The organism is Bacillus sp. IBL03825, assembly GCF_024712505.1.
In the GTDB taxonomy this organism is placed as follows: domain Bacteria; phylum Bacillota; class Bacilli; order Bacillales; family Bacillaceae_G; genus Bacillus_A; species Bacillus_A wiedmannii.
Genome location: NZ_JAMXKE010000001.1, coordinates 723015 through 780000, shown reverse-complemented (window position 1 = coordinate 780000; position 56986 = coordinate 723015). Strand labels below are relative to the sequence as shown.

Below are 56986 nucleotides of genomic sequence, written 5' to 3'. Positions count from 1 at the left end.
TAACAACAGAGTTTTACGACCCGAAAGCCTTCATCACTCACGCGGCGTTGCTCCGTCAGACTTTCGTCCATTGCGGAAGATTCCCTACTGCTGCCTCCCGTAGGAGTCTGGGCCGTGTCTCAGTCCCAGTGTGGCCGATCACCCTCTCAGGTCGGCTACGCATCGTTGCCTTGGTGAGCCGTTACCTCACCAACTAGCTAATGCGACGCGGGTCCATCCATAAGTGACAGCCGAAGCCGCCTTTCAATTTCGAACCATGCAGTTCAAAATATTATCCGGTATTAGCCCCGGTTTCCCGGAGTTATCCCAGTCTTATGGGCAGGTTACCCACGTGTTACTCACCCGTCCGCCGCTAACTTCTCGAGAGCAAGCTCTCAATCCATTCGCTCGACTTGCATGTATTAGGCACGCCGCCAGCGTTCATCCTGAGCCAGGATCAAACTCTCCAATAAAGTTAGTTTGTCTAGCATCTAAAAATAAAAATTGACGTTTCACGTTGTTTGTTTCGTTCAGTTTTCAAAGAACTTGTCTGCCGCTCCAGAAGCGACTTCATCATATTAACATCTTCGTTTTTTGATGTCAACTAAGTTTTAAAATTTCTTTTTTGTCGTTTTCTGCGTTTCCGCATCAGCGACGTTTATTAATATACCATCATGATTTTTAAATAACAAGTGTTTTTTTAAAAAAAAACAAAAAAATATCCATCCTACTTTCTTCTATATAGAGACACCTCATCCCATCTATGGAAAACAGCTATTTAAATTGCATACCAATACACTCTAGTTAACCAAACTGTATTTCATAACCCCTTCCTAGCTTTTCATTCTCTTCTATATTAAAGCCTTGATCATTTACTTCTCTATAGACTAACAATATACAAAACAAATCAATCCAACCTTTTAAAAAATAGATTCACCACTTCCTACATAAAGCAAACATGCCGATTTTTAGTTTTGTTCCTCCACACAAACTATTAATTGAACGAATCGGTTGTTTACAGACAGCTCGATTAGGTAATAATCTTATCGCTCGGCGAATAGCGGAATAAATAACGAAATTCCAACAAAAACATTAACTTAAGATTATTGTTAGAATTTTTTTACATTTAATTAATGAAAGATATCCATTTTTTGTTATATAGTAAGAAAGGACGTACTCAACTATAAATAAACCAATGGAGGAATTACTTTATGGATAGGTTAACAAAGTTTTCATTAAAAAACCGCGCCGCTGTTATCATCATGGTTTTTCTCATTTCCGTACTTGGCGTTTATTCCGGATCTAAATTACCTATGGAATTTTTACCAAGCATCGATAATCCAGCAGTCACTGTCACAACCTTATCTCAAGGACTCGATGCTGAAGCGATGACAAAAGAAGTAACTGATCCCCTCGAAAAACAATTTCGCAATTTAGAACACATCGACAGCATCACCTCTTCTACGCACGAGGGATTATCACGTATCGATATCGCGTATACATCCAAAGCAAACATGAAAGACGCGGCACGCGAGGTTGAAAAGGCCATTAACACAATTAAATTACCTAAAGATGCAACGAAACCCATAGTTAGCCAATTAAATACTTCTATGATTCCACTCGCTCAAATTGCTATCCAGAAGCAAAATGGATTTTCAAAAGCAGATGAAAAACAAATCGAAAAAGAAATCGTACCACAACTCGAAAACATTGATGGTGTTGCCAACGTTATGTTTTTCGGAAAATCAGCCTCTGAATTATCTATCATACTAGACCCAAACCAATTAAAAGATAAAAACGTAACAACAGAACAAATATTAAAAGTTTTACAAGGAAAAGAAACTTCCACTCCAGCTGGAGCAATTACCGTTAATAAAGAAGAATATAACCTTCGTGTCATTGGGGATATAAAAAATGTAGATGATATTAAAAACATAACCGTTGCACCTCAAGTAAAATTGCAAGATGTGGCTCAAATCGAACTTAAACAACACTACGATACAATCTCGCATATAAACGGAGAAGAAGGAACCGGATTGATCATCATGAAAGAGCCAAGTAAAAATGCAGTTACAATCGGAAAGGAAATCGATAAGAAAATCAAAGATATAAGTAAACAATATAAAGATCAGTTTTCTATTAAACTTTTAGCCTCAACTCATGAGCAAGTTGAAAATGCTGTTACTAGCATGGGCAAAGAAGTAATTCTTGGAGCAATTGCTGCAACTCTAATTATCTTAATCTTTTTGCGTAACTTCCGAACGACACTCATCGCCGTTGTCAGTATTCCATTATCTATTTTATTAACACTCTTTTTACTACACCAATCTAACATCACACTTAACACCTTAACGCTTGGTGGTTTAGCAGTTGCAGTTGGACGTCTCGTTGATGATAGTATCGTTGTCATCGAGAATATTTTCCGTCGTTTACAAAAAGAATCTTTCTCTAAAGATATTATTCTTGATGCAACGAAAGAGGTCGCCGTCGCAATTACTTCTTCTACTTTAACAACAGTCGCTGTTTTCTTACCTATTGGCCTCGTATCAGGAGTAATCGGAAAATTAATGTTACCTATGGTATTAGCAGTTGTATATTCTATACTATCATCCTTAATCGTTGCACTAACAGTTGTTCCACTTATGGCTTTTTTACTACTCAAAAAAACAAAGCACAAAAAGCCAAGTTCTTCACCACGATATGTCGCTACATTAAAGTGGGCTCTTTCGCATAAATTCATTATTCTACTTACTGCTTTTTTATTATTCGCAGGATCGATTGCAGCCTATGTATTACTACCGAAAGCGAACATAAAATCTGAAGACGACACAATGTTATCTATTAATATGACTTTCCCAGCTGATTACGCTCCTGAAACGCAAAAACAAAAAGCCTTCGATTTCGAAAAGAAATTACTTTCTAATTCGGATGTAACGGATGTTATTTTACGAATGGGATCTAGCGCAGAAGATGCACAATGGGGGCAAACGACAAAAAATAATCTTGCCAGTATATTTGTAGTCTTCAAGAAAGGCTCTGATATTGATCAATATATTAAAGAGTTAAAGAAAGAACATAAAGCTTTTGAGCCTGCTGAACTAGATTATATAAAAACGAGTTATTCAAGCTCTGGTGGTGGCAACAATTTGCAATTCAACGTAACAGCTACTAACGAAACGAATTTAAAAGAGGCTGCTACTATCGTCGAAACAAAACTAAAAGATATGACTGCTCTCTCTAAAGTAAAAACAAATTTAGAAGACTCTAAGAAAGAATGGCAAATCCATGTTGATCAAACAAAGGCCGAACAACTAGGCTTAACACCAGAATTAGCAGCACAACAAGTAGCACTCCTTATGAAGAAATCACCTATTGGTGAAGTTTCAATCAATAATGAAAAAACAACTATTATAATAGAACACAAAAAAGAAAACATTACTAAACAAGAAGACATTTTAAACACAAGCATACTATCACCTATCAATGGACCAATTCCTTTAAAAGACATTGCAACTATTTCAGAAAAGCAACTTCAAACAGAAGTCTTCCATAAAGACGGAAAAGAAACGATTCAAATTACTGCCGAGGCCTCAAATGAAGATTTAAGTAAAGTAAGTGCAGAAGTAAATGAAACGATAGCTAACTTAGATTTACCTAGCGGCGCAAAAGTAACTATTGCAGGTGCAACTGAATCTATGCAAGAGAACTTCACAGATTTATTCAAAATTATGGGGATTGCAATCGGGATTGTATATTTAATTATGGTTATCACCTTCGGACAGGCGCGCGCTCCTTTTGCAATTTTGTTCTCCTTGCCATTAGCTGCTGTTGGCGGTATTTTAGGGTTAATCATTTCAGGAACACCTGTTGATGTAAATTCCTTAATCGGCGCATTAATGTTAATCGGGATTGTCGTTACAAACGCTATTGTATTAATAGAAAGAGTGCAACAAAATCGGGAACACGGCATGGAAACAAGAGAAGCCTTACTAGAAGCGGGTTCCACTAGATTACGTCCAATTATTATGACAGCTATAACGACAATCGTCGCTATGCTTCCTCTCCTATTTGGTCAATCGCAAGCAGGAAGCATGGTATCAAAAAGTCTTGCCGTCGTTGTCATCGGTGGTTTAGCAGTCTCAACCGTTCTTACATTAGTAGTCGTTCCAGTTATGTATGAACTATTAGATAAAATCGGGAGAAAAAGACGCTCTCGTAGAAAAATAAGCACTTCTACAGAAACACCTGATATTTAAAGAAAAAGGCATTATCTTCAAGAACGAAGATAACGCCTTTTTCTCTACTTACTGATATAATCCATCATTTTTTGAGCATATCGCTCTAGAGGTTTACCAGAATCTACAATAAGACATTCACTATTTAAAGGTCTTTTACTACCATCTAACCATTTTTTAAAAGCTACTTCCGAATCCACTTTTCCAATCTGACTAACCATACGTTTACGTGTTTGTAACCTATTATTAATCTCCTCCATATCATTAAGATAGCATTCAATATATTTATATTTCACACCATGTTTATTAGACAGTTTCATTCCTTTTTCAACCATCCCTTCATATAAACATGGACTATCCAATATAACACTATGCCCTTGTTCTAAATAAGAATCAATCAATGCCCATTCAACATCGTATGATACTCCTCCAACAATTGTCGATTCAACCCCTTTCATTTCTAATGATTGTAACAATGCCGATTTCAAAACGTCATGATTTATAATTACAGCACCTGTTAACTTCGCTATATACTTAGAAACTGTCGATTTTCCCGATCCAGGAAAACCTGACATTTGTAGAAAAAACAAATTAACTTCTCCTCTCATCTGTACCTATTCATCTATATAATCAATTACAAATTCAACAATCATTACATCCATTCCTTCTATATTAAAATACAAAAAGAACTCCCTACTTATAAATAGAGAGTTCCTCTTTATAATTTATGCCGCTTTTACTTTTTTCGTCGTTTTACTTTTTCTTTTCGTCCCTGTAAAACGTTTGTGCAATATAGATGCTACCAAGCGTGAAATAACGTTGAATAGTAACACCATAATAATTAATACAGCTGCAGATTTTGTCGCGATCAACTTCGCATCCGGAATAACTCCTTCAGAATTTAACTTCCAAATGTGAACCGCTAACGTTTCAGCTGGTCTAAATGGATTTAAAGGATGCGCAGGACTTGAGAAGTCCGCTGCTGAATTTAAAATCGGGGATGTTAAACCCGCTGTGTAAATTAACGCTGCCGCTTCACCAAATATACGACCCGCCGCTAAAATAATACCTGTAATAATTTGCGGTAATGACGATGGAATAATAATACGAGCAATTGTTTGCCATTTCGTTGCACCTAATCCAAGACTCGCCTCTTTTACATTATGAGGCACTTCTGAAATCGCATTTTCACAAACACGTGTTAAACCTGGTAAGTTTAAAATTGTTAAAGCAAGAGCACCGCCCATTACTGTGTATCCCCAACCTGTCATGGTAACGAACACTAACAAACCGAATAAACCAACAACAATCGAAGGTAAAGACGCCATTGTCTCAATACATAAACGAACAAAATTTAAAAAGCGCCCTTGTTTTGCGTACTCTGCTAAATATATTCCAGCACCTAACCCAAGAGGAATAGATATAACAAGCGTTATAACAAGCATGTAGAAGGAATTGAATAACTGTGGACCAATCCCACCACCAGCTCTTGTATTACTTGGTTCTCCAAACAAGAAATTAGGATCCCAAAATCCCCATCCCTTTTGCAGAATTTCAAACACTAAGAATACTAGCAGAGCTACAACTAAAGCTGCAACTGCATAAAAGATACCTGTCCAAACTTTATTTACCGTTCTTGCATTCATTATTATCGCTCACCTCTTTGCCCAATCGCTCGAATTACTAAAATAAACAGGAATGAAATAACAAGTAAAATCATCGCTAAAGTCCATAGCGCATTGTTCCAAGCAGTTCCGTTTAATGTATTTGTCATGTCCATTGTCAAAATACCAGTTAACGTCGCTGTCGGACTATATATTCCTTCTGGTAATTTAATTGTGTTCCCGATTACCATTTGAACTGCTAATGCTTCACCAAAAGCACGCGCTAAACCTAAAACAACACCTGTTAAAATCCCTTTTTTCGCAGCAGGAACAATCACTCGGCTAACCGCTTGCCATTTCGTTGATCCTAGACCATAAGAAGCTTCTAAATAATCAAATGGAACGGAGCGTATTGCATCAGAAGCGATACTAGCAATAGTAGGTAAAATCATAATACTTAATACAACAATACCCGCAATTAGACTAAAGCCCACTCCCCCGAACGAATCACGTAATAGCGGCACTAAAATCGTAACCCCTAATAATCCGTATACAACCGAAGGAATACCAACTAATAATTCTAAAACGGGCTTCAATACTTTATTTCCAAACTTCGGCGAAATTAAATTCATGAATATAGCAAGAGCTATAGCAATTGGCGCACTAATAATAACCGCACCTAACGAAACCACCGTTGAACCTACAATAAAAATCAAAGCCCCGAAGGTTCCTTCGTCAGCATTTGGATTCCATTTTGTCGATGTTAACATCTCAGTAAATGAGATACCGCTTTGTGTAAAAGATTGAATACCTTTACCGCAAATAAACGCAATAATAGCTAATGTAATTAAAACAATAAAAATACCACAAAACGTAACAAGCGATCTTCCTATATATTCACTTTTTACGTAATTAATTTGTTTTTTCCCCTTCATCACAGGTCAGACCCCACTTCATAGATTGAAATGAACAGGACTGGCCTTGCAGCCAGCCCCATAAAAATTTATTACTTATTTAATTTAGACATTGGGATGTACCCCATATCTTCTACTTGCTTTTCAAAGTCTTTGCCTTTTACATAATCAATGTAAGCTTTCGTTGCTTCTTTCGCTTCACCTTTTGTTACCATGTACTCGTAAGACCAGAATGGATATTTACCAGACGAAATGTTTTCAACTTTTGGTTCAGAACCATCAATTTTCACTGTTTGTAGCGCACCTTTTTTATCGCCAACCATGTAAGACATTGCTAAATAACTTACTGAACCTGGAGTAGAATTGATTGCTTGCTCTACTGCACCGTTAGAATCTTGTGTTGTACCAGTTCCATCATTAATTTTCGCTTCTTTCATAACTGTCTTTTCAAATGTAGCACGTGTACCAGATGAAGCTGGACGGTTAATTACGTTGATTTTTTCATCTTTCCCGCCTACCTCTTTCCAGTTTGTTACTTTCCCAGTGAAGATATCTTGTACTTGTTGCACTGTTAAGTTATCAACTTTTACATCTTTATTTACGACAAGCGCGAATGCAATACCCGCAACCTTGTTATCTACTAATTCTTTCGCTTTTTCATCATCTTTTATTTTATCCCCTGATGGAACATCTGAATTACCAATTTGTACTGCACCCGATGCTACTTGGTTAATCCCAGTTCCACTACCGCCACCTTGCACTTGAATAGAAACTTTTGAATTTTTCTCCATGAATTTCTTTCCAGCTTCCTCCGCAAGAGGTAGAAGAGCTGTAGAACCAGCTGCTGCAATCGTACCTGATAATTCTTGTTTTGTATTATCGCTTCCTTTAGCAGTTTCTTTACTAGCTGTATCATCTGCTTTCCCACATCCAACTAACGCTCCTGCCACCACTAAAGCCGCTAAAGAAAATTTAATACCTTTTTTCATAACCATGTCTTGTACCCCCATTTGGATTATCACTTTTCGAATTCATTTTCTTTCGAACACAAATTCATTGTAGGACAACAATATTATGTGAGTGTTAAGCAATTTTTAATTTTAAGTAAATGACGATAATAACCCTTAAAAGCTAGGAATCCCAACATTTATAGTTAAAGAACCCAACAAAATCCACACGAATTAAGCTGTAATGTAAATTTATTCTTAACAATGTAAATTCAATGTAAATGTTTTTCACTCTTTTCCCCTTTTAATTAAAAATACATTTACAAATCCATTGTATTTTTTAATTTTTACACTCTTACTTTATTTACATTAAACAAAATTCCAGTAATATTTTTTAGTACAACTAAATAAATTGGAACAATTCTAAAAATAAATGAATATTTTTAAAGTACCAATTGACAGCATCATCCAATGTAGTCTACTATATTATTAGCAAAAAGTTTACCTAAGGAAACTTTTTAAACTTAAACAAACAATATAGAGATGAGGTAACTTTTATGGTATCGGCTAATACAAAACCACTTTCCGAATTTAAGACAGGAGAGTTTGTACAAATTGAGAAGATACAATTAGAAGGAACTATGAAACGACGTTTATTAGACTTAGGATTTATCCCTGGGGCAACAATTAAAGTATTACAGCGCAGTCCACTTGGAGATCCGGTCGCTTATCAAGTAAGCAATACAACTATCGCACTACGTAAGGAAGAAAGTTCCCTTATTTTCGGGGTATTAATAGGAGATGATTTCAGATGAGCAAACATCGTATTGCTTTAGCTGGCAACCCGAACACCGGGAAAAGTACATTATTTAATACTTTAACAGGCTTAAAACAACACACTGGAAACTGGACGGGAAAAACTGTTTTAAAAGCTGAAGGAGAATATGAACATAACGGAAGTAAATATACATTAATAGATTTACCTGGAACTTACTCACTATATTCAAATTCTACGGATGAAGAAGTAGCAAGAGATTATATTATATTTGAAAAACCAGAAGTAACTGTAGTTGTTATAGATGCAACTGCAATGGAAAGAAATTTAAATTTAGCCCTCCAAGTGATGGAAATGACAAGCAATGTAGTCATTTGTATTAATTTAATTGATGAAGCGGAGAAAAAAGGCATCGTTATTGATGAAAAGAAATTAGCAAAATCGCTCGGTGTACCTGTAGTTAAGATTTCTGCTCGTAACCGAGTAGGTATTGGGCATTTGCTAAGTGTTATCGCTAAAGTAGCAAATAAAAAATTAATTCCAACACCAATTAAAATTTCTTACAGTGAAAAAATCGAAAATATGATTCAGGAATTAGAACCACAAATTTATAAAGTGTTCGGTGATACGTATCCAGCACGTTGGATTGCGTTACGTATATTAGATGGAGATAAAAATTTCTTAACTACACTTCAAAAACACCATAATGAACCGCTTGTAAGGGAGGTCGTAATGAATGGAATCTCACTCAGCCAGTAAAGCTCTTCCATTAGACTATATTATTCAACATGCACAAACACTCTCAAAAGAAGATATACGAGATGATATTGTCGGAGATATTTATCGAACATCTGCAAGCATATGTAAAGAGTCTGTTCAATATACAAATACTGATAAATTGTATCGTTCTGAAAAACTAGATAAAATTTTCACATCTCCAATCTGGGGATTTCCAATTATGCTCGGTATTTTATCTATTATTTTTTATCTTACAATTGCAGGTGCTAACGTACCATCTGATATGATTGCTGAGTGTTTCGGATGGGCCGAAGGATATTTAACATCTTGGTTTCAGGCAGCACATGCACCCGAATGGCTACATGGCATTTTAATACTTGGTTTATTCCGTGGTATCGGTGCTGTTATTAGCGTTATGTTACCACCTATGGCAATCTTTTTCCCTATGTTCGCACTATTAGAAAACTACGGATATTTACCACGTGTCGCTTTTAATATGGATCGCTTATTCAAACGCTCCGGTGCACATGGTAAACAATCTTTAACAATGGCAATGGGCTTTGGTTGTAACGCAGCCGCTATTATGTCAACACGTATTATTGAATCACCACGTGAACGTATGCTTGCAATCTTAACAAACAACTTCGTTCCTTGTAACGGTCGCTGGCCTATGTTAATTTTAATGTCTTCATTATTTATGGCTGCTGGTTATACAGGTAGTATGCAAACATTAGTTACTGCTGGCGTTGTAGTTGGGATGGTTGTAATTGGTGTTATTATGACATTAACTGTTTCTTGGGTACTATCAAAAACAGCTTTAAAAGGTGTGCCAACTCACTACACACTTGAGTTACCGCCGTACCGTAAGCCAAAGGTTTGGAATACAATTGTGCGTGCGACACTCGACAAATCAGTCTATGTTTTAAAACGAGCTGTTGTTGTAGCTGCCCCTGCTGCTGCATTAACTTGGTTACTAGCTAATATTTTCATCGGTGACACAAGCTTACTTATGTATTTTGTAAACTTCCTAGATCCGTTCGCTAAAATGTTAGGACTTGATGGATTTATTTTAGCTGCATTCATTCTTGGACTACCAGCGAATGAAATTGTTATCCCTATTTTATTAATGTCTTATTTATCAACTGGAGCTTTAACTGAAATAGACGATTTTAATCAAATTAAAAATCTATTCTTAGAAAATGGTTGGACTTGGTTAACAGCGTTAAACACAATGTTGTTCTCACTTCTTCATTTCCCATGTGGAACAACACTGGTTAACATATATAAAGAAACAAAAAGTGCAAAATGGACATTCTTATCGTTTGCAATCCCTACCGTTATCGCCATTGTTGTGACATTCCTCTCTACACAGTTGGTACATTGGTTAGGGCTTGTATAAAAGCAAAGCATACATAGAAGGTATCCCCCTTCACATATGCTTTGTGCGAAAGAAACCTGAAATCATTCAGGTTTCTTTTTTTGTGCATCAGTATTCCAAGGCTGTGCCCCATACATTGTGAGTTTCTTATGAATAAAGTATATGGTCCCCGGAAGAATTGCCATTAATATTGTGCAACTAATTCCTAATCCAGTAAACACCTTCCATCACCTTATTTCACTCTTTTTGGTAAAGCTGAACCTGAATGCTCAATTGTCGGATGAACATGAACAGTAATCTCAGCATTACTAAAGTAATTTTCACCTTGATCCCAATTCTTATCTATCTTCTTCCATTCTTTATAATTATGCCGCTTATATACGTCCCCTAACTCTAATACATCTACCTTATATTTTTTTTGAACAAGCTTAATCGATTTTTGAATGCGCTTCTCCATTTCCTCCGTGATGTTTTTCTTTAATCGCTTTTCGTTCATAATTTGTTTATGATCACTAAAATGCAACTCAGCCAATGTTCCTTCCAAAAATAAGTGAATATCGAACTTCGGTTTTGTAGCATTTTCTGTAGATACTTTAATCTTTCGACGCATTTTATGAATTTCATATGTAATAAGCTGGTCTTTTTTACGAATGGTAAAGAATCCTCCAATTTTCTTACCTATTATATAATTTATTCCAAATGTTTCTTCTCCATTCAAACTACCTACACACTTATTATCCTTCCCGCGAAACAACGCTGCCCCGTTCATTTGTACCCCTTGCCTTGTTAATTCAAGAATAGGTAATACGAAGCTTCGGTTGGAAATCATCTTTTCCTGAACTTCACCAATTCTTGCAGCCTCAATCATTTGAGCATTTTTCGGAGGATGTTCAGCTAACATATCAATATACTGCGCCGGTAAATTTTCAGGCTTAGCGCTCTGCTTCAAAATAGCTTCTGCATTTTTCTTAGAAACGAACAAACGTATATTTCTTCTCATCTCATGATCACGAATATATACATCTAACGTATTTTGTAAAACATATGGATTCGATAATAAATCTTTAGAAAAAATTATCACTTGTATGTGCGGAAAGAATAGTGAGCGACTAATTTTTTTGGCAATAATTCGTATTTGCTCAAAGACACTATCTGCCTTCGCACTCACATTAATATAATTTTCGCTATCTCCACCACCTTGCCCACCTTGTTGCGACAATTTACTGGGGAGTACCATCTGATACGTCCCTTTCATAATTGGATTCGCTTTCTTTTTTTTCACAATATCATAGGCTGCACCTACTACAAATCCTCTTTCTTCTATTTCTTCTAACTCAGAGCACCCACTTATAGATCCAACTAAAACTATAAGCATTATGATTTTAAGAAGGTGTTTCATTTCTACCATTCCTTCTTTTTATTTTATATACAATAAAAACTAACAAAGGTGCTAACACAACAAAGCCCATATCTATCCAAGCTAAATAAGTTCCGTAATTTGACAAGTCATTCAAACTACTAGGTATCATATTCACCATAAAAATAATCGGGGCACTTACGAAAATAAAAATATGTTTCTTCACTTTCGGAAACATAGCACAAAACAATAAAGATGCGACGTCATAATACATTGCTGTAGTGTTATAAATAGTAATAATCCAAGTAGTAAAAAAAATCGCATCAAACCTTTCTAAAAACCCCCCACCAATTTCAATTTCTTTCCCTAGTTCAATTGTTGGATATGTCAATCCACGTGTTGTCATATATGTAAAAACACTAATACAAGTTACATAAATTAAAATGTATGACAACACGTTTACCATCACCGCTTTTGCAACTGCCATCGGTGCCTTTTTCACTGACTTATCGTTCAACATCACAGCATAAAACAGAGCTACCTCAAATCCGATAAATGTGAAAATAGAGTTTTTAACTCCTACAGCATATTGACTGACGTCCGTTTGAAAAGCTGGTAGTAAATTATTTATTTCCATTAAATTTATATTCAATAAAGAAAGCAGCACTATCGCAATTAAAACTATAGGTAAAAACAAAACGTTTAGCCTTAATAAAGCCGCTCTCGATCCTGCTATTCCATAAATAACAACTAATAGGAAAAAGAAAGACAATAGTTGCACTGGTGTATCACTAAATAAATACGTTTGTGAAATAATTGCAATCATTCGCGATTCATATGCTGTCAAAGCAGCAAACGTTAATACTAAAATGCTACTAATTGTGTATGCAACAGGCTTCGTCAAATGTGCACTCGTATATTGAACAAAGTTTTGTTTTGGGAATAAAATAGCTACCCTCGTTACAAACCACCCTAAAACCGCACAGACTAATCCACCCAAAAGCAAAATAATCCAACCGTCCGAAAATAAGGTTTGCGTAGCAATATCTCGTGGCATAGATAATGCACCTATACCGATAATTGTTGACGATACCGCAAAACCAAGTTCCCGAGATCCAATCTCTTCATCCCCATATTCAAATGGTTTCAATTACTCTCGCTCCTTTGGACGTATTGTAGAATCTTTCGTTTGTAAGTACTCTGGTCTTTCTTTCAACATTGATTTTGGCAAGCGGATCATTTCTTCTTCCCAATCTTTATAAAATGCAGGAGCAATAGGCGTTGTATATGGCACCCCAACACTCTTTAAATTCGTAATATGAATCGCAAGTGCAATAAGAGCTAAAATAATTCCATATAGTCCAAAAGCAGTCGCCGCTAAAACAAAGACAAAAAGTAAAATCCGAAACGTAATCGTAATGCTATATACAGGCAGTGAAAATGTAGCAATTGCAGTAACTGCAATAATAATTACTAAAAACGGATTTACAATCCCTGCGTTCACCGCAGCTTCTCCAATTACAAGACCACCTACAATCCCAATTGTTTGCCCCATGGGTTTTGGCAACCTAATTCCCGCTTCTCGTATTAACTCCATCGTTAATGCCATCATTAACGTTTCTATATATGCCGGAAATGGTACCCCTTCTCTCGCTCCCGCAATAGAATAAGCTAATTTAGAGGGAATAAGCCCTTGATGATACGAAACAAGCGCTACGTACGTGGCAGGTAGTAAAACAGCAGCAATACCTGATCCCATACGTAAAATTCTTAATAACGTACCAATTACCCAGCGCTCATAATGATCTTCTACAGATTGAAAAATATCAACAAACACTAGTGGAGCGATAAGAGCAAATGGTGATCCGTCCACTAAAATGGCCGCTTTTCCTTTCGCTAGCGCAGCCACTATATTATCAGGTCTTTCTGTATTCAAAAATTGCGGGAATGGTGATAAATTATTATCTTGAATTAATTGCTCAATCGTTCCTGTCTCAAGAATAACGTCTGCCACTATTGATTGAAGCCGTCGATCTAATTCGTCTACAATATAAGGGTTAATAATATCCTCTATATAGACTAAAGTTACTTCTTTTTGCGATCGCTTCCCCATAATATAGGATCGAAACCGTAACTTCGGATCACGTAAGCTGCGGCGAATTAACATCTTATTTACGTTAATATCTTCATTCAATCCAATTCTTGGTCCACGTATTAAATCTTCTGTTACTGGAGATTCTAGACTTCTTTTTTCCCATGCTCGGCTATTAATGACAATAGCGGTTTGAATATTATCAATTAATATAACTGTGTCTCCTGCTAAAATTGCATTTATAATGTCTGGAAACGTTGTCTTCATACCGACTTCTGCAATAGAAATAAAACGATCCAATAATGTTTGAACAACAGCTTCTTCTTTTTGTACTTCTTCATATTGAAGTGTACGAACTACATATTTATAAACATTATCCTTATCTGTTAACCCACATAAAAAAATAACCGCACAGCGTGTAAAACTACCCGCAAGGGCAACTTCCCTAATTGTTAAATCATTAGGCGAACCTAATTCATCCCTAATTTCTTTCATAACTTCAAATAAGTTACCTTTTAACTCTAACAATTCCCCCACCTAACTTCCTTTTCAACAAGTTTTTAGTTAGATTCCGCTAATAGAAGAAAATATATACAAAAAAGAGCTATCTCTTTTCAAAGATAGCTCTAGCACACGGATTACTTTTCTACTATTATACTGTCTGTCTTTATAGACACATTTCTCGTGAACCCGCTAACGATAAACATCACAATCATATTCATTAACAATGCGACTATACCTACATTTAAATCTTTTATATATTGAGGGAAACCTGGAAACATTGTAGCTATAGTTGAACCAGATAAAGTAATATATGCGACCACTAACAATCCAATCCCCATTCCTGCAATTGCCCCTTGCTTCGTAATAACTTGACGTGGAAACAAACTACATACAAGCGCAGGGAAAAGTTGTGTCACTATACTATATCCCATTAAAAGAAGAGCCCCTATCGTTTCTCCACCTTTAAAAGTGAACAAAACAGCTACAAGCGTTACTACAGGAACAAATAATTTTGCCGCTTTAGCAACTTGTCTATCTGAAGCAGATGGGACCATTGTTCGGTAAATATTTTTTGCTAATAAAGTAGATGCCGCCATAACAAGCATGGAACCCGGAACTAATGCTGTTAATACTCCTGCACTACCAATAATACCAATAAACCATGGATCAAATGTTTGAAGAGCGAGACGGAATAACGAAAGGTCTACATCCCCTCCCTTTAACCCTGGAACTTGCAGTATAGCTGCAAACCCTGCAAAGAACACGAAAAGTAAAACTAAAGAATACAATGGCATAATTGCCGCATTTTTACGAAATACTTTTTCATTTTTTGCAGAGAAAGCAGAAGCGAATGTATGGGGCCACATATAGAAACCGAGAGCTGTTAATACAATAGTAGAAACAAACCAAGAAATGCTCATTCCTTCATCAGGTAAAGATAGAAATCCTGGTTTTGCTGCTTCTACAGCTTCAAACATCGGCTGAAAACCTCCGTAATAATGATATGGTAAATATATACCTAAAAACATAACGATAAACAGTATCATAATATCCTTCAAAGCGGCTGTCCAAGCAGAGCCGTGTATGCCTGAAACCATTACATATATCGTTATAACAATCGCACCAATCCACACTGCAATAACTGGTGATACCCTGCCGTAAGATGCTTCCGAAACGATAATACCTAATCCTTTTAACTGTAAAACAAGGTATGGGATAATTGAAATAACCCCAATGACAGAAACGATAATGCCAAGCGTCTGACTCTTATATTTCTTCACAAAAAAATCTGGCTGCGAGACAAGATTATGCTCTTTCGCATACTTCCAAACTGGCGGCAATAAAAAGTAAGATAAAATATAAGCTAGTGCACCATAACCTAAAATATAGAAAGTAGGTGCTCCTTTACTATACGCCCATCCACTTCCGCCTAAAAATGTGAACGTCGTATAAATTTCACCTGCCATAAGAAGAAAAACAAAAATAGTGCCAAAGCCTCTTCCTCCAACTGACCATTGCTCTAAATTCATATCTTTTCCATGTTGTGCCCGAATTCCTAAAAATAGTGCGAGAAACAAAAATAAAATAATGATAAGTAAGGCGATCATTTTACATCCCCCTTATTAGCAGGATCAAATACGTACACAAGCCCCATACAAAGAGACGTAATGAGCACCGATAATAATACCCAAAATAATAAAAATGGCATCCCTAATACGTAAGGAGTAACTGAATTAGCAAATACAGGTCCAACAACTAAACAAAAAACTGGAATAAGCGCTAATACGTGTATTTTCTTCATCTCATTCTCCTTTACTTATAAAATTCATAATAGACGATACAAAGACTTCCACTCCAATCGGTAATGCATCTTCATCAATCGTAAAACGAGGATGATGGTGAGGATATATAATTCCTTTCTCTTTATTTCCTGCACCGATAAAAAAGAATGTCCCTGGCGCCTTTTGTAAAAACGCTGAAAAATCTTCCCCAGCCATCGTCGGTTGTAAACGAGTAACTCGTTCCCTTCCATAAAGCTGTAATGCAGTTTGCTCAATAATCTCTGTAACTTCATAATCATTTACTACTGGTCGATATCCATATTCATAAGAAAATGTATATTTCGCTCCGTAAGATTCCGTCACATGCTTCACAATCCGTTCAATCCTTTTCTCTGTTTCTTCTCGCAACTCATGTCTTAAACTCCGCACTGTCCCTTCAATCTCCGCTTGTTCTGGAATCACATTATGGGTTGTCCCAGCATGAAATTGCGTAACAGATACTACAAGAGAATCTAACGGATTCGTGAGGCGAGATACAATTTGCTGAAGTTGCGAAACAACTTGTGTACCGATTGCGATACTATCAACCGTTTCATGAGGGATTCCAGCATGTCCACCTTTTCCTTCTATCGTAATTTTAAAAACATCCGGGGCAGCCATTGCAGCACCATAAATTACACCTATTTTACCAACCTGTAACGATGCCCAAAGGTGAGCACCAATAATATAATCCACACCTTCCATTACACCCGCTGCAACCATTTCCTCTGCACCGCCAGGAAAGTTTTCTTCTGCATGTTGGAAGAGAAAGCGAATCTCTCCTTTAATCTTCTCTCTTTTTTCTACTAATTTATGTACGACCCCAAGTAATATCGCTATATGTCCATCATGGCCACATGCATGCATCACACCTGGATATGTAGAAATAAAATCAAACTCATTTTCTTCATGAATAGGAAGAGCATCCATGTCAGCACGAACCGCGATAGTTTTACCAGGTTGCTTACCAATTAACCTTGCCATTACACTATATTTAGTAGGTCTGGAAACTTCTAAATATGGGATTTTTCGAAGTATATCAAATACAAACTGTGACGTTTTTTCTTCTTGAAAAGATAGCTCTGGATACTTATGAAAATGCCTTCTCCACTCAATTAATTGATTTTTCGATAAAACCAGTTCCTTTGCAACATCCATTTTCCTTCGCCCCTTCTTCACCAAGTTAAATGTTATTATAACGTGAATTGTTTATTTTTGAAAGAATTTTCTGAATTTTCTATTATAGTAAATTAAAAATAAAAAGCCATCAAAAAGATGACTTTTCATTATTATAAAATAGTAATCGCTTGTTTCCCCATTTGCTCCCAAGCTTTCTCAAACTCTGCACGCGGAACAGCAAAACGTGGATTATTTTTAAGTGGATCATTTACATATATAAAGTTTTGATCATAGCCAACTATTACTACACTATGTTCATAATATGTAATTTTCACTTCGCCAGAGCTTGTATTCCATGTTTCAAAACTACTCTCGGCTAGTGGCTTAAACGTTGTATTAATAATGACCCATACTGGCGAACCGGAACTAACTACTTTATACATATCTTGCACGTCTCTACCTGTTAAATTAACTACTTTTTCAGGAGCATATTTTTCTGCTAAATTAAAAATGGGTTGATTATATACACCATATCCTGGCTTTGCCTTCGTATAAATATTTCCAACGAACCCCTCATAAGGATTTCCACGTAAACCATTTTGTTCAAATGGAACACGATGAATTTCGCTAGCAAGTTGCATCTTATCTACTTGTATACCTTTGTATTGTAGCAACATAGCCAAACTTGTAACTTCACATCCACGAGGTAATTCTGGTAACTGCTTTATAAATGGAACATTTTCAATCATAGTCGCTTCTTTCATTTCAGATAGAAACTCTAAACGGAACACTTGCGCCTTTTGTATAATTTTATCTTTCCCTATAAAAAACGCGGCAGCAAATATAATTCCAAAAACAAAAAGATATTTTAACTTTTTCATTTTAAACAAAACTCCATTAATTATTATTTTACAGACATACCTCTTATCATTGTACCTTTCTTCTTACTAGTTTGCTAGAAAGATTCTGTGAATTATTGTTCACACTTTAATTGTTATAAAAATCTAATTATTTTTAATAAAAAGAAAAAAACAACATGCTTTTCTGAATCGTTTTGCTGAAACCAAAATAATTAACATAATTAATATATCATACCATTAACAAAAAGCACACTTAGAGCATTTAGTCATAGTTCGCATTTTTACATACTCCATTCATTTCATAATAAATAAGCCGAATATGTGTCACATCCCCCACTAATGTTTAAAAACTCGGAATAAACATCAGTTCATACATACAAGAAAATAACGGGGGAGGGACATATGAATCAACAAGTAGAACAAAATGATTTAAATTATCGCCACCATTTTATCCAATAGTTCCAATCTTAGCATTTTCACTCAATTTCATTACATTTGTTAGTTTAGCTTTCATTCCAGATTAGAGAATTGCTCTTTATTGCGGTATTCCATTTATGATCATTTGTTGCATTTTATACCAATTAAAATATAAAAAAGTTGTCACATTTGAACAACAAATAAATCTAAAAAAAGAAGTAAAATGAATATACAAAATATTCAGCTACCTTTCTTATGATAGGATAGTTTTTTTCTATTTCTTGGATATCTTGGTATAACTTTATTTATCTTAAAATTTCCACAATCACGTTTTTTACTGGAAAATGGTTTACAATGTTATCAAGTTACAAATGATATTCACCTTAAAAAGTGTGCATTTGTGTCTATTTTTTAACAATATCACAAAAACTATTGCCATCTATAAATTAATAGGTTTATATTGTTTTATTGGCATAGTTTCAATCCAAGGAGAAAGGAGATTTTCAATCGTGCAACTAAAGAAAACGTTTTGGAAGCTGGCTTCGCTTCTTCCGTTATCATTACTTCTGTTCCTCGGTGGCTGTGATAAGAAACTCGCAGTATTAAATCCGCAAGGACCTGTTGCAAAAGCACAGTATGATTTAATTGTTTGGTCATTCTTGCTTATGTCATTAATTATCGCAATTGTATTCATCTTGTTTACAGTCATCTTGATTCGTTATCGTGAAAAACCAGAGAATATGGACTACGAGCCACCTGAACAACACGGTAACACATTATTAGAAATTATTTGGACGCTTGTTCCTGTTATTATCGTTATCGCATTATCGATTCCAACAGTAAAAGCAACTTATGCTTCGGAAGAGGTTCCGGAAGAATCCAAACATATTAAACCAGTTGAGATTTATGTTACATCTGCAAACTGGAAATGGTTATTCAGTTACCCAGAGGAAAAAATTGAAACCGTTAACTATTTAAACATCCCAGCTGGTGTACCAATTCAATTCAAACTGACTTCTGTCGGTCCAATGAATGCTTTCTGGGTACCAGAACTTGGTGGTATGAAGTACACTATGGATGGCATGATTATGGATCTTTATTTACAAGCTGATAAGCCTGGTTCTTACCTAGGCCGTAGTGCGAACTTCTCTGGTGAAGGATTCACACATATGGAGTTCGAAGTTGAAGCAAAAACTAAAGAGAAATATGACAAGTGGGTTAAAGAAGTACAACAAACTGCTCCTAAACTAACAGAAGATAAGTACAACGAAATTGTTAAACCTGGTGTAGTTGGTCGTATGACATTCTCTAGTCACCACTTAAGTTATGTAGATCCAAAATCACTTGAATATTGTGATTACAACTACTACAAAAACAAAAAATAATAGCTATTATTCCAACAGATTGGAGTGAACACAGTGAAGCTTGATGAATTCTTTGTCACAGGTGACCCGATTATTTACGGTGCAGACGCTTCTATCGTTCTTGTGACATTAGCAATCATTTTCGTACTAACAAAGTATAAAAAATGGAAATGGCTTTGGGACGAATGGTTAACAACTGTTGACCATAAAAAGATTGGGGCCATGTATATTATTTCTGCGGTTATCATGTTATTCCGTGGTGGTATGGACGGTTTAATGATCCGTGCACAGTTAACATTCCCAGAAACAACTTATTTAAATGCTGAACACTATAACGGAATCTTCACAACACATGGTACAGTTATGATTCTTTTCATGGCGATGCCATTCGTTATGGGATTAATGAACCTTGTAGTACCATTACAAATTGGTGCTCGTGACGTTGCATATCCGTTCTTAAATGCTTTAAGTTTCTGGTTATTCTTTGTCGGAGCAATGTTATTCAACATCGCTTTCGTAATCGGTGGTTCTCCAGACGCTGGGTGGACTTCTTACTTCCCAATGGCAGGTACAGAGTTTACTTCTGGTGTAGGAAATAACTACTACGCAATTGCATTACAGATTTCAGGTCTCGGTACGCTAATGACCGGTATTAACTTCCTTGTTACTATCTTAAAAATGCGTACACCTGGTATGACTTTAATGAGAATGCCCATGTTTACTTGGTCAATCTTAATTACAACAGTTATCATTATTTTCGCTTTCCCAGTATTAACAGTTGCTCTTGCATTAATGACATTTGACCGTCTATTCGATGCTCACTTCTTTACGATGGCGAGCGGCGGTATGCCAATGTTATGGGCCAACCTATTCTGGGTATGGGGTCACCCTGAAGTATATATCGTTATTTTACCGGCATTCGGTATTTTCTCTGAAATCATTAGTACATTCTCACGTAAACGTCTATTCGGTTACAGTGCGATGGTCTACTCAATGGTTGCAATTTCTTTACTAAGTTTCGTCGTATGGCTTCATCACTTCTTCACGATGGGTGCAGGTCCAGCGGTTAACTCATTCTTCTCGATTTCGACAATGGCGATTTCGATTCCAACCGGGGTTAAGATCTTTAACTGGTTGTTTACACTGTATAAAGGACGTATTCGTTTTACAGTTCCAATGCTTTGGTCATTGGCATTTATTCCAAACTTCGTAGTCGGTGGGGTTACAGGGGTTATGCTTGGTATGGCAGCAGCTGATTATCAGTACCATAACAGCTACTTCTTAATTGCTCATTTCCACTACGTATTAATCGCAGGTACAGTATTCGCTATGCTTGCTGGATTCACATTCTGGTATCCAAAAATGACTGGTCATATGTTAAACGAACGCCTAGGTAAATGGACATTCTGGATCTTTATGAGCGGATTCAACATCTGTTTCTTCCCAATGTACTTCTTAGGTTTAGACGGTATGACTCGTCGTATGTACACTTACTCTGAGAGTCTTGGATGGGGATGGCTAAACCAAATCGCATCTGTTGGTGCGGTAATGATGGGTATTGGTTTCCTAATTCTTTGTTACAACGTAATTTGGAGTGCTCGTCACGGTGAACGTGACACAACTGGAGATCCATGGGATGGCCGTACACTTGAATGGGCAACTCAATCTCCTGTACAACATTACAACTTCGCGAAACTTCCTGAAATCAAAGAAGCTGATGCTTTCTGGTACATGAAAAAACGCGGAGAAACAGTTACACCAGCAGCAGAAGATTTAAAACCAATTCACATGCCAAGTAACTCTGGCGTGCCTATTATTGCGTCTTTATTCTTCGGTCTTGCAGGTTTCGCATTAGTATTTAGCTGGTTCTGGCTTGCAGCAATCGGCGGCGTTGGTATTTTAGCTTGCTTAATCTATCGTTCATTCGATTATGATGATGGCTACTACGTAAGCGTTGATGAAATTAAAGAAACAGAACATATAGCATGAGAGGTGAAATGATATGGCGGCTTTAGATAAAAGCTTACCTTTGGAATATCAATCCGAGCAAAGTAGATTGAATATCCTAGGATTCTGGATTTTTCTTGGGGCTGAAATTATGCTGTTCGCAACACTTTTCGCCTCTTATCTAGTACTTGCTGGTCGTACGGCAGATGGCCCGACTCCAGCGCAACTGTTTGAACTTAAAACGCTTTTAATTCAAACATTACTACTTTTAACAAGTAGTTTCACATGTGGTATCGTAATTCACGAAATGCGTAAGAACAACCAAAAAGCAATGCTTGGATGGTTCATCCTTACATTACTTTTAGGTGCAGGTTTCCTATTCTTTGAAATTGAAGAATTCATTATGTACATTGGTGAAGGCGCAACGCTTCAAACAAGTGCTTTCCTATCTGCATTTTTCGTTCTTCTTGGAACACATGGTGCCCACGTAACAGGTGGTATCATTTGGGCAATTTGTGTTATTATCCAAATTTTAAAACGAGGTTTAACACCAGTTACAGCTCGTAAAGTATTTATTATCAGCTTATACTGGCATTTCCTCGATCTTGTTTGGGTCTTTATTTACACACTAGTTTACTTGAACGGGATGGTGGCGTAAATGAGTCAAAATAACAATCAAGCAAATGGGCATGCGCATAGCGGATTCCCATGGTCACACGTTTTCGGATTTATTTTATCGCTTGCACTAACGTTCCTAGCTTTATACGTGGCACTTTATACAAACTTGCCACTTTCAACGATATTAACGTCCATTATCGCAATGGCTGTTGCGCAAGCGTTGTTACAATTAATTATGTTCATGCATTTAAAAGAAGGAGAAGGAAGAGTTCAAGTCCTTACAATGATATACAGTTTCTTCGTTGCAACTGCAACAGTTGGTTTAACTGTATGGATCTTCTTCTCAATGTAATGTACATGAAAAAGACTGCTGAGATTCCTCGGCAGTCTTTTTTTTATCCCCTCCCCTATTACATCCACATTACGGAATTAACAACAGAATCATGAAAAATATACTTATTATGACAAATCTTAAGAAAACTCTTTCTTTATGAAATCGAATCCATATGCGTTGCTTTTCTACCTATTATATGGCTAAATAGGTACTATATTTATTTGAAGGGAGAGAACGCAATGGAACATCATACTTCTGTTCTATCACTTATGGTTGTCGTTGCAATCGCGTTTTTCGTTCCCCTTTTGTTACAACGCTTTAAATTAAAAGCACTTCCTGTCGTTGTTGCAGAAATCATCGCAGGAATCTTTGTAGGTAAAAGTGGGTTTAATATTATTGAGCCAGATATGTGGCTTCAAGTCTTATCGACACTAGGATTTATCTTCTTAATGTTCTTAAGCGGTTTAGAAATTGATTTTTCTATCTTTAAACAAAAAGGGAAAAAGAATACGACAAACGAACCAAACACATTCCAAGCAGCGAGCATTATCTTCTTATTTATTTTCATCTTATCTTATGCCCTATCATTACTGTTCGTATGGCTAGGATTCGTGGATAATGCAATGTTTATGACTTTAATTATTTCAACTATTTCTTTAGGTGTTGTCGTACCAACATTAAAAGAGAATAACTTAGGAAAAACGGCAATTGGACAAATCATTTTATTAGTCGCTGTTATTGCAGATTTAGTTACAATGATTTTACTCGCTGTATTCGTCGGATTAAATTCCGAAAGCGGCCAAAGCATGTGGCTCCTTCTTCTTCTATTCGGCGCTGGTATTGTTATTTACTTCGTTGCAAAACGCTTTAAAAACATTCCATACTTAGATAGCTTAAAAGCTGGTAGTGTACAAATTGATACACGAGCTGTTTTTGCACTCATCTTAATATTAGTTGGGTTATCTGAATCTGTTGGAGCTGAAAATATTTTAGGTGCCTTCTTAGCGGGTGTACTTGTATCGTTATTATCACCAAATGAAGATATGGTTGAAAAACTGGATTCCATCGGCTACGGTTTCTTCATCCCTATTTTCTTCGTAATGGTTGGTGTGAATCTAGAAGTTTGGTCTATTTTTAAAGAACCTTCTAGCATGCTAATGATCCCAATTTTAATTGTGGGACTCTTTATTTCAAAGCTGTTACCATCACTCGTCTTACGAAAATGGTATCCACGTAATATCGTACTAGGAAGTGCCATCTTATTAACATCGACACTTTCTTTAGTTATTGCAGCTGCACAAATTGGTGAAAAACTAGGAATCATCAGTCCAAGTTTATCTGCTTCCCTTATTTTAAGCGCAGTTATTACTTGTATTTTTGCACCTATATTATTTAAAAAAATGTTCCCAAAAGTAGAAACACCAAAACCAAAAGTTTCTATTATTGGCGCAAGCAGAATTACCCTTCCGTTATCACTTGATTTAAAACGAGAAGATTATGACGTAACACTTTATATGATGCGTCAAAATAAAATAAATGATGAGGAAGCAAAATCACATGACTTCCCTATCGTAAAATTAGATGACATCACGATCGCATCATTAACTGAACAAACAGCATTTAACGCAGATCGCGTTGTTGTTGCAACAAGCGATGATGAACAAAACTTATTATTAGCAGAACATGCAAAAGAACTAGGTGTTGAACATGTTATTGCAAGTGTAGAAGATCCACTTCTACAAGAAAAAGCAACGCAAGAACATATCGCCGTATTCTCAACAATTAACTCTACACGCATTCTATTACGTGCACTAATTGATAAACCGAGTCTCGTTCGTTTAATTACAACAGCAAACGAAACAGTCCGTGAAGTGGAACTACGGAGTAATAAATATAACGGCGTTGCACTTCGTCGCCTTCCATTTTTAGGCGATGTACTCGTCATTCAAATTTATCGTGGAAATAAAGCATTAATCCCACATGGTGATACAAGCCTACAACACGGCGATACATTACTTGTAACTGGCTCAAAAGAACATATCGATACACTAAAAAGCATATTAGAATAGAAAAATGCCCCTCACATAATTGAGGGGCATTTTTTTCCATTTTATATGGTAAAATGTTACTATCACATATTATGAGGATGGATCACATTATGTCTATTGTAACTTTAGCTCTTTTATTATTAGCAGAAATACTCGTTGCCATTATTCTCATCGGTGTTAGCATTGAAATTTGTAGCTACGGATGGAAAAAATCGAATGGAATAAAATACTCCTGCCTCTTACTTTCACTCCTTCTCGGAACTGCTAGCATACTCGGACTTTTCGCCGCACCTGCCTATTTCTTTATACAACTAACAGAAAACGCCTTATAAGAAAGGATGTTAATATGATTACCGTGAAAAATATTGAGGGATCTGAAACTTACGTATTACGTCAAAAAATTTTACGCCCGAATCAAACATTAGCAGATTGTAAATACTCTTCCGACTATGAAACGGACACCTTTCACTTAGGCGCATTTATAAACGATGAACTAATTAGTATCGCTTCCTTCTCAAAAGAGATATACCCTGACTTACTAGCAGGTATTCATTATCGTCTACGAGGAATGGCCACATTACCTGAATTTCGAAACAAACGTGCTGGAAGCTCCTTAATTCAGAAAGCGGAGCAAGTCTTGCAAGAACGCCAAGCAAATATATTATGGTGTAATGGCCGAATTACTGTAGCTGAATATTACAAGCACTTAGGCTTCCAGGAACATGGTGAAATCTTTGAAATTGAACCGATTGGTCTTCATAAATTACTGTATAAAAGAATATAAGAAAAGCTTTCCCCATATTGGGGAAAGCTTTTCTTATATTTCAATCTTCACTTTTTATTTTTTTCATATATATGTATATAAACAAACTAGGAACTAAAAAACAAGCAAACATAATAAGTCCTGTTATACTAATTTCTTTTATCGAAATACCCGGTGTTACAACGATACAAATAGCTAAAATCCCAATAACAATACCTACTGGAATGAATAATAGCTTCCTAAAATAACTACGAGATACTCCCCCTGTATGCTCATACACTTCCACCGAGTTTTTTAAGTTTAAAAAGTTAATAACTATTATCCCGACCATAAATACCATTAATAAATCTGAAACACTTTCATATCCTGCATCTTGCAAAACGTACCGATAAAAAACAACACCTAGTATGACGATATTTTGTAAGATGAAAACGAGTCTAATATGTTTGAGTCCCTCAATCATTAAACGTTCATCTTTCACGATTCTCATCCCCTCACTCCTCTTCCTCCCAAAATAAATCATTCAATGTTTTGTCTACCGCATAACAAATTTTCAAACATAAATCTAAAGACGGGTTGTATTTCCCCTTCTCAATTAAACTAATCGTTTGCCTTGTAACGCCTACTTTTTCTGCTAATTGTTGCTGTGTTAAATCTAACTGAACACGCGCGACTTTTATGTTACTTACAGCCATTCATGTTCCTCCTCTACTTATATTGTAATATATATTCCATTAAGTAATTTATATTTTACGACATTAATTTAATTTTCACCTTATTATACACAAAAAAGGAGCCTCTCATAAGAAGCCCCCTTTCCTATATCTATATTATAAGAATAAATGACATCCAAATAAAATTGTAAATAAGTATAGTAACGGATGTACTTCCATCCCTTTCCCCTTCACAATCTTTAAGACTGGATACACTAAAAATCCAATTGCAATTCCATTCGCAATGCTAGACGTTAACGGAATACCAACGAAAATTAAAAATGCTGGTAATGCATCTTCAAATTCATTCCAATTAATATCACGAAGACTTTGCGCCATTAAACTACCTACAATAATTAATGAAGGAGCTGTAATAGCGGCTACACTTGATAAAGAAGCAATCACAGGGCTGAAGAATGCCGTTATAATCGTTAGACCGACAACTATAATACCTGTTAATCCTGTTTTACCACCTGCAGCAATACCAGCTGATGATTCAATCGTCGCTGCTGTTGGGCTTGTTCCAAATATAGAGCCTGTAGTCCCGCCAATTGCATCTGCAATAAACGCTTTACCAAAACGTTTCTCTGTATTATCTGTAATTAAGCCTGCTTGTTTAATTAAACCGAGTAGTGCACCTGTTGTATCAAATAACAGTACAAGTAAAAATGAAAATACAACACCATATAATCCGTATTCAATTACATCTGAAAAGGCGTTGATTGGGTTTGAAACGATAATTCCCTCTGGTAAATGAGGCATCGCAACAATTTTATCCGTAAACTTCAGTTGCCCTGTAAAGAAGGCGATAACTCCTGTCACAATCATACTAATAAATAATGCACCACTCACACGTAATGCCATTAATACCGCCGCTAATATTAAACCAATTAAAGTTAAAATAACGGCTGGAGAATGAAAATCACCAATCGTAACTAAATTAGATGGATGATCAACGATAATTCCAGAAAGGCGTAATCCAATAAAAGCAATAAATAGTCCAATTCCACCTGCAATTGCATGTTTTAAACTATCAGGAATTGCGACAATTAGCTTTTGCCTAAATGAAGTGAAAGATAATAAAAGAAAAATGATACCTGTTACAAATACTGCTGAAAACGCAATGACATATGTAATCCCCTCTGCCTGTTGAACAACAGAATAAGCAAAATACGCATTCATTCCCATAGCTGGAGCAATAACAATTGGATAGTTAGCTAAAAACGCCATACATAGCGTCCCTATAACAGTCGCAATAATAGTTGCTGTAAAAGCTTGATCAAATGGTACACCTGCATCAGATAATATTTTCGGATTGATGACAAGAATATACGCAAATGTAAAAAAAGTTGTGATGCCAGCTAAAAGCTCTTGCTTCACAGAAGTGTTATATTTTTGTAATTGAAACATGGTTATGTACCCTTCCTACATCTGAATTATTATCACATATTCTTTTCTTACTAGTATATGAGAAAATATAATACTTAATCTTAACAATCAATAAAAAGAAGAGTCAATATATTCACTAATAGTTCGAATTTTAAGTTTAAGTCTGACAAGTACAGATGTAGTACAGTTAATCATGTTTATTTTTGTAGCATAACAGATAGAAATGTTTTATAATTTGAAATAGTTAAACATTTAGCAAACGCATTCAAATATCGTTCACTCTACAAGGGGGATTCTTCTTATGCAGCACACAAACAAATCTGAAACTTTAAACCGTGGTTTAAAAGAACGACATATTACTTTAATGTCGCTCGGCTCCGCTATTGGCGTTGGACTATTTTTAGGATCCGCTTCTGCTATTAAGCTAGCTGGCCCTTCTATTCTACTAGGTTATATGATCGCCGGACTCGTTATTTTTTTCATTATGCGAGCACTCGGAGAAATGGCAATTGAACAACCTGTTGCCGGTTCTTTTAGTAAATATGCTTCTGATTATCTTGGACCACTAGCTGGCTATATTACTGGCTGGAACTACTGGTTTTTATGGGTTGTTACTTGCATGGCTGAAATTACAGCGGCTGGCATTTACATGCAATACTGGTTCCCAGATATCCCGCGCTGGACTTGGGCGTTACTCGCTCTATTATTAATGAGTGCCTTCAACTTCTTATCCGTAAAAGTATTTGGAGAACTTGAATTTTGGTTTGCTCTCATCAAAATTGTCACAATTATCTGTATGATAATTATTGGAGCTGGTATTATTTTATTCGGATTCGGAAACGGTGGTATCGCTACTGGTATTTCAAACCTTTGGTCACATGGTGGCTGGTTCCCAAATGGTTTTTCTGGGTTACTACTCTCTTTACAAATGGTGTTATTCGCTTATTTAGGCGTTGAATTAATCGGTGTTACAGCGGGTGAAGCTCAAAATCCGAAAAAAACACTCGCAAAAGCAATCGATAACGTATTTTGGAGAATATTACTGTTCTACGTTGGGGCTCTATTCGTTATGATGGCAATTTATCCATGGAATGAACTTGGTGAGAAAGGAAGTCCATTCGTATTAACATTCCAGCAAATCGGTATCGCAAAAGCAGCAGGTATTATTAACTTTGTCGTATTAACAGCAGCTCTTTCTTCCTGTAATGGTGGTTTATTTAGTACAGGCCGTATGCTATATACACTAGCTCAGCAGAAGAAAGCTCCTGAAAGATTCGGTCGTTTAAATAAAAATGGCATTCCGAGTCAAGGAATTGTAGCAACAGCTATCGTTTTACTCGTTGGTGTTATATTAAACTATCTTGTGCCCGCAAAAGTATTTACATGGCTCACTAGTATTTCAACTTTCGGGGCAATTTGGACTTGGGGCATCATTTTAATCGCTCAAATTAAATTCCGTAAAGGATTGCAAACTGATAAAAAGGACAAGCTAACATATAAAATGCCTTTACATCCATTCAGTTCATATTTCTCACTCGCTTTCCTTGCACTAGTATTAGGTATAATGGCGTATTCAGAAGATACAAGAATTGCATTAATTGTTGGTCCTATTTGGCTTATTGGTTTAGCTATCGTATATTACATGAAAGGGTTCCATAAAATTGACGAAACACCTAATTCAAAAATTAGTTAAACAAAACATCCCTTCCTTATTAATTGGAAGGGATGTTTTTATATCTATATAAATATTTCTCAACAAAATTCACGGTATTTTTACAATTTTTTAATATTTTTTACGTTTTCTGTCTTTATTTTTTCAGAAAAATAAATTACATTATTAAAGCACATATATTTATTATTAGGGGGATTCTTCTATGAAGAATAAAAAATGGATTACATTTTCTTTAGCAACAGCAATTACACTAAGTATAGGGGCTTCGTTCATACCGTCTACTTATGCAGAAAGCTCTGTAGACCCAGCTCCTGAAATTGCTGCAAAAGTTGTAAATCAAAACAATGGGAAGAAAGCATTATTCGATAATACACACGGTCAAACTGCTGGGACGGCTGACTGGGTTATTGATGGTGGCTTTTCTGATTTCGGAAACGGCATTGCCCAAAACGGATATCATGTAAAAGAACTACGTAAATCAACACCGATTACATACGAAGATTTAAAAGACTACAATGTGTTTATCGTTCCAGAAGCAAATATTCCTTACAAAAAATCTGAACAAGATGCTATGTTACAATACGTGAAAAGTGGCGGCAGTATCTTCTTCATTGCCGATCATTATAATGCAGATCGTAATAAAAATCGCTGGGACTCTTCTGAAGTATTTAATGGATATAGACGCGGTGCATGGGATAATCCTGCAAAAGGAATGTCTAGTGAGGAAGTAAATTCACAAGCTATGCAAGGAGTAGAAAGCTCTGATTGGCTATCTAACAACTTCGGTATTCGCTTCCGCTACAATGCAATCGGTGATGTTGCAGCTAAAAATATTGTGTCACCTGAACAATCATTCGGAATTACAAAAGGTGTTTCATCTGTAGCAATGCATGCTGGCTCTACTCTAGCCATTACAAACCCAAAACTAGCAAAAGGACTTGTTTATCTTCCAGAAAACCCGTCAAAATGGAATAATGCTGTTGATAGCGGTGTTTATAACGGCGGTGGTGTTGCAGAAGGCCCTTATGCTGCTATCGCAAAAGTAGGACTTGGAAAAGCTGCCTTTATCGGTGACTCTTCTCCGGTGGAAGATGCGACGCCAAAATACGTTCGTGAAGATTCTGGCCAAACAAAGAAAACTTACGATGGTTATAAAGAAGAAAACGATGCTATCTTACTAGAAAATATCGTAAATTGGCTATCGAATAAAGAAACATTTACAAGTTTAGATCAAGTAAATGGTTTACAACTTGATTTACCTACCACTTTACAAACATTTGAACAACCAAGCTTATCAACTGAGCCACAACCTGAACCTTGGAGTGCACCAAATGCAGGTTATCAATGGTTTAATACAAATACTTTCAAACCAGGTTCATACGGTTATAACGGTGCTATAACAGCAAACGACTACGTAGTTACACACCCTAGCACTCTACCAAACAATGAAGTGTTCCAAATCAAAATTCAAGTAAATAACTTATTACCAAACACAACATACACTAATTACTCTTTAGGTATATTCACTACTGGCGGTACACAAGTAGCAAAAGTTCAAAATACAAATGGTTCTTGGCCATCTACTTTCGGATATAGTAGTGCGTTCTCTTTCACAACAAACAGCTTAGGTTCTGCTGAGAGAATTGTGAACGTACAAATCGATTCAAATACAGCTGGACAAGCAACGCTTCGTCTACGCCAAAATACAACAGCGAAATACAATGAAGCTGTAATAATTGATAAGAAATAATGAAAAAGGCAATCCGCATACGGATTGCCTTCTTTTTACTTCTCTTCTTTTGAGAAAAACATCCTTGAAATAACGATACCTATACTACCTACAATTAAGAATAACACTGCCCTGATCATCATCGATACTTCTGGTAAGTCCAGAAGGAATAGCTTCCCTATCGTTACGACTAACACGACTAAGCCGGCATACAATATTTCATTCATATTTTTATTCCGTCCAAGCCAAACTGCAAATAATGCATATACCATCCATAATAACGATACAGATACGCTTATTATACTTCCATCTGTAGAAAGCACTTCACCGACTCTAGTAATTGCAATAAATACGATAACCATAAACCAATAGAGTGCTATAGAATAAACATATTTTCCAAAGCTCATTAACACATCTTTCGCTTGTTTCATGCAGTAATAAAATGTACCTATTAAAATAATATGAGCAACAAACCCAGCTGAAATGAAATGATCAAACGGACTAAAAATAGTTTGTATCATTCCAATCGCGTAAATCGTCGCACTAACATACAATTTCACCTGTTGTTTTACTTTAATAGCAGTCATCATACCGAGGAAACCTTGTAATAATAATACAATCGCTGCATTCACTAAACTATACTCATATAAAATCGCTAAACTAAATGCACCCATTGCGAAACCAAATAAAAGATTTGTAAATGTAGAATGTCTATTCTTCCTATATTCAAACACGAACATAGTAGCGTGCACGAGTGCACTAATCATTAATCCCCATGTTGTAAATTCAGGTATTTTTGAAATGGCTAATATAAAGAGAACTGCATTCGCACTAAATATCGCCAAGCGTGGCTCTAATATAAAGCTTCTCTCCGTAAACATATGCCAAAATAATAGTAAGTGAATCAAACCATAAACAACCGTTAACTGTATTTGCAAATCCTCCACTAACATTGACATAATAGCAAAGAAAACAAAAAGGACAATAGCAGCAACAGCATAAGAAATCATATATAAATACTGATAACGATTTTTCAACGCATACCATAATAAGCTAAGTGTTAGTATCGTCTCATATCCAAAGAAAATATATGGATTAGGAGTCGTACTATTTAATAAGAATGGCACGAAGAAAGCTCCTACGGCTACGAATATAGTAAGATATTCCGATTGATACCTCTTCGCTACATAAATACCTAAAATGACCCATGCAATGTTACATACAAACGCAACACTTGCTGGAATAAATCCATATAAATAATGCGCCGCAAATGTCGTTAAAACTATACCCGTAATACTTCCTCCTGCTAATACTAAACCCAACGCTTGCCGCTCTCGTTTAATTTGAATATCACCTATATAATAAAAACCGATTGATAGGACAATACCAAACACAATTCGTATTACAGGTGTTAATAATCCAGCATCTACCCCTGCTTTAAATAACCAGATTACTCCAAGTAACATAATGCCGACAAATATACGTGGCAACCAAGTTTGGCAAAACTTAATAATATTAAATGGTTCTGGTTTAAATGCAGATATATCTACTTGTTTTACCTCACGTTCTTGCACGGGCTCCTTTATTGTAACTACTTCTTCTTTTTGCTTTTCCTCCATTACCGTTTCAATATATTCTTTCTTTTCTTTACTAACATGTTGCTGAGCATTTTCTACTTCTATTTCTCTTTGTTTTGCTTTCAATTCAAAAAGCGCTTCTTGAATCGTTTCAATTGCCGTTTCGAGCGCTTCTATTTTCTTATTTAAATCCTCCTTCATACGCTCCCCCCTCATCATCTATTCAAAATCTATATATTACCAATTACCTTTATCATACTCTTAGTCTATTCATTTTCAATACTATTTTTCCAAAAAAAAGGTGTTTTCCGAAATAGGAAAACACCTTTTTACTCATTTATTCTTATTTAGAACAACACTAACGATGACACCAATACAAGCACCTACAATAGCTGGAACAATCCACCCAACACCTTCTGTATAAAACGGAATGTATTTCAATATTGACGTCCACTGATTCATCATTACATTTTTATTAAAAATATCGATTGCACTAAATACCGCTACAATCCCAACAGTTACTGCATATACGTATGCATACTTTCCAATATATTTATGGAATAACCCTAGAATAATGAGTGTTAATGCAACTGGATAAATAAATCCAAGAATCGGTACTGATACTTTTAAAATTTGTGTTAATCCTAAATTAGCTAAAATCATACTAACAAAACTTAATATAAATGCCCAAACTTTATAAGTTACTTTCGGAAATGCACTTGCGAAAAATTGACTACAAGATGTAACAAGTCCAATTGAAACACATAAGCACGCGATTGTAAAAATAAGACCTAATAAAACGACTCCACCTTGTCCAAATAACGTCGTCATCACTTGTGCTAATACGTTCGCCCCATTATCAAATGTACCTAACGAACCGCTAATTGAACCAACATATCCAAGTATGACATAAATAATAGATAATAATAGTCCTGCTCCAATTCCAGCAATACTCATATATTTCGCTAAACCTTTATCATCTTCAATACCTTTTGCACGAAGAGCATTTGCAATAACAATCCCAAAAATTAAAGCTGCTAATGCATCCATCGTTAAATACCCATCTAAAAACCCTTGGAACATAGGAGCTTGTCCATAGTTTCCAGCAGCCTCTTTCACACTACCTACTGATGTAAACTTGCTCTTTATAAAGATAAGGGCAATCATGCCTAATAATAACGGTGTTAAAACCTTTCCGAACAACCCCATTAATTTAGAAGGTGATAAACTTAACCAGTACACAATACTAAAGAAAATAACCGTGTAACATAATAAAACTATGCTTCCCGCTTCTGAGAAGAACTGACCTGGCCCCATTTCAAAAGCTAAACTTCCTGCACGTGGTATACCAAGTCCTGGTCCAATAAATAAATACACGATACACGGAAAAATAATGGCGAATGAAGAATGAATCCTACCCGCTAACTTTTGAAAGCTTCCTGCTTTTGCAATCGCAATAACTCCCAATATAGGAAGACCTGTTGCTGATATAATAAACCCTACTAATGAAATCCACACATGTTCTCCTGCTTCATACCCAAGGAAAGGTGGGAATATAAGATTCCCCGCTCCAAAGAACATCGAGAATAACATAAGACTAATCAGTAAAATTTCTTTTTTCTGTAACAATTTCATTTCTTTCTCCTTCTTTAATTTCATCTTTTATGAAATCAATTTCACATATAAAAAAGTGCAATAACCCGCTTCCTTACAAAGAAAACATAGTCCATAGTCTAACATAAAAGAAACACCCATTCTATAGCTATATCTCTTTTCCAATTTCTTCTGAAAAATCAACCTTTATTGACTTATAATAGTTAATAAGGTAAAATATTAAATGTACAAAATTATTAACTTTGTTTTTGTTTGTGTCAGGAGGAAAATAACATGGAATCAGCGATACAACTAGAAAGAGAACAACAAAGAAAAAAGAAACATCCTCCAGGTTTATACTTACTCTTCTTTACAGAAATGTGGGAAAGATTTAGTTACTATGGATTACGAGGATTATTAACATTATATTTAACGACAGCTTTAGTAAGCGGTGGTCTTGGGTTTAGTCCCGCATGGGCACTCTCCATTTACGGATTTTATACTGGAGCCTGTTATTTCACACCAATGATTGGTGGATACTTAACAGACCGGTTCCTAGGTAGACGAAAAGCCATCACAATTGGTGGTATAACAATGGCAATCGGTAACCTTACACTATTCGCCATGCAAAACCAAGTCGGCCTATACCTCGGATTAGCGCTTATTATTATCGGTAATGGATTCTTCAAACCGAATATCTCTACACTTGTTGGCGAATTATACGAAGAGAATGATCCAAAACGTGACAGTGCATTTACCATTTTCTATATGGGTATTAACGTCGGATCATTTTTAGCTCCACTCGTTTGCGGATTTTTATCAGAAAATTTATTCAAAACAACGGTTGATGGCGTTGTACATTACGGATTCCGTTACGGTTTCTTAGCCGCTTCAATCGGAATGATCATTGGACAAATTTTATTTACAACACTATCAAATCGCTTCCTTGGTGATCTCGGTAAAAAACCAACTCGCGATTTACAAACAACAGATGGACAACCATCAGTAGGAGATACACCGTTAACAAAAAAAGAAAAACAACGTACCGCAGTTATCGTCATTTTAACATGCTTCGTTGTCTTCTTCTGGGCTGGCTTTGAACAGGCTGGTAGCTCATTAACATTATATACAAACAAATTTGTAGACCGCTCTGTGTTCGGATGGGAAGTTCCAACATCTTGGTTCCAATCGGTCAATCCATTATTTATTATTTTACTTGCTCCAGTCATTTCAGCATTATGGGCAAAACTTGCAACTCGCAAGCGCGGGGATTTAAAAATCCCAACTAAAATGGGACTTGGTATGATCTTGCTTGGTATCGGTTATATCATTCTCGTTATCGCTACATTAAAAACAGGTAGTGATGAACATAACATTACAGAAAAAGCAAACTTACTATTTATCGTCTTTACGTATCTTTTCCATACGTTAGGTGAGCTATTCTTATCACCTGTTGGACTATCAATGGTTAGTGCACTTGCACCAGTAAAACTTGCTTCTTTATTAATGGGAGTATGGTTAGCAAGCTCAGGAATCGCTAACATTTTAGGCGGACAACTTGCAAGCTTCACAACTTCACTTGGATATGCTGAAGTATTTACCGTAATCGGAGCTGTAGCAATTGTATTAGGTTGTGTTTTATTACTAATTTCTAAGAAATTAGTGAAATGGATGGATTAAAAAAAGATGAGGGAAATCCCTCATCTTTTTTTATTTCTTCGCCTTCGTTCCTACTAAATCACCAGCAACAACGTAACGCTTAGAATTATCTTTCACAGATACACATGTAATAAGCGTTATTTCATCTTTCCCATGATCCTCTACAACTTCCCACTTATCAGGAGTTACTTCAGATACACCAGTAACCGCATACTCATATTCGTTTTCATTATCATACAAATAAATTTTATCGCCTTTTTTCAAAGAAGCTATATCACTAAATAAAACACCTTTTTTAGACATATTATGTCCTGCTAATGCATAGTTCCCTTTTCCCATTACTTGATTTTCTTTTACTGTTGCTGCACCTGATAATAGGTTTTTCTCAGTAGAAGATTTTAAAACAGGAAGTTCTAATGAAACACTCGGGATCGAAATACGACCAATTACTTGTTTCTTATCTAATGATGCATTCGCTACTTCTGCTAAGTCTGGCTGATTAATTTTCGAAGCATCTACAAATTCCGTCTCATGTTTTTCATAATCCATCTTTTGAACAGCCTGCACATTTTCAGTCTGTTTCTTTTCAGCCTGATATCCATCGTAAAATGGCTTTCCGATTAACACACCACCTACAACAAATAGAAGGATTGCTACTATACTATAAATTCTTTGCTTATTCATATACAATTCCTTTCCCTTACAAAATCTTACTCTATATAAAATGATAAGATAATATTGCTATATGTACAAGTGTAAGCTAAAAAGAAACCTTCTTGCTAATGCAAGAAGGTTTCTTTTTAAGCGATTTTATTTCGATATAAGGATACGTGAAAAATTGTCATTTGAATAAAGAAAATACTAAATGCAATATATATTGGATATGCAGGAACATATAGATTAGCAATTGGAGAAAGAGTTAAAAAACCAACCGCACAAGGCAACACGTACCATAGTGACATAAATGTAGTACGACAAGCCTTTTCTGTAATTGCCTTTTCCCTCTCATCCTCTTGAGGAAATAATAGTGGAAACATCCAATACGAGAGCTCTTTATATTTTTTCTTTTGAATTTTATAAAGAACAGTCGATACAATACCAAATATTAAAAGTAATCCTAGCGGCATTAAACTCAGTGAAATTTCAGATGGTACTCTCTCCGTTTGAATAAAATTAGCGACTTCAATAGTAAAATAATACAACTCAATAAACGCCCAACCTGCTAATACCATTAAAAGTACATTTAGCATATAAGAAAATACGAGTCTATTCATCCTCTTTCCCCTCCTTATTCAAAACAAACACATCTTCCATCTTTAACTGAAATACATCGCAAATCGTAAGTGCTAATAACAGTGAAGGGACATAATCCCCTTTTTCAATTGCCGCGATTGTTTGTCTTGTCACTCCAACCTTTTCTGCTAATACACTTTGCGAAAAATTAAACCGAGCTCTTAATTCCTTCACTCTATTTAAAATGGTCAATTTTACCACCTCTCACCGTCATTGTATGCTATCCTTAACAAAATGTAAACTTAACTTAACATTATAATTACAAAAAAATCCAACTTTACATATTGTAAAGTTGGATTACATGTTAATTTAAAATTGTAAGCTTAACATTTTTTCTGCCCCATTTACTAGATGAAGCTTTATCTGGCATTAAAACATCAATTTTGTGACCTTTAATCGCGCCACCAGTATCTGCTGCAATTGCTTCTCCGTATCCTTCAACATATACGCGAGAACCTAATGGGATAACAGATGGGTCCACTGCAATTAATTTCATTCCTGGGTTTGCAGTTAGGTTATAGCCTCCCCATGCAGAATATACTTGTTGACCTGGTGCATAGCCATTTTCACCTGGATCTGCTGTATAAGCTGTTGCATGTACATAGATTTCTCTTCCACCAGCAGCTGGTTTAGATGGTTGTGCAGGTTCTACACTTGAATTATTATTTTTAGTTTGAGCTGGCTTACTAGCTTGCTCTTGCTTTTGCTTTTGTTTTTCAGCAACATCTGCCTGTGCCTTAGCTAAAGCTTCTTGCTCAGCCTTTGCAGCTGCTTCTGCTTTTGCACGCTCTTCTGCAGCAATTCTTGCTGCTTCTTGCTCACGAGCAATTGTTTCTTGAACTGCTTTCATATTTGATTCGATTTTAGCTTTTTCTTCTGCTGCTAAATTAAGTTGGCTTGCAACCTGATTATATTTAGCTTGAACTGTTTGTAAGTTAGCTTGACGCTTTTTCAAGTTATCTTGCAACTCAGCTTGTGCTTTGGCTAATTTTTGTTTGTCTACTACTAAAGATTCTTCTTTTTCATCAATTGTTTTCTTATCTTCTTCAATTTGACGAAGATCTTGTTCTTGTAGACGTAAAATTTCTTTATCTGCTTCTAGAATAGTAGAAACTGCGTTCATACGTTGTAAGAAATCTGCAAAGTTTTTTGACTCTACTACAACTTCTACTACTAAACTTGTATTTGAACTGTTTTGAACAGAAACCATACGTTTTCTCATAATATCCTTACGAGCAAGGACTTTATCCTCTAAAACGACAATTTCATTCTTTTTTTGCTCAATCTGCTTATGTGTTTCATCGATTTTACGTTGAATAGCAGCTTGATCCTCTTTATTTTTTGCAATTGTATTATTTAAATTATGTAGTTCGTTTTCGATACCTTGAATTTCTTTATTAACAGCTTGCTTCTCTTGCTCTTTCTTTTGCATCTCTGCATCGTTTTGCTGCAATTGCTGTTGCATGTTGTTAAGTTTCTCGTCGTTTGACTCTGCTTTTACAGCGACTGTACTAGAAAGACTGATAATGCCTGCTAATACTAGACTACTGATTCGCTTAAAATAGTTCATAATCCGACTCCCTTCTTATACAGTTATACATGATTTATTTTACAGTTTGTTTACAATACCATTAAATACAGTTTATTTTTCATGACGAAAAAAAGGGAATTATGCATAAAATGTAATAGATTCTTAAATATTTAACAATTCCTATATTTAAAAATTATAAAAGATGCTAAAATCCAAATATAGAGAAAATATAACTTCTAAAGGCGGTTGAAATAAATATATGTTTACTCAAAAGAAATCACTCCAACATAAAATTGATCAATTAGAAAGTCGTATACAAGAACTAGAAGCAGAATTAAAACAAAAAGATATTGAAAAACAAGAGATCATTTCTTCTATTCACGACCGTGTGCAAAGCGTCGTTCAAGAGCATCAACTCGTAAATAATCAACACCATACACTTCAAAATTTAGTTCAACAATTAAATTCATGTTTCGAAAATGTTTCAACGCGTACAACACATTCCAATGAATTGAATAATGAAATGTTACAAAAAGAACAAAGCTTAATTCAGTCAATTGAAGAAATCATTGACTGTTCTAATGAAGGAAAAGAATCTGTTCATCGTTTACTTATTGTAATTAATAAATTAGGTGAACAATCTCAGCGCACGTCTAATAGTATGAATCATTTAAGTGAGCGCTCAAAAGAAATCGAGCAAATTGTAGAAGTCATCCAAAACATTGCAGCACAAACAAATTTACTTGCTTTAAATGCGAGTATTGAAGCTGCACGTGCTGGAGAGCACGGTAAAGGATTCGCTGTCGTTGCCAATGAAGTAAGAAAACTAGCGGAAAGTACAGCCGAAAGTACAAAAAACATTGGTAACTTAACGAAAAAAATTCAAGAAGAAATTGAAAAAGCATACGATAACACAAAAGATAATTTGCATTTAGTCGATGAAGGTGTAGAAATGAGTGCCGATACAAACGCTAGAATTGAAAACATTTTAATTATGATTCAAACGTTACAAAGCGGTGCTACAAATGTTATTAAAGCTATCGAAAACCAAAAATCTTGTAATGATGATATATTACGTGAATTCGCTAATACACAACAAATGTTCCAAAAATTAAATACTACTATTATGAACCACATCCATGATGCCGAAAAAGTCGATGTTCAATTGACTAAAGGTCTTCAAGAAACAGCGGCTTCTCATTAATAATAAAAACCCCTTATAGCGCGCTATAAGGGGTTTTTATTATATTTCGAGTATTTATTTCTTCTCAATATTCATCCGTATCTTTGTTATAATGAACAAGTTGTTTCTTTCGACTAATAAACAAGGAGGTTTTTATGGAACAATTTCATTACATTTTAAAATATTTAATTCTTGGTCTGTTCCAAGGACTAACAGAACCAATTCCGATTTCTTCAAGCGGTCACCTCGTTTTAGCACAACATTTGCTAGGACTAAAAATAGAAGGGTTTAGCTTCGAACTACTTGTTAATTCAGCTTCATTATTAGCTGTATTACTTATTTATAGAAATGATTTAATTCGTCTAACGAAGAATGGTCTATCTTATATATTTACAAGAGCAGAAGATGCAAAATCAGATTTCTTCTTTATTATTTACCTTGTTATTGCGACCATTCCAGCAGGCGTTATTGGTGTTTTATTTAAAGACTATATCGACCAGTACTTAAAAGGCGTGAAAATGGTTGGGATTTCCCTTCTTATTACTGCTGTCGGCCTTTGGATTATTAGAAACTTGCGTGGACGTAAAAATGATGGCGATCTTTCTATGAAAGATGCAATTATCGTCGGATTAGCACAAGCTTGCGCACTAATTCCTGGAATAAGCCGATCAGGTGCAACAATCGTCGCAGCGATGTTACTTGGTATGAAGCAAGAAACAGCTCTTCGTTTCTCATTCTTACTGTATATCCCTGTTAGCTTAGGTGGTTTATTACTAAGTATTACAGACATTGCAAAAGATCCAAACCTAGATACATTATTCGTACCATATGTCGTTGCATTTATCGCAACATTTATCATGACGTATATTTCTTTAAAATGGTTTATGAACATTATGGCAAAAGGAAATTTAAAATATTTCTCTTTCTATTGCATTATCGTAGGTGTACTTACTCTTATTTTCTTATAAAGTGAAACTTACAAATCGAAAAGAGAGTCATTCTATTAAACTAGGATGACTCTCTTTTTTATATTTTTATAATGATAAAGCCCCTCTTACCTTTCTGTACAGTAAGAGGGGCCCCTTTTATGCGTATACTTTCTTTTCTTGACAATACAAACGAATAACATGTTTATTTTGTTGAAATACATCATGCGTTAGGCGGATAATAATAAAATTTCGTTTTGTTTGATCATCATGAACAAAAATCTGTTCTCCCTCCTGAAAACGCCATGCACTTTCAAAAGTTGTAATATGATCCCCACTTACAGAAAAAAGCTCATACCGCATATCTTGTACCCTCTCTCAACTTATAATAATCACAATATCCTTATATTAAATTTAGTATAACTTAATCCCGTTTAAATTTGAAATTTTTTCTATTTAGAAATATTTTAATTTTGTTTTAAAGTTCTTTTAACGTTATAATGATAAACGAATTTTCATTGAAAGGAGCTTCATTTTGACTGCATATTTATTTCCAGTAAAAACAGCATTTATTTTATTTCCTATTTTAGCAATGTTTCTGTTAATCCCATTTTTAATATTTAATTATCGAAAATACGGTTATTTAAATAAATGGCGCTCATTTATTTTGTATTCATTACTACTCTATTTATTAAATGCCTATTTTCTTGTTATTTTGCCGTTACCACAAACGTATGATACTTGTAGCCTACAACCGGCTAATACACAGCACATGCAACTCTCACCATTTTATTTCATACAAGAGATTAGTAATCATACATCGGCAATTTTAGCGAAACCAACTACTTATTTCTATTTATTAAAAGAATCTGCGTTTTTACAAGTAGCATTTAACGTTCTATTAACCGTTCCATTCGGTGTTTATCTACGTTATTATTTCCGACGTAGTTTCTTACAAACAGTTTGTATTTCTTTTTGTCTTTCACTATTTTTCGAACTGACACAGGTGACTGGACTATACGGTATATACAATTGTGCATATCGCTTATTCGATATCGATGATCTATTTTTAAACACATTAGGCGGCGTAATTGGTTTTATCATTGCACCAATATTTACGTACTTCCTTCCGAAAACAAGCGAATTGGATAGTCATATTGATTTGGAAACAAAACCAGTCGGATTCGTTCGTCGTCTTATCGCTATGCAAATTGATTGGCTGTTCTTATCTATCGTTGTGCCTGTCATTAAAAATAAAGGAAATTCTCTATTTATTTCTAATGTCCAATCTTACACAAATGTATACGAACTCTTTTTCATTACATGTTCAATCTTTATTTACTTTATTATCATTCCATACTTTACGAATGGAAGAACAATAGGAAAAGCGTTGCTTCGGATTTACATTAAAGGACAAGCAGAGCGTATTACACTAAAAGAATTATTCATTCGTTACGGGATATTCTATTTCATTTTAGGCGGAATCAATTATATTCTTTCGAGTAGCTCTATCTTAAATCATACAGAGCCTTTAGTATTACTAGTTATACTATTATTCCAATTTGTAATTAACGGTCTATTTATTATTCATGTTTTATTACATGTATTTAGTCGTGATAAATTACTATTTTACGAGCGTATTAGTCAAACAAGAAATGCGATCATACTAAAAAAAGCTGACAAGTAATACTTTGTCAGCTTTTTTTCATAATCGTAAATAATTTTTCTGTGTAAGGATTTGAAAATATTTCTGCTTCATCTAGTAACTTCCTCGCCTTTAGAAACGAATGCATTTCTGGATATATATTTTGTAATTTTTCGTACGTTAACGTATGCATTTTCCCCCAATGCGGGCGTCCTTCATACTTTAGAAAAATTTTCTCTACCTCACCAAAATAAGCAGCATACTTCATACCTTTATACATATGAACAGCAATATACGCTGAATCCCTTCCATACGCTGGACTGAGCCATATATCATCCCTTTTCACATAACGGCATTCAATTGGGAAGTGCACTTTATATTTTTTCTTTTCAATAAGGTTTGAAATCTCTTCTACAACGGCCCGCATATATTTTGAAGGAACACTATACTCCATTTCATAAAATGGAACCGCACGCGATGTAGCAAATACTTCATAACTCGGACCAACTATCTTTGTATTCGGTACAGCTTTAGCCGATAATCGACTTACTCCTTTACTTATAGAAGGAAACCATTTACATCCTTTAGATAACAAAGAGAACATCTTATTTTCAAGCAACTCTACCTTTAGTTTATGCCATTTCAAGTCACTTTTTTTACCCGTTGTTTCGTTTGTAAATTTTACTTGCACTTCATCTGAATAAGGAAAAACGAAAAATTCAAAATGGCGATTCTTCTTATATTCTTCTAGCTTGTTCATTACCGTAGATAATGACTGTTTTTCACTTTTATAAACGAGTGAATAGGCTGGAATAACCTTCAATTTTATTTTTACAATGATACCTAACATTCCAAGCGACAACTGAAAGGCTCTCCAATATTCCACATTCTCAGTTTCCGAACAAACTATACTCTCACCTGTAGATAAAACTGCGGTAATCTCTATAACTTGTGTTGATAAACTTCCAAAGGTAATCCCCGTTCCATGAGTCCCTGTACTAATCGCTCCTGCAATAGATTGTGAATCAATATCCCCTAAATTTTCTTGTGCATAACCTTTTTCTTCAAGTAACTTCCCTAAATCATGTAACTTTGTTCCTGCCCATACTTCGGCAACCATCTTCTCTGCATCAATATCCAAAATACCTTTCAATTTATCTAAAGAAACTAAAATTTCTTCCGTTTGCACAAGAGGTGTAAATGAGTGTCCTGAACCGACAACACGAATTTTCTTCCCTTTTTTTCGAGCAAGCCCTACAACTTCTACTACATCTTGTATACTTTCTGGATACATCGTATAATGCGGCGTTCCTTCTACATTCCCTGTCCAATTTCTCCATTTTTGTCCCTTTATAGAAAGCATTGACCATCCCCCCGATATGTTGAATACTCCCCAACAATCTCTCCTTCTTTCACACGGTATAAAAAAGGAAAACGCTCACATAACTCACCAGCTTTACTATGGCGAAACAAGATAGAATCTCCTATCTCTACTCGTTCCTCACCGTTATAAAAAATCGGTGTTTGCACTTCGCCAGCGCCTTCTAAAGCTAATAGTTTGGCACCATTTGGTCTCCAAATCTCAGGTTCTTTATCTTTACCAATTGCACCTGAGGCAATATATCCACCACCTAGACAAGTGTAAATAGATGGGGCTGGTTTACGCACAACTGGTAAAGCAAATCCGACAGCTGGATGAAATTGCACCTCTTTATAATAATCAAACAGCTTCGGGGCATAAAAAGCAGAACCTATTGTAATCTCCGAAACCGCATTATCTTTCTCGGTTGTTTTTATACTTCCTGTGCCTCCCCCATTTATAAACCTTAGTTCAATACCTAGGTTTTGTATTTCTTTTACGATATGTCCTCTTCTGTCTTTAATTTCTAAAACCGATTTCTTCTTTAAATACGAAATTACTTTACTTTTCACTCGCTGATTCGGTATGTGATCTCCTACCCCAGCAATCTGGGCTTCATATCCCATTACACCATCTAGTATTAAACATGATGATTCTTTCACCCTTTTTACTATTTTCAAAGCACCTTGCACATCTTTTACTGGTGATCTTTTGACCCCAAAATGAAATTGAAAAAAATAACTACTCATATCAATATCCAAACAAACACGAAAACACCCTTTAGATTTCTCAGCAATTTTTTCTAAATAAACAATATGGTCTTCACAATCCACCATACAAGTTATAATGAGCCCTTGCTTTGTTAGCAAACTTATTTCATGTAAAGCTCTTTCATCATAAGCAGGATATCCGAGCAATAAATCATTGAATCCTTGTTCAATTAAAAACAAAGCCTCCCTAGGTGAAAAACACATAATACCTTGAAATCGATCATTTGCAGCTAAAACCTTTCGCATAACCGGAACAGAACGTAACGATTTACTCGCTATACGAATCTTCTTATTTCCACTTAATTCTATAATCGATTGAATATTTCTATCTAAAGCCACCTCATCCAAAAATGCACACGGTAATGGAACTTCTTTAAAAATTCCTCTATCCACATTTTTTCTCTCCTCTTCTCTATATGTCTTATACATATTGGAAAGAAAGTTTAAATTTCCTCTTACAAAATAAAAAAGTTTCTTCCTATTTAAGAAGAAACTTTTTTAGGACTACTTCATAGAAATAGTCGCCTCTACTGGATAATGATCAGAATAATCATCATACGTATATTTTTTGAGCCATGATGTAACAGTCCACTGTGGAGATTTCGGTTGTAATACTTTATTCTCTATAAATGATGGATTCGCATGATCTTTACTTGCAATAATATAATCTAAATGTTCAGCAGGGCTATCAGGGAAATTATATTTCGCAATACTGTTTGTCGTCGCATCCCAAGTTGCTGTATGTCCTGTATAAGATGGAATAGAAGCGTGCAATGTTTTGAACATGGATGCGTACTCTGAATCACTATTGTTCTCTGCATTTATTTTGTTCACGTTCATATCACCACCAAATAGAACGTACTCGTTATTTGGTATATTCTTATTTTTTATAAAATCTTGAATTTCTTTTAACTGATTTGTACGTACAGATGCAGGTGAAGTTTTTCCGCACATACTATCTTCAGCCTGCAAATGCGTCCCAATTACATGAACGAAACGATCATTTTTCTTAATTTTCGTGTATACAAATCCTTTATTCGATAAATTATCTGGCCCGCATCCTTTTGCAAATACATATTGAACCTTTTCAACGATCGGCCATTTGCTCACGATTGCAACTCCCCCATCTTCAGGAGTTGAAGATGAATAGCTACCTAACGTTTTATCCCATTCGTTTCCGTTACTACGGCCTAATACCGCTGTTTGATTTGGATATTCTTTCTTCAAATTCCCTAACAAACGATCTGATGCGCTATTATCAAACACTTCATTTAATATAACTACATCCTGATTCTTAATATAATCCGCTGCCCCAATTAAATCAGCACGCTCGCTTTGTCCCCAGTTCGGATATAAGTTTGTTGATAGCATGTACACGTTATGCGTCATCACTTTCAAAGTGTTATTTTGATCTGTAGACATCTCTGCCTGAGCTGAAGATCCTCCGTATAAAACTCCTAAACCAATTCCAAAGCTAAGTACACCTTTTAGCAAATTACCTTTCACGTTTCATACCTCCATGTGTATAGTGATAAAAAGGCCAAATACTCTATTATGAGATTTGACCTTTTTTTAAATACTTAACGATCTCCGTACGTATCAAACCAAAGCTGAATGTATCCGGCAGTAACACGTTGTGCATCCATTAATCGCTTACCTGTCATTGGTGTAACTTCAGCGCGCCATTTATCTGCATATTCTTGTGATACAGCTGCTTTTACGAACCAATCTTTCGTATTATCATTTACAATTCCAGAGTAATCTTGTTTCGCTGCTACTGCCGCTCCATGAATCCACTCTTCTGGATTTGTACCTTTCCAGTTCCAATATCCATTTCCATCCGTTACTTTATAATTATCTTTTATCATATCTACAAAGTTTTCATATTTAGAATGGAATCCTTGTGGGTATGAAAGATTTGTAAAGTTTGCCGCATGCATCGGTTGGTTTACATCTCCTAAATAATGAAGAGATAATCCTAAATAGAAGAATGCTTGTTTCATATCTTTATTTTTGTATGACTCACCAGCTAATTTAAAATATTTAGCCCCAGTTTCTTTTGCCTGCTTTGCAAATGGAATATATGTTTTTCCATTGTCTGGATCATAGAAATGTGAAGCAAATGTGCTATTATCATAATAAGGATTTTCATAGTCAGCAGCGTAAATACCGTTCTCTAACTCTGTACGCCATTCATTTAATTGTGCAACTCGATCTTGTTTTACAAGTGTTGTATTGCGAGACATAATATCAATGGCACGGTTTACAATCCATAAATGAGAGTTTACGCCTTCTTTATGCTTATCTTCAGCAGACCAGCGGTGAACTATTTTTATTTTACTTCCCCCATCATTTTCATGTGCAAATGCAACACTTTGTAATGGCGCTACTAATGTAATAGCTGCTGCTAAAGCAAGTACTTTCTTTTTCATCTGAAATCCTCCATTTTATAATTGAATTATTGTAAACTTTTTGTTAGGATCCTAAGATGTCGTCCGGTTAACCTATGACTAGAATATCCCACCTTTCATGAAATTTCTATCAATAAATTAAAATATGCAAATTTTCATATCATTATAACTTTATACATAGTGAATATAATGAATGAATGCACTTATATTGTAATAAAGTATTGTTAAGCTACTACGAATGATTGTCAAAACTAATGTAAAAAAAGAGTAAAGCATTCACATGCTTTACTCTTTTTTTCTATTCGATAATATACTTGGCAGTTGTACATTAACTGCCAACTTATGAATAAATCCAAACACTAATCCAATCCCAATAAATATGTATAAGATTGTAAATATCTTTCCGAAATCAGTTTGCGGACTAAAATCCCCATCACCGACAGTCGTCAACGTGACCACACTAAAATATAAAGCGTCAAGAGGACGTAATCCTTCAACTGTACTATAAAAAATTGTACCAGATGTTAAGGTCAAAATTGTTAATACGAATAACACTTGAAATTCTTTATCTTTCCACGCTCGTAAACAAGCTTTTAACATCCGCTTTAATGTCAACATAAATGAAAGCATTAGACTTCTCCTTCCAAACAAAATACCTGTAGTTAAAGGAAAGTCTATCACTTTTCTGTATTGAAGAATCTTCACTTTTCCTATGATTCATTTTTTATCAAGAAGTAAGTATTGCTTCATTTTTAGCATAGATATATATAATTCAAAAAACACATATTAGGATATTGAAATAAAACTATTTATATTTTAATATTAATATACATAGTTTTATTTTAGCAGTTTTTTACTATTAGAGACAGAAGTACTATTTTAGGAGAGAGTGAATTAATATGGAGAAAAGTTTTTCAAATTTAATTGCTTCAGATGATAAAGAAATAGTCACTGAGACGATTATGATTAAGGATAATATTTTGAAGTTTAATGATATTACTTTACATTTAAGTAATATAGCAGTTGTATACGCGGGTAAAAAGAAATTAAGAATCCCTTATCTTGCAATAGTTATCTTTTTAATATCTTGCTTCTTTATGTTCCAAATTCCATCGGTTGGATTTATTGGAGGGATTGGATCAGGGCTATATATTTGGTCGGTTTATAAATCATATTTAAGTAATAATTTATATTTGAATTTTCAAATGAACTCAGGTCAGTACTATCGAATTTACTTTTCAGATAAGTCTTTTCTAGAAAAAGCTAAGTCTATTGTAGAAAATTCTTTTAATAATAAAAATATGGAATATATAGTAAAGATAGAAGAGCAGAAAATAGTTTATGGAAATGATTACAAAGTAAATGGAGACAACAATGTTATTGATACTACTATTCAAGAGGGAGCCAATGTGAACTCTCATAATAAAGATAGTTTTAATAAGAGAAATGAAGATAATTCCGTGAAGATTCGAGATATTAAAGATTCTTCAATAAATGGAGCAAATTTTGGTAATAATAATAACCTTAAAACTAATAAAGTAGATAACTATGACTGGAAAGAACTTGGTTCAGAGTTGGAAAAAGTAATAGAAGCTATTAAAATTGATTCTGATGTAAAAGAAGCCAGTATTGAAGCTCTTCATGCTAGCAAGGCGGAAGATAGAGATCTTTTTGAATCAACTATTAAAAAAAGATGTAAAGAATTTTCAACAGAGCTTTTTCGAAATACCGCAGATAAAGTGCTCCAACAGATAGTAAATAAAATCTTGGAGCTATGATAACTATTAATAATTGAAAGTTTTATTAATAAAATTAGTTGTATACGTTTAAAAGAGTAAAGCATCCACATGCTTTACTCTTTTTTTCTATTCGATAATATACTTGGCAGTTGTACATTAACTGCCAACTTATGAATAAATCCAAACACTAATCCAATCCCAATAAATATGTATAAGATTGTAAATATCTTTCCGAAATCAGTTTGCGGACTAAAATCCCCATCACCGACAGTCGTCAACGTGACCACACTAAAATATAAAGCGTCAAGAGGACGTAATCCTTCAACTGTACTATAAAAAATTGTACCAGATGTTAATGTTAAAAATGTTAATACGAATAATACTTGAAATTCTTTATCTTTCCATGCTCGTAAACAAGCTTTTAGCATTCGTTTCAATGTCAACATAAATGAAAGCATTAGACTACCCCTTCCAAACAAAATACCTGTAGTTAAAGGAAAGTCTATCACCTTTCTGTATAGAAAAAAAGTAGCCCTCTTCTATTTCTAGAAAAGGGCTACTTTTTACTATTCTCTATTATTTAGGTGAAACAAGAATTTTCACTTGTGTTTTATCTTTTACAAGTGCTTCAAATCCTTCTTCAACAACTTGATCTACTGTGATTTTTTTCGTAATTAATTTCTCTGCTTGAATTTGGCCAGAGCTAATTAATTTAATAACAGCTGGGAAGATATGACGGTATCCAAGAATACCGATAACTTCTTTTTCTTTTAGTACAAGGTTGTTTGGCGTAATTGTCGCATCTTTTTCCCACACACTAACAATTACAGTTTGTCCTTCAAAGCTTGTACTTTCAATCGCTTGACGAAGTACTACTTCGACACCTGTTACTTCAAAGCTCATATTTACACCTAAACCATTTGTTAAGTTACGAATTTCTGCTAGTACATCTTGAGTAGCTGGATTTAATACATAATCCGCACCTGCTAATTTTGCTAACTCTTGACGTTCTTTAGAAAGTTCTACTGCAATAACAGGAGTTGCTCCTGCTGCTTTAGCTGCTTGAATGACAAGAAGTCCAATTGGACCACAACCAAATACTGCTACAGCTTCCCCTTCTTTTAATTTACTTTGACGTACTGCATGAACTGCTACCGCTGCTGGTTCTACAAGTGCACCTTGTTCATACGTCATTTCATCAGGAATATGGTGGACCATATCTTCTGGTACTACTGTATATTCAGAGAAACCGCCGCCGTCTCCGCCAAGACCGTGGAAAACAAGTTGTTCACAAACATTGTAATGTCCATGTTTACAAGCTTCACATTTACCACAAGAATAAATTGGTTCTACAACGACGCGATCTCCCACTTTATGAGAAGTAACGCCTTCACCGATTTCAACTACCTCACCACTAAACTCATGACCTAAAATAACCGGTGCTTTTATGTGTGTTAATGGGTGCTCTTCTGTTGGAATAAAAATAGGTCCTGCTAAATATTCATGCAAGTCTGTTCCGCAGATACCACACCATTTCACTTTAATCTTAACTGCTCCTGGTCTTACAGTTGGTTCTGGTACTTCTTCTACTCGTACATCGCGTTGATTATGCCAAAGTAATGCTTTCATTTTATACATCCCTCTCTACGTATATACTTAACATGGTGAAGTTTACAAATCTATTATAATACTTCTATCCATATATTTCAAAAAAACAATATCATTTCCACTAAATTTTAACAAATAACGTTCAATATTTTGTCACTTTGTACTTTTTTCCACATCTGTTAATGCTAATTTCATTGCGGTTGAAATTAGCATTATGCCATAATAGCAGAGGAGAGGTGAATATCGCTTGAAATATTTTATTTACTTTATTGTTATCGTAGCGTTTCTAGATACATTTTCACAATTACCTATTATGAGTACGTTCGCTCAAAGTCTTGGAGGATCTCCTCTTATTATTGGGCTAGTTGTCGGTATGTACTCATTCGCTAATATGATCGGTAATATTATTGCTGGCGCTGCTGTCGATAAATTTGGTGCAAAAAAAATACTTTATATAAGCATGGGACTTACGAGTTTCATAGTCTTGTTATACACCGTTGTTCAAAGTGGTGAACAACTATTAGTTGTGCGCTTTATGCACGGCTTTAGTGACGGATTTTTAATTCCTGCTGCCTTTACGTTTTTATCAAAACAAACAAGTTCAGCAAGACAAGGTAAGGCAATGGCTCTATCTGGTGCTGCTGTTGGAACAGCGGCAATTGTAGGACCTGCTTTCAGTGGAATTATGAAAGCAACTGCTGGTATAGAGTGGGTGTTCATTACCATTTCTATTTTAATGGTCCTTGGTACAATCGTATCTCTATTCTTCTTACCAAATAACGTATCAAGAAAAGATACTTCAAGAACACAAATGATGAACAAAGAAGATATGATTGAACTATTGAAATCAGAACCGTTATTGCAAGCATATATTGGTGCTTTCACGCTAATGTTTTCACAAGGAATTGTCACGTATATGCTACCAGTGAAAGTTGAGGCATTAGCACTTAAAGCATCTACAACAGGCATGATGTTAAGTGTATTCGGCATTACCGCTATCCTCTTCTTCTTGCTGCCAACAAACCGTATTTATGATCGATTTAATCGTTCAAAACTCATGCTAATTGGTATTGCAGTAATGGCATTTGCGTTATCATTACTTGGATTATTCGCAACAAAAGGTATGCTCTTTATCGTTATGATGATTTATGGCATTGGATTTGCTATCCTTTTCCCATCGATAAATGCATTACTTGTTGAAAATACGACAGATAATAAGCGCGGAAAAGCATTCGGATTGTTTTATGCTTTCTTCTCATTAGGAGTTGTTGCTGGATCCTTTACAGTTGGTGTAATCGGGGCATCCCCTAGCGTCAGCTTCGTTATCGGAACTGCATTCTTATTAACATTCGCTGGAATGATTTATGTAAGAAGCAAAATAAAAAGTAAAGCAAAAAGCAAAGTAAAAAAGACAATGATGGGATAATTCCATCATTGTCTTTTTTCGCCTAATCTATATTACTTTTGTATATAAACAAGTAATACTGTAAATAAACTTATGTATAAAGACAATACTACATTTCTCCTTTTACAAAAAAAGTGTATAAATACCGATGATACTTCGACAATTTCCTCGGAAATATTTCCTATCCCCACATAATTTGATACACTACATATGAACAGAAACTTGTATTACATAGGCTAAAATAATAACTTACTGTACAAATTAAAAAGCACATTCTCCATAGGAAGAATGTGCTTTTATATTATTAACGTTTAATCCAAACAGCGCCTGCCGATTTATCGTCTGCCTGTCCAACAACTTGGAATTTAAGTCCAAGGTTTGGAACTTTTCTTCCTGCGTCTGCAATTTGTTTATTACTATATACTTTTGAATCATCAAAAGTTGTAACACCTTGTAATCCAGAATAGTTAAACTGTCCACGTGTTAATGAATTTACACTCCATGCTGGTGTTTGATCAAATGAAAATGCAGCGTCTGCAATTTGCATGCCTGTATTACCATACGCTGGTTTCCCGTTTAAATTACCAACAAGTGCTTCTGGATGAGAGTCTACAACACCAAGGAAGCCTTCACCTGGATGCACCCCAACCCAGTTATCTTTAAAGCTATCATCTGCATACCAAACGACAAGACCTGTATTATACACTGGACCTTTTCCTGCTTTTAATCCGTTATCTGACCCCGCATAGTTTCTCCACTCTAGGTAGTAATAATGAGCTTTCTTCTCTGTTCCATCAGAAACAACAAAACCATTTACATTCATTTTAGCCTGTCCTTCTGTATCATCAGAAAATACAACTTGTCCATCAACAGTTACATTTACATTATCCATCGCAAAACCTTTATATGTTACAGCAGGATCTGTAATATAATCGAATTGCAGTTTCACCTTTTTCCCTTTAAATTGACTTAAATCATATGATTTATCCATCCATTTCCCATCTGTTGTATCTTTATCTTCTTGGACTACTTTTTCTCCAAGTCTCTCAATTAATGTTTTCGTTCCATCTTCTGTTACTGCATGTACTTCAACAAAATCACACTCTGCTTCTAACTCATAATTTGCTTTATAATCGAATTTTGCATTTGTTCCTTTTGTTAAATCAATGAATGGTGTTTCTAATGTTGTATGCATATCATCGCCTCTTGTACTATAATATGCATGCTTTCCAAACTCCGGTTTAATCGTTTCAACACTTTTACCTGGTAAGTTAACACGTACAACGCCTGGACGATTGGATTTTGTAACACTTTGATCAATATATGTAGGAACTCCTACTCCACGCTTAATTTTATCGTAATCTACTTCTAAAATTTTTGCCCAGTTGCCACCCATATTCTTTTGTAAGAAGTCTTTATTTTGTGGTGAGAAACTAGTTGGCTCTGTTCCTGCAATTTTCCCTGTCCAACTACCTCCACTCATTAATGACCACGCTTCGACAGGTGAACCAGTTCCAGTATATTTCGTGTCATATTCATCAGGTAAGCCAAGATCATGTCCAAATTCATGCGCAAATACACCTACTGCTCCATCCTCTGGTTCAATTGTATAATCATGCGCCGCTACTTTTCCACCAAAGTAATCTACCTTTGATTTTGTACCTTCAACCGCTACTGGATCTATTGCTAATTTTGAACGATGTGACCAAATTGCATCATCACCTAATTTACCGCCACCAGCTTCTTGACCAACGCCAGCATGGATTACCATTAAATGATCAATTACACCATCAGGTTCATTTTGATTTCCATCACCATTTGTATCATATCTATCAAATTGATCAAATTGAGATAAATCTAGCCCTTTCTCAGCAGCTGCATGTAAAGCTTCTTTCACTAAATCACGTGCGCCTTTTGGCCCTTTATTATCGTGACCACTACTACCATCAGCACCGTAGTCAGACGCTTTTCCTGGAACAGTTAGCCATTCCGTTACATATCCATCCGTCTTATAACTTCCGCCTGATTGCTCTTCATAATATTGTTTAAATGTTTTTACTTTCGAACCATCAAATAATGTGTACGGTTCATTACCAAATAACATTTTTTGATAATGCTCTCTACTAAAGTCATTCGAATACATATACCCTGGTGTTTGATCAATATTATTATGTTTATAATCACTAAATTCAACGAGTAATACTAATACTTTATCAGTTCGAACTGCCCCTTTATATGGCGCTTGCTTTGCTTTAGAAGTTGGGACTTGCCCATTCAATTGTTTTTTATTTGGTTCTGGCTTTTGCTCAGGGCTAACATTTTTTTCAGGTTTTTTTACCTTTTCCTTTTCTTCCATTTTTTTCTCTTTTACTTTTTTCACAAAATCAGATGCCTCTTTAGCAGTATCCGCTGGTAGGATTTCTTTATTTGCCTGATCGCCTTGTTTCTTTTCAATATACTTTTCTACAGCCTTTTTCGTCTCTTCTTTAGAAGATGCTGGATTAATTGTTCCTCTTTCTTTCAACGCTTCCGCTAAACGATCTTCTTGAATTAAATTGTAATCAATTGGTGTTGTAGATACATTATCTTTCTCTTTTGCTGGCGTTTCTGCGTATGCTAGCGGAGTACTCATTACAGATGTGCATCCGATAATTGCCGCAATTGCTAAAGATGATAGCACTTTAAATGGCGCTTTTCTTCTCATTCTATTTCTCTCCTTTTATAAAACTTAAAATTCAGATAAATTAGTGCATTTAAATCGAAATCCCTACTTTCTGCCCTCCCTATATAAAAAGGCATAATTCTATAAACGTTAAGCTTTCTGTTATAGAATCATGCCCCTCCAGTTTTCTGGTCAGAACCTCTACCTTTTTATGTCGAAATATGAAAAATAAAAAGTGATTTGATATATATTAAATAGCTTATATAACAAATTTAAAAGACAATATGCAAAATTGCATGAAAATTCTTTTAAATAAAAAAAGAACCCTAGTCAATTAAACTAGGATTCTCGATTTTCTATTATTTCTCTTGTGTTTTTTCCCAATCAGCTAAGAATTTCTCAATTCCTTGATCTGTTAATGGATGTTTCACTAATGAAGCAATTACGTTTGCTGGGATTGTTGCAATATGTGAACCGTTTAATGCTGCTTCTGTTACGTGAACACTGTGACGTACAGATGCTGCAATGATTTCTGTTTCAATGCCGTGAATTGCAAAGATTTCTGCGATTTGGCGAATTAAGTCCATACCGTTATGACCGATATCGTCTAAGCGACCTAAGAATGGTGAAACGTATGTTGCACCAGCACGAGCTGCAAGTAATGCTTGAACTGCTGAGAATACTAATGTAACGTTTGTACGAATTCCTAAGTCAGAGAATGCTTTTACTGCTTTTAAACCTTCTGTTGTCATTGGAACTTTTACAACAACGTTTGGAGCAATTTTCGCTAATTCTTTTCCTTCTTCAATCATTTTATCAGCTTCTAAGCTAATTACTTCTGCGCTTACAGGTCCTTCTATAAAGCTGCAAATTTCACGAATACGCTCGTGGAAATCTACGCCTTCTTTTGCTACAAGTGATGGGTTTGTCGTTACTCCAGCTACTACGCCTAATGCATTTGCCTCTTTAATTTCATTAATGTTTGCTGTATCAATAAAGAATTTCATTTATTATTCTTCCTTCCTAATTTTCATTTTATATTTATTTATTTTTCTTAATAAGCTCTAATTCAATCGGAATAGATTTGTCCACTTTTTTACCTTGCGTGATCTCTTTTGCTGTTTGCATCGCCTTCTCTCCGATTAATTCCGGTTTTTGAGCAACTGTTGCAGCCATACGCCCATCTTTAACCGCTTTTACAGCATCTTCTGTCGCATCAAACCCAACAACGACTACATCCGTTTTTCCAGCAGATTTCAATGCTTCAAGTGCACCTAATGCCATCTCGTCGTTATGCGCAAACACAGCTTTAATATCACCATTTGCTTGTAAAATGTTTTCCATAACAGATAATCCTTTTGCTCTATCAAAATCAGCCGCTTGTTTGGCAACTACTTTTAAAGATTTATCAGCTACGTTATGGAATCCTTTCCCACGTTCACGAGCAGCAGAAGACCCAGGGATTCCTTCTAACTCAGCAACGTTTGCTCCCCCGCCAACTAATTCACGAATGTAATCACTGGCCATTTGACCACCTTCGATATTATTAGAGGCAATGTGAGAAACAACCTTACCTGAATTCGCAACGCGGTCTACTGTAATAACAGGAACATTTGCTGCATTTGCCGCACTTACTGCTGAAGCAACAGCATCTGAATCGGTCGGATTAATAACAACTACATCGACACCTTTTTGAATTAAATCCTCAACATCGTTCGTTTGCTTTGCTGCATCATTTTGTGCATCAACAGCAATCAATTCAATACCGCTTGCTTTCGCTTGCTTTTCTGCACCCTTTTTCAAAGTTACAAAAAATGGATTATTTAAAGTTGAAACAGAGAATCCAACTTTAATAGTTTTATTTCGACCTTTATCGCTAGAATCCTTTGCCCATTCTGGTGGTTCCATTGAACAACCAGCAGTAATGACCATAATACATGCAACGAGTATAAGTAACCATTTCTTCATGAACTTTCCCTCCATTACGCTTCTTTTCGACGATCAATTAATACAGCTAGTAAGATTACAAGCCCTTTTACAACTTGTTGGAAGAAAGAAGATACACCTAATAAATTTAAACCATTATTTAGTACACCGATAATTAGTACACCGATGAATGTACCAACAATCCATCCTCTTCCCCCAGAAAGACTTGTTCCACCTAATACAACTGCTGCAATTGCATCTAATTCGTAAGAAGTACCTGCAGTTGGCTGTGCAGAATCTAGTCTTGATGTTAAGACAATACCTGCAAGCGCTGCCAAAATTCCGGAAAGACCGTAAATCATTACTTTAATTCTCGTAACAT

50 protein-coding genes, 1 rRNA gene and 2 pseudogenes (2 of these 53 only partly in view) are annotated in these 56986 nt (G+C 35.4%); 20 read left to right on the top strand and 33 right to left on the bottom strand.

From position 1 onward, the window contains the following. Positions 1–452 (bottom strand): 16S ribosomal RNA (locus NHG49_RS03975) (it extends 1100 nt beyond the left edge of the window). Between the two features lie 738 nt (positions 453–1190). On the opposite strand from NHG49_RS03975, the gene NHG49_RS03970 reads away from it, so the two are divergent. Next, positions 1191–4235, top strand: a complete 3045-nt coding sequence (locus NHG49_RS03970) for an efflux RND transporter permease subunit (protein ID WP_064477050.1) — start codon at positions 1191–1193, stop codon at positions 4233–4235. A gap of 44 nt (positions 4236–4279) precedes the next feature. On the opposite strand, the gene NHG49_RS03965 is transcribed toward NHG49_RS03970, so the two are convergent. The 4 genes from NHG49_RS03965 to NHG49_RS03950 all read right to left on the bottom strand — a co-directional run bounded on the left by NHG49_RS03965 (position 4280) and on the right by NHG49_RS03950 (position 7727). Beyond that, complete coding sequence (locus NHG49_RS03965; protein ID WP_088046955.1) at positions 4280–4804, bottom strand: P-loop nucleotide/nucleoside kinase family protein; 525 nt, start codon at positions 4802–4804, stop codon at positions 4280–4282. A gap of 135 nt (positions 4805–4939) precedes the next feature. Continuing rightward, positions 4940–5860, bottom strand: a complete 921-nt coding sequence (gene pstA, locus NHG49_RS03960) for a phosphate ABC transporter permease PstA (protein WP_000994145.1) — start codon at positions 5858–5860, stop codon at positions 4940–4942. 2 nt (positions 5861–5862) lie between these two features. Beyond that, positions 5863–6753 (bottom strand): phosphate ABC transporter permease subunit PstC, encoded by an 891-nt coding sequence (pstC, locus tag NHG49_RS03955; protein ID WP_000676675.1) that lies wholly within the window; start codon positions 6751–6753, stop codon positions 5863–5865. Between the two features lie 71 nt (positions 6754–6824). After that, positions 6825–7727, bottom strand: a complete 903-nt coding sequence (locus tag NHG49_RS03950; RefSeq protein ID WP_222655671.1) for a phosphate ABC transporter substrate-binding protein PstS family protein — start codon at positions 7725–7727, stop codon at positions 6825–6827. Between the two features lie 509 nt (positions 7728–8236). On the opposite strand from NHG49_RS03950, the gene NHG49_RS03945 reads away from it, so the two are divergent. The 3 genes from NHG49_RS03945 to NHG49_RS03935 are packed head-to-tail and all read left to right on the top strand — an operon-like array spanning position 8237 to position 10591. Then, a complete protein-coding gene (locus NHG49_RS03945) occupies positions 8237–8494 on the top strand; it encodes a FeoA family protein (RefSeq protein ID WP_000252989.1) in 258 nt (85 codons plus the stop codon). Beyond that, positions 8491–9213, top strand: coding sequence for a FeoB small GTPase domain-containing protein (locus NHG49_RS03940; protein WP_064477051.1), 723 nt, complete (start codon positions 8491–8493; stop codon positions 9211–9213). Before NHG49_RS03945 ends, NHG49_RS03940 begins: the two co-directional genes overlap by 4 nt. Then, positions 9191–10591, top strand: a complete 1401-nt coding sequence (locus NHG49_RS03935; protein ID WP_064477052.1) for a nucleoside recognition domain-containing protein — start codon at positions 9191–9193, stop codon at positions 10589–10591. The genes NHG49_RS03940 and NHG49_RS03935 overlap by 23 nt, the downstream gene beginning before the upstream one ends. Before the next feature lie 211 nt (positions 10592–10802). Here the strand turns inward: NHG49_RS03935 and NHG49_RS03930 are convergent, their stop codons facing one another. The 7 genes from NHG49_RS03930 to NHG49_RS03900 all read right to left on the bottom strand — a co-directional run bounded on the left by NHG49_RS03930 (position 10803) and on the right by NHG49_RS03900 (position 18343). Beyond that, positions 10803–11969: a Ger(x)C family spore germination protein gene (locus NHG49_RS03930; RefSeq protein ID WP_064477053.1), complete on the bottom strand. Its 1167-nt coding sequence runs from the start codon at positions 11967–11969 to the stop codon at positions 10803–10805. Continuing rightward, entirely contained in the window at positions 11953–13077 is a 1125-nt protein-coding gene (gene gerLB / locus NHG49_RS03925) for a spore germination protein GerLB (RefSeq protein WP_064477054.1), read from the bottom strand. Before gerLB ends, NHG49_RS03930 begins: the two co-directional genes overlap by 17 nt. Continuing rightward, on the bottom strand, positions 13078–14556 hold the full coding sequence (gene gerLA / locus NHG49_RS03920) for a spore germination protein GerLA (protein ID WP_095205680.1): 1479 nt from the start codon (positions 14554–14556) through the stop codon (positions 13078–13080). Positions 14557–14657: 101 nt separating this feature from the next. Beyond that, entirely contained in the window at positions 14658–16130 is a 1473-nt protein-coding gene (locus NHG49_RS03915; RefSeq protein WP_000561011.1) for a sodium:solute symporter family protein, read from the bottom strand. Continuing rightward, a complete protein-coding gene (locus tag NHG49_RS03910; protein ID WP_000719861.1) occupies positions 16127–16324 on the bottom strand; it encodes a DUF3311 domain-containing protein in 198 nt (65 codons plus the stop codon). Before NHG49_RS03910 ends, NHG49_RS03915 begins: the two co-directional genes overlap by 4 nt. 1 nt (position 16325) lies before the next feature. Continuing rightward, a complete protein-coding gene (locus NHG49_RS03905) occupies positions 16326–17501 on the bottom strand; it encodes an amidohydrolase (RefSeq protein WP_064477055.1) in 1176 nt (391 codons plus the stop codon). A 131-nt stretch (positions 17502–17632) separates the two neighbouring features. After that, complete coding sequence (locus NHG49_RS03900; RefSeq protein ID WP_088046958.1) at positions 17633–18343, bottom strand: C39 family peptidase; 711 nt, start codon at positions 18341–18343, stop codon at positions 17633–17635. A gap of 402 nt (positions 18344–18745) precedes the next feature. Between NHG49_RS03900 and NHG49_RS03895 the strand changes: the two are divergent. From NHG49_RS03895 to NHG49_RS03860, 8 genes and pseudogenes are all read left to right on the top strand, one after another. Further along, positions 18746–18966, top strand: a pseudogene (locus tag NHG49_RS03895) (amino acid permease); the annotation flags it as partial. A 282-nt stretch (positions 18967–19248) separates the two neighbouring features. Then, positions 19249–20124, top strand: coding sequence for a cytochrome aa3 quinol oxidase subunit II (locus NHG49_RS03890; protein WP_001176181.1), 876 nt, complete (start codon positions 19249–19251; stop codon positions 20122–20124). Between the two features lie 33 nt (positions 20125–20157). Then, a complete protein-coding gene (gene qoxB / locus NHG49_RS03885; RefSeq protein ID WP_048562936.1) occupies positions 20158–22092 on the top strand; it encodes a cytochrome aa3 quinol oxidase subunit I in 1935 nt (644 codons plus the stop codon). Positions 22093–22105: 13 nt separating this feature from the next. Beyond that, the gene (gene qoxC / locus NHG49_RS03880; protein ID WP_048562935.1) at positions 22106–22708 is read left to right on the top strand and encodes a cytochrome aa3 quinol oxidase subunit III; all 603 of its coding nucleotides are present in this window, start codon (positions 22106–22108) and stop codon (positions 22706–22708) included. Continuing rightward, the gene (gene qoxD / locus NHG49_RS03875) at positions 22709–23020 is read left to right on the top strand and encodes a cytochrome aa3 quinol oxidase subunit IV (protein WP_063263756.1); all 312 of its coding nucleotides are present in this window, start codon (positions 22709–22711) and stop codon (positions 23018–23020) included. Between the two features lie 221 nt (positions 23021–23241). Then, entirely contained in the window at positions 23242–25071 is a 1830-nt protein-coding gene (locus NHG49_RS03870; protein ID WP_137051869.1) for a monovalent cation:proton antiporter family protein, read from the top strand. A 53-nt stretch (positions 25072–25124) separates the two neighbouring features. Next, positions 25125–25382, top strand: a complete 258-nt coding sequence (locus NHG49_RS03865) for a DUF4022 family protein (protein ID WP_000926994.1) — start codon at positions 25125–25127, stop codon at positions 25380–25382. Between the two features lie 14 nt (positions 25383–25396). After that, on the top strand, positions 25397–25834 hold the full coding sequence (locus NHG49_RS03860; RefSeq protein WP_098111217.1) for a GNAT family N-acetyltransferase: 438 nt from the start codon (positions 25397–25399) through the stop codon (positions 25832–25834). Between the two features lie 40 nt (positions 25835–25874). On the opposite strand, the gene NHG49_RS03855 is transcribed toward NHG49_RS03860, so the two are convergent. From NHG49_RS03855 to NHG49_RS03845, 3 genes are all read right to left on the bottom strand, one after another. Beyond that, positions 25875–26303 carry a hypothetical protein gene (locus NHG49_RS03855; RefSeq protein WP_064477059.1) on the bottom strand — a complete coding sequence of 143 codons (429 nt, stop codon included), beginning with the start codon at positions 26301–26303 and terminating at the stop codon, positions 25875–25877. A gap of 4 nt (positions 26304–26307) precedes the next feature. Further along, the gene (locus NHG49_RS03850; RefSeq protein ID WP_154131428.1) at positions 26308–26508 is read right to left on the bottom strand and encodes a helix-turn-helix transcriptional regulator; all 201 of its coding nucleotides are present in this window, start codon (positions 26506–26508) and stop codon (positions 26308–26310) included. Positions 26509–26643: 135 nt separating this feature from the next. Continuing rightward, positions 26644–27936 (bottom strand): NCS2 family permease, encoded by a 1293-nt coding sequence (locus tag NHG49_RS03845; RefSeq protein ID WP_222655670.1) that lies wholly within the window; start codon positions 27934–27936, stop codon positions 26644–26646. Between the two features lie 280 nt (positions 27937–28216). Between NHG49_RS03845 and NHG49_RS03840 the strand changes: the two genes are divergently transcribed. Together NHG49_RS03840 and NHG49_RS03835 are read left to right on the top strand one after the other, a co-directional pair. Beyond that, positions 28217–29608 carry an amino acid permease gene (locus tag NHG49_RS03840; protein WP_064477060.1) on the top strand — a complete coding sequence of 464 codons (1392 nt, stop codon included), beginning with the start codon at positions 28217–28219 and terminating at the stop codon, positions 29606–29608. 181 nt (positions 29609–29789) lie between these two features. Then, positions 29790–31337 (top strand): DNA-binding protein, encoded by a 1548-nt coding sequence (locus NHG49_RS03835; RefSeq protein ID WP_258125572.1) that lies wholly within the window; start codon positions 29790–29792, stop codon positions 31335–31337. A 35-nt stretch (positions 31338–31372) separates the two neighbouring features. On the opposite strand, the gene NHG49_RS03830 is transcribed toward NHG49_RS03835, so the two are convergent. Next, positions 31373–33094: a DUF2339 domain-containing protein gene (locus NHG49_RS03830; RefSeq protein WP_064477062.1), complete on the bottom strand. Its 1722-nt coding sequence runs from the start codon at positions 33092–33094 to the stop codon at positions 31373–31375. Positions 33095–33226: 132 nt separating this feature from the next. Beyond that, a complete protein-coding gene (brnQ1, locus tag NHG49_RS03825) occupies positions 33227–34528 on the bottom strand; it encodes a branched-chain amino acid transport system II carrier protein BrnQ1 (RefSeq protein WP_258125571.1) in 1302 nt (433 codons plus the stop codon). Between the two features lie 252 nt (positions 34529–34780). On the opposite strand from brnQ1, the gene NHG49_RS03820 reads away from it, so the two are divergent. Continuing rightward, positions 34781–36166 carry a peptide MFS transporter gene (locus tag NHG49_RS03820; RefSeq protein WP_088046963.1) on the top strand — a complete coding sequence of 462 codons (1386 nt, stop codon included), beginning with the start codon at positions 34781–34783 and terminating at the stop codon, positions 36164–36166. A gap of 30 nt (positions 36167–36196) precedes the next feature. Here NHG49_RS03820 and NHG49_RS03815 read toward each other — a convergent pair whose 3' ends face one another. The 4 genes from NHG49_RS03815 to NHG49_RS03800 all read right to left on the bottom strand — a co-directional run bounded on the left by NHG49_RS03815 (position 36197) and on the right by NHG49_RS03800 (position 39008). Beyond that, complete coding sequence (locus NHG49_RS03815) at positions 36197–36829, bottom strand: class A sortase (protein WP_001041721.1); 633 nt, start codon at positions 36827–36829, stop codon at positions 36197–36199. 116 nt (positions 36830–36945) lie between these two features. Next, positions 36946–37419 carry a hypothetical protein gene (locus NHG49_RS03810; protein WP_061675087.1) on the bottom strand — a complete coding sequence of 158 codons (474 nt, stop codon included), beginning with the start codon at positions 37417–37419 and terminating at the stop codon, positions 36946–36948. Continuing rightward, entirely contained in the window at positions 37412–37630 is a 219-nt protein-coding gene (locus tag NHG49_RS03805; RefSeq protein WP_000154014.1) for a helix-turn-helix transcriptional regulator, read from the bottom strand. The genes NHG49_RS03810 and NHG49_RS03805 overlap by 8 nt, the downstream gene beginning before the upstream one ends. 112 nt (positions 37631–37742) lie before the next feature. Continuing rightward, the gene (locus NHG49_RS03800; RefSeq protein ID WP_064477067.1) at positions 37743–39008 is read right to left on the bottom strand and encodes a 3D domain-containing protein; all 1266 of its coding nucleotides are present in this window, start codon (positions 39006–39008) and stop codon (positions 37743–37745) included. A 646-nt stretch (positions 39009–39654) separates the two neighbouring features. On the opposite strand from NHG49_RS03800, the pseudogene NHG49_RS31645 reads away from it, so the two are divergent. Then, positions 39655–40173, top strand: a pseudogene (locus NHG49_RS31645) (methyl-accepting chemotaxis protein); the annotation flags it as partial. A 134-nt stretch (positions 40174–40307) separates the two neighbouring features. Next, positions 40308–41120: an undecaprenyl-diphosphate phosphatase gene (locus NHG49_RS03790; RefSeq protein WP_000434544.1), complete on the top strand. Its 813-nt coding sequence runs from the start codon at positions 40308–40310 to the stop codon at positions 41118–41120. A gap of 117 nt (positions 41121–41237) precedes the next feature. Here the strand turns inward: NHG49_RS03790 and NHG49_RS03785 are convergent, their stop codons facing one another. Continuing rightward, the gene (locus NHG49_RS03785) at positions 41238–41441 is read right to left on the bottom strand and encodes a hypothetical protein (RefSeq protein WP_001268332.1); all 204 of its coding nucleotides are present in this window, start codon (positions 41439–41441) and stop codon (positions 41238–41240) included. 172 nt (positions 41442–41613) lie between these two features. Here NHG49_RS03785 and NHG49_RS03780 point away from each other — a divergent pair, with 172 nt between their 5' ends. Continuing rightward, positions 41614–42765, top strand: coding sequence for a VanZ family protein (locus NHG49_RS03780; RefSeq protein WP_064477069.1), 1152 nt, complete (start codon positions 41614–41616; stop codon positions 42763–42765). A 7-nt stretch (positions 42766–42772) separates the two neighbouring features. Here NHG49_RS03780 and NHG49_RS03775 read toward each other — a convergent pair whose 3' ends face one another. The 5 genes from NHG49_RS03775 to NHG49_RS03755 form a co-directional block, all read right to left on the bottom strand. After that, positions 42773–44086 carry a D-arabinono-1,4-lactone oxidase gene (locus tag NHG49_RS03775; protein WP_064477070.1) on the bottom strand — a complete coding sequence of 438 codons (1314 nt, stop codon included), beginning with the start codon at positions 44084–44086 and terminating at the stop codon, positions 42773–42775. Continuing rightward, positions 44074–45246, bottom strand: coding sequence for an amino acid deaminase/aldolase (locus tag NHG49_RS03770; protein WP_098102284.1), 1173 nt, complete (start codon positions 45244–45246; stop codon positions 44074–44076). The genes NHG49_RS03775 and NHG49_RS03770 overlap by 13 nt, the downstream gene beginning before the upstream one ends. Positions 45247–45357: 111 nt before the next feature. After that, complete coding sequence (sph, locus tag NHG49_RS03765; protein ID WP_098537750.1) at positions 45358–46359, bottom strand: sphingomyelinase C; 1002 nt, start codon at positions 46357–46359, stop codon at positions 45358–45360. A gap of 74 nt (positions 46360–46433) precedes the next feature. Next, positions 46434–47285, bottom strand: a complete 852-nt coding sequence (gene cerA, locus NHG49_RS03760) for a phospholipase CerA (RefSeq protein ID WP_258125570.1) — start codon at positions 47283–47285, stop codon at positions 46434–46436. Positions 47286–47549: 264 nt separating this feature from the next. Continuing rightward, positions 47550–47894: a potassium channel family protein gene (locus tag NHG49_RS03755; protein ID WP_098102286.1), complete on the bottom strand. Its 345-nt coding sequence runs from the start codon at positions 47892–47894 to the stop codon at positions 47550–47552. A gap of 269 nt (positions 47895–48163) precedes the next feature. Between NHG49_RS03755 and NHG49_RS03750 the strand changes: the two genes are divergently transcribed. Next, positions 48164–49042 (top strand): hypothetical protein, encoded by an 879-nt coding sequence (locus NHG49_RS03750; protein WP_149174060.1) that lies wholly within the window; start codon positions 48164–48166, stop codon positions 49040–49042. A 74-nt stretch (positions 49043–49116) separates the two neighbouring features. On the opposite strand, the gene NHG49_RS03745 is transcribed toward NHG49_RS03750, so the two are convergent. Beyond that, positions 49117–49461: a potassium channel family protein gene (locus NHG49_RS03745; RefSeq protein ID WP_000948235.1), complete on the bottom strand. Its 345-nt coding sequence runs from the start codon at positions 49459–49461 to the stop codon at positions 49117–49119. A 118-nt stretch (positions 49462–49579) separates the two neighbouring features. Then, positions 49580–50632: a (R,R)-butanediol dehydrogenase gene (gene bdhA / locus NHG49_RS03740; RefSeq protein ID WP_258125569.1), complete on the bottom strand. Its 1053-nt coding sequence runs from the start codon at positions 50630–50632 to the stop codon at positions 49580–49582. Positions 50633–50858: 226 nt separating this feature from the next. Between bdhA and NHG49_RS03735 the strand changes: the two genes are divergently transcribed. Continuing rightward, positions 50859–52037 (top strand): MFS transporter, encoded by a 1179-nt coding sequence (locus NHG49_RS03735; protein WP_064477073.1) that lies wholly within the window; start codon positions 50859–50861, stop codon positions 52035–52037. A 283-nt stretch (positions 52038–52320) separates the two neighbouring features. On the opposite strand, the gene inhA2 is transcribed toward NHG49_RS03735, so the two are convergent. From inhA2 to NHG49_RS03715, 4 genes are all read right to left on the bottom strand, one after another. Continuing rightward, positions 52321–54720, bottom strand: coding sequence for a M6 family metalloprotease immune inhibitor InhA2 (gene inhA2, locus NHG49_RS03730; protein ID WP_258125568.1), 2400 nt, complete (start codon positions 54718–54720; stop codon positions 52321–52323). Between the two features lie 317 nt (positions 54721–55037). Beyond that, a complete protein-coding gene (gene fsa, locus NHG49_RS03725; protein ID WP_000667669.1) occupies positions 55038–55685 on the bottom strand; it encodes a fructose-6-phosphate aldolase in 648 nt (215 codons plus the stop codon). A 34-nt stretch (positions 55686–55719) separates the two neighbouring features. Then, on the bottom strand, positions 55720–56646 hold the full coding sequence (rbsB, locus tag NHG49_RS03720; protein ID WP_064477075.1) for a ribose ABC transporter substrate-binding protein RbsB: 927 nt from the start codon (positions 56644–56646) through the stop codon (positions 55720–55722). A gap of 14 nt (positions 56647–56660) precedes the next feature. Continuing rightward, on the bottom strand, positions 56661–56986 hold the 3' end of the coding sequence (locus NHG49_RS03715) for an ABC transporter permease subunit (protein WP_001074641.1). 610 nt of this gene lie beyond the right edge of the window; the window shows 326 of its 936 coding nt (coding positions 611–936); its start codon lies beyond the right edge, outside the window; the stop codon is at positions 56661–56663.

Coding starts and splice junctions, on each gene's coding strand:
- NHG49_RS03860 (WP_098111217.1), top strand. CDS start 25,397: ATGATTACCGTGAAAAATATTGAGGGATCTGAAACTTACGTATTACGT.
- NHG49_RS03785 (WP_001268332.1), bottom strand. CDS start 41,441: ATGCGGTATGAGCTTTTTTCTGTAAGTGGGGATCATATTACAACTTTT.
- NHG49_RS03945 (WP_000252989.1), top strand. CDS start 8,237: ATGGTATCGGCTAATACAAAACCACTTTCCGAATTTAAGACAGGAGAG.
- NHG49_RS03870 (WP_137051869.1), top strand. CDS start 23,242: ATGGAACATCATACTTCTGTTCTATCACTTATGGTTGTCGTTGCAATC.
- pstC (WP_000676675.1), bottom strand. CDS start 6,753: ATGAAGGGGAAAAAACAAATTAATTACGTAAAAAGTGAATATATAGGA.
- bdhA (WP_258125569.1), bottom strand. CDS start 50,632: ATGAAAGCATTACTTTGGCATAATCAACGCGATGTACGAGTAGAAGAA.
- NHG49_RS03950 (WP_222655671.1), bottom strand. CDS start 7,727: ATGGTTATGAAAAAAGGTATTAAATTTTCTTTAGCGGCTTTAGTGGTG.
- NHG49_RS03850 (WP_154131428.1), bottom strand. CDS start 26,508: ATGGCTGTAAGTAACATAAAAGTCGCGCGTGTTCAGTTAGATTTAACA.
- NHG49_RS03970 (WP_064477050.1), top strand. CDS start 1,191: ATGGATAGGTTAACAAAGTTTTCATTAAAAAACCGCGCCGCTGTTATC.
- NHG49_RS03745 (WP_000948235.1), bottom strand. CDS start 49,461: ATGCTTTCATTTATGTTGACATTGAAACGAATGCTAAAAGCTTGTTTA.
- NHG49_RS03750 (WP_149174060.1), top strand. CDS start 48,164: ATGGAGAAAAGTTTTTCAAATTTAATTGCTTCAGATGATAAAGAAATA.
- NHG49_RS03775 (WP_064477070.1), bottom strand. CDS start 44,086: ATGCTTTCTATAAAGGGACAAAAATGGAGAAATTGGACAGGGAATGTA.
- qoxC (WP_048562935.1), top strand. CDS start 22,106: ATGGCGGCTTTAGATAAAAGCTTACCTTTGGAATATCAATCCGAGCAA.
- NHG49_RS03835 (WP_258125572.1), top strand. CDS start 29,790: ATGAAGAATAAAAAATGGATTACATTTTCTTTAGCAACAGCAATTACA.
- fsa (WP_000667669.1), bottom strand. CDS start 55,685: ATGAAATTCTTTATTGATACAGCAAACATTAATGAAATTAAAGAGGCA.
- NHG49_RS03915 (WP_000561011.1), bottom strand. CDS start 16,130: ATGATCGCCTTACTTATCATTATTTTATTTTTGTTTCTCGCACTATTT.
- rbsB (WP_064477075.1), bottom strand. CDS start 56,646: ATGAAGAAATGGTTACTTATACTCGTTGCATGTATTATGGTCATTACT.
- NHG49_RS03935 (WP_064477052.1), top strand. CDS start 9,191: ATGGAATCTCACTCAGCCAGTAAAGCTCTTCCATTAGACTATATTATT.
- NHG49_RS03855 (WP_064477059.1), bottom strand. CDS start 26,303: ATGAGAATCGTGAAAGATGAACGTTTAATGATTGAGGGACTCAAACAT.
- NHG49_RS03930 (WP_064477053.1), bottom strand. CDS start 11,969: ATGAAACACCTTCTTAAAATCATAATGCTTATAGTTTTAGTTGGATCT.
- NHG49_RS03810 (WP_061675087.1), bottom strand. CDS start 37,419: ATGAATAGACTCGTATTTTCTTATATGCTAAATGTACTTTTAATGGTA.
- NHG49_RS03900 (WP_088046958.1), bottom strand. CDS start 18,343: ATGAAAAAGTTAAAATATCTTTTTGTTTTTGGAATTATATTTGCTGCC.
- NHG49_RS03790 (WP_000434544.1), top strand. CDS start 40,308: ATGGAACAATTTCATTACATTTTAAAATATTTAATTCTTGGTCTGTTC.
- NHG49_RS03830 (WP_064477062.1), bottom strand. CDS start 33,094: ATGAAGGAGGATTTAAATAAGAAAATAGAAGCGCTCGAAACGGCAATT.
- NHG49_RS03755 (WP_098102286.1), bottom strand. CDS start 47,894: ATGCTTTCATTTATGTTGACATTAAAGCGGATGTTAAAAGCTTGTTTA.
- NHG49_RS03905 (WP_064477055.1), bottom strand. CDS start 17,501: ATGGATGTTGCAAAGGAACTGGTTTTATCGAAAAATCAATTAATTGAG.
- NHG49_RS03800 (WP_064477067.1), bottom strand. CDS start 39,008: ATGAACTATTTTAAGCGAATCAGTAGTCTAGTATTAGCAGGCATTATC.
- qoxD (WP_063263756.1), top strand. CDS start 22,709: ATGAGTCAAAATAACAATCAAGCAAATGGGCATGCGCATAGCGGATTC.
- NHG49_RS03840 (WP_064477060.1), top strand. CDS start 28,217: ATGCAGCACACAAACAAATCTGAAACTTTAAACCGTGGTTTAAAAGAA.
- NHG49_RS03815 (WP_001041721.1), bottom strand. CDS start 36,829: ATGAATAAGCAAAGAATTTATAGTATAGTAGCAATCCTTCTATTTGTT.
- NHG49_RS03940 (WP_064477051.1), top strand. CDS start 8,491: ATGAGCAAACATCGTATTGCTTTAGCTGGCAACCCGAACACCGGGAAA.
- cerA (WP_258125570.1), bottom strand. CDS start 47,285: ATGAAAAAGAAAGTACTTGCTTTAGCAGCAGCTATTACATTAGTAGCG.
- pstA (WP_000994145.1), bottom strand. CDS start 5,860: ATGAATGCAAGAACGGTAAATAAAGTTTGGACAGGTATCTTTTATGCA.
- NHG49_RS03910 (WP_000719861.1), bottom strand. CDS start 16,324: ATGAAGAAAATACACGTATTAGCGCTTATTCCAGTTTTTTGTTTAGTT.
- NHG49_RS03820 (WP_088046963.1), top strand. CDS start 34,781: ATGGAATCAGCGATACAACTAGAAAGAGAACAACAAAGAAAAAAGAAA.
- inhA2 (WP_258125568.1), bottom strand. CDS start 54,720: ATGAGAAGAAAAGCGCCATTTAAAGTGCTATCATCTTTAGCAATTGCG.
- NHG49_RS03845 (WP_222655670.1), bottom strand. CDS start 27,936: ATGTTTCAATTACAAAAATATAACACTTCTGTGAAGCAAGAGCTTTTA.
- NHG49_RS03865 (WP_000926994.1), top strand. CDS start 25,125: ATGTTACTATCACATATTATGAGGATGGATCACATTATGTCTATTGTA.
- brnQ1 (WP_258125571.1), bottom strand. CDS start 34,528: ATGAAATTGTTACAGAAAAAAGAAATTTTACTGATTAGTCTTATGTTA.